The sequence below is a fragment of the Brachybacterium sp. GCM10030267 genome (assembly GCF_042666875.1).
Classification (GTDB): domain Bacteria; phylum Actinomycetota; class Actinomycetes; order Actinomycetales; family Dermabacteraceae; genus Brachybacterium.
In genome coordinates this window covers 1-57,520 of sequence record NZ_JBHTCX010000008.1, presented here as the reverse complement: position 1 = coordinate 57,520, position 57,520 = coordinate 1, and the positions used below count along the sequence as shown (strand labels likewise).

The 57,520-nt window shown below is 72.4% G+C and carries 46 protein-coding genes and 1 tRNA gene (1 of these 47 cut by a window edge); 20 read left to right on the top strand and 27 right to left on the bottom strand.

The window, feature by feature from the left end; translation table 11 throughout:
• The 4 genes from ACFQS2_RS07180 to ACFQS2_RS07165 all read left to right on the top strand — a co-directional run.
• On the top strand, positions 1-387 hold the 3' end of the coding sequence (locus ACFQS2_RS07180) for an alpha-mannosidase (protein WP_377018373.1). The gene continues 2,787 nt to the left of window position 1, outside the view; the window shows 387 of its 3,174 coding nt (coding positions 2,788-3,174); its start codon lies beyond the left edge, outside the window; the stop codon is at positions 385-387.
• Between the two features lie 330 nt (positions 388-717).
• A complete protein-coding gene (locus ACFQS2_RS07175) occupies positions 718-1,866 on the top strand; it encodes an NAD-dependent epimerase/dehydratase family protein (protein ID WP_377018372.1) in 1,149 nt (382 codons plus the stop codon).
• Between the two features lie 10 nt (positions 1,867-1,876).
• Positions 1,877-2,995, top strand: a complete 1,119-nt coding sequence (locus ACFQS2_RS07170; RefSeq protein WP_377018371.1) for a glycosyltransferase family 4 protein — start codon at positions 1,877-1,879, stop codon at positions 2,993-2,995.
• On the top strand, positions 2,992-3,621 hold the full coding sequence (locus ACFQS2_RS07165) for a GNAT family N-acetyltransferase (protein ID WP_377793168.1): 630 nt from the start codon (positions 2,992-2,994) through the stop codon (positions 3,619-3,621). The genes ACFQS2_RS07170 and ACFQS2_RS07165 overlap by 4 nt, the downstream gene beginning before the upstream one ends.
• A gap of 27 nt (positions 3,622-3,648) precedes the next feature.
• Here ACFQS2_RS07165 and ACFQS2_RS07160 read toward each other — a convergent pair whose 3' ends face one another.
• Both ACFQS2_RS07160 and ACFQS2_RS07155 read right to left on the bottom strand, forming a co-directional pair.
• Positions 3,649-4,308, bottom strand: coding sequence for a pentapeptide repeat-containing protein (locus ACFQS2_RS07160; RefSeq protein ID WP_377018369.1), 660 nt, complete (start codon positions 4,306-4,308; stop codon positions 3,649-3,651).
• A gap of 59 nt (positions 4,309-4,367) precedes the next feature.
• A tRNA-Met gene (locus tag ACFQS2_RS07155) sits at positions 4,368-4,441 on the bottom strand.
• Between the two features lie 271 nt (positions 4,442-4,712).
• Here ACFQS2_RS07155 and ACFQS2_RS07150 point away from each other — a divergent pair.
• On the top strand, positions 4,713-6,449 hold the full coding sequence (locus ACFQS2_RS07150; protein WP_377018368.1) for an HNH endonuclease: 1,737 nt from the start codon (positions 4,713-4,715) through the stop codon (positions 6,447-6,449).
• 30 nt (positions 6,450-6,479) lie between these two features.
• Here the strand turns inward: ACFQS2_RS07150 and hemL are convergent, their stop codons facing one another.
• The 8 genes from hemL to hemE all read right to left on the bottom strand — a co-directional run bounded on the left by hemL (position 6,480) and on the right by hemE (position 15,159).
• Positions 6,480-7,793, bottom strand: a complete 1,314-nt coding sequence (gene hemL / locus ACFQS2_RS07145; protein ID WP_377793167.1) for a glutamate-1-semialdehyde 2,1-aminomutase — start codon at positions 7,791-7,793, stop codon at positions 6,480-6,482.
• Positions 7,794-7,890: 97 nt separating this feature from the next.
• Positions 7,891-8,919 (bottom strand): porphobilinogen synthase, encoded by a 1,029-nt coding sequence (gene hemB / locus ACFQS2_RS07140; protein ID WP_377018366.1) that lies wholly within the window; start codon positions 8,917-8,919, stop codon positions 7,891-7,893.
• A gap of 40 nt (positions 8,920-8,959) precedes the next feature.
• A complete protein-coding gene (locus ACFQS2_RS07135) occupies positions 8,960-9,739 on the bottom strand; it encodes a uroporphyrinogen-III synthase (protein WP_377018365.1) in 780 nt (259 codons plus the stop codon).
• Complete coding sequence (hemC, locus tag ACFQS2_RS07130; protein ID WP_377793166.1) at positions 9,739-10,689, bottom strand: hydroxymethylbilane synthase; 951 nt, start codon at positions 10,687-10,689, stop codon at positions 9,739-9,741. Before hemC ends, ACFQS2_RS07135 begins: the two co-directional genes overlap by 1 nt.
• Positions 10,686-11,921, bottom strand: a complete 1,236-nt coding sequence (locus ACFQS2_RS07125; protein WP_377793165.1) for a ferrochelatase — start codon at positions 11,919-11,921, stop codon at positions 10,686-10,688. Before ACFQS2_RS07125 ends, hemC begins: the two co-directional genes overlap by 4 nt.
• A gap of 42 nt (positions 11,922-11,963) precedes the next feature.
• Positions 11,964-12,710, bottom strand: a complete 747-nt coding sequence (gene hemQ, locus ACFQS2_RS07120) for a hydrogen peroxide-dependent heme synthase (RefSeq protein ID WP_377018362.1) — start codon at positions 12,708-12,710, stop codon at positions 11,964-11,966.
• A complete protein-coding gene (hemG, locus tag ACFQS2_RS07115; protein WP_377018361.1) occupies positions 12,710-14,128 on the bottom strand; it encodes a protoporphyrinogen oxidase in 1,419 nt (472 codons plus the stop codon). Before hemG ends, hemQ begins: the two co-directional genes overlap by 1 nt.
• Positions 14,125-15,159, bottom strand: a complete 1,035-nt coding sequence (gene hemE, locus ACFQS2_RS07110; RefSeq protein ID WP_377793246.1) for a uroporphyrinogen decarboxylase — start codon at positions 15,157-15,159, stop codon at positions 14,125-14,127. The genes hemG and hemE overlap by 4 nt, the downstream gene beginning before the upstream one ends.
• Before the next feature lie 264 nt (positions 15,160-15,423).
• On the opposite strand from hemE, the gene ACFQS2_RS07105 reads away from it, so the two are divergent.
• On the top strand, positions 15,424-16,932 hold the full coding sequence (locus tag ACFQS2_RS07105; protein ID WP_377793164.1) for a glutamyl-tRNA reductase: 1,509 nt from the start codon (positions 15,424-15,426) through the stop codon (positions 16,930-16,932).
• A gap of 101 nt (positions 16,933-17,033) precedes the next feature.
• Positions 17,034-17,573 (top strand): MOSC domain-containing protein, encoded by a 540-nt coding sequence (locus ACFQS2_RS07100; RefSeq protein WP_377793163.1) that lies wholly within the window; start codon positions 17,034-17,036, stop codon positions 17,571-17,573.
• Between the two features lie 15 nt (positions 17,574-17,588).
• Here the strand turns inward: ACFQS2_RS07100 and ACFQS2_RS07095 are convergent, their stop codons facing one another.
• The 4 genes from ACFQS2_RS07095 to ACFQS2_RS07080 form a co-directional block, all read right to left on the bottom strand.
• On the bottom strand, positions 17,589-18,206 hold the full coding sequence (locus ACFQS2_RS07095; protein WP_377793162.1) for a LysE family translocator: 618 nt from the start codon (positions 18,204-18,206) through the stop codon (positions 17,589-17,591).
• A 30-nt stretch (positions 18,207-18,236) separates the two neighbouring features.
• Positions 18,237-18,737 carry a GNAT family N-acetyltransferase gene (locus tag ACFQS2_RS07090; RefSeq protein WP_377793161.1) on the bottom strand — a complete coding sequence of 167 codons (501 nt, stop codon included), beginning with the start codon at positions 18,735-18,737 and terminating at the stop codon, positions 18,237-18,239.
• Between the two features lie 126 nt (positions 18,738-18,863).
• On the bottom strand, positions 18,864-19,352 hold the full coding sequence (locus ACFQS2_RS07085; RefSeq protein WP_377793160.1) for a hypothetical protein: 489 nt from the start codon (positions 19,350-19,352) through the stop codon (positions 18,864-18,866).
• A gap of 7 nt (positions 19,353-19,359) precedes the next feature.
• Positions 19,360-20,172 carry a uroporphyrinogen-III synthase gene (locus tag ACFQS2_RS07080; RefSeq protein WP_377793159.1) on the bottom strand — a complete coding sequence of 271 codons (813 nt, stop codon included), beginning with the start codon at positions 20,170-20,172 and terminating at the stop codon, positions 19,360-19,362.
• 175 nt (positions 20,173-20,347) lie between these two features.
• Between ACFQS2_RS07080 and ACFQS2_RS07075 the strand changes: the two genes are divergently transcribed.
• A complete protein-coding gene (locus tag ACFQS2_RS07075; protein WP_377793158.1) occupies positions 20,348-20,614 on the top strand; it encodes a hypothetical protein in 267 nt (88 codons plus the stop codon).
• Between the two features lie 29 nt (positions 20,615-20,643).
• On the opposite strand, the gene ACFQS2_RS07070 is transcribed toward ACFQS2_RS07075, so the two are convergent.
• From ACFQS2_RS07070 to ACFQS2_RS07050, 5 genes are read right to left on the bottom strand one after another with little or no spacing between them, the layout of a single operon-like run.
• Positions 20,644-22,809: an acyltransferase family protein gene (locus tag ACFQS2_RS07070; protein ID WP_377793157.1), complete on the bottom strand. Its 2,166-nt coding sequence runs from the start codon at positions 22,807-22,809 to the stop codon at positions 20,644-20,646.
• A complete protein-coding gene (locus ACFQS2_RS07065) occupies positions 22,806-24,923 on the bottom strand; it encodes an acyltransferase family protein (protein WP_377793156.1) in 2,118 nt (705 codons plus the stop codon). Before ACFQS2_RS07065 ends, ACFQS2_RS07070 begins: the two co-directional genes overlap by 4 nt.
• Positions 24,924-24,938: 15 nt before the next feature.
• Positions 24,939-26,279, bottom strand: a complete 1,341-nt coding sequence (locus ACFQS2_RS07060) for a M18 family aminopeptidase (RefSeq protein ID WP_377793155.1) — start codon at positions 26,277-26,279, stop codon at positions 24,939-24,941.
• Positions 26,280-26,323: 44 nt separating this feature from the next.
• A complete protein-coding gene (locus ACFQS2_RS07055; protein WP_377793153.1) occupies positions 26,324-28,363 on the bottom strand; it encodes a DUF6541 family protein in 2,040 nt (679 codons plus the stop codon).
• 19 nt (positions 28,364-28,382) lie between these two features.
• The gene (locus ACFQS2_RS07050; RefSeq protein WP_377793245.1) at positions 28,383-30,698 is read right to left on the bottom strand and encodes an acyltransferase family protein; all 2,316 of its coding nucleotides are present in this window, start codon (positions 30,696-30,698) and stop codon (positions 28,383-28,385) included.
• 491 nt (positions 30,699-31,189) lie between these two features.
• On the opposite strand from ACFQS2_RS07050, the gene tgt reads away from it, so the two are divergent.
• Both tgt and ACFQS2_RS07040 read left to right on the top strand, forming a co-directional pair.
• Positions 31,190-32,485 (top strand): tRNA guanosine(34) transglycosylase Tgt, encoded by a 1,296-nt coding sequence (tgt, locus tag ACFQS2_RS07045; RefSeq protein ID WP_377793151.1) that lies wholly within the window; start codon positions 31,190-31,192, stop codon positions 32,483-32,485.
• A 7-nt stretch (positions 32,486-32,492) separates the two neighbouring features.
• On the top strand, positions 32,493-34,109 hold the full coding sequence (locus ACFQS2_RS07040; protein ID WP_377793150.1) for a PQQ-binding-like beta-propeller repeat protein: 1,617 nt from the start codon (positions 32,493-32,495) through the stop codon (positions 34,107-34,109).
• Between the two features lie 25 nt (positions 34,110-34,134).
• Here ACFQS2_RS07040 and ACFQS2_RS07035 read toward each other — a convergent pair whose 3' ends face one another.
• Positions 34,135-34,917, bottom strand: coding sequence for a hypothetical protein (locus tag ACFQS2_RS07035; RefSeq protein WP_377793148.1), 783 nt, complete (start codon positions 34,915-34,917; stop codon positions 34,135-34,137).
• Positions 34,918-35,032: 115 nt separating this feature from the next.
• Here ACFQS2_RS07035 and ACFQS2_RS07030 point away from each other — a divergent pair, with 115 nt between their 5' ends.
• Both ACFQS2_RS07030 and ACFQS2_RS07025 read left to right on the top strand, forming a co-directional pair.
• A complete protein-coding gene (locus tag ACFQS2_RS07030; protein WP_377793146.1) occupies positions 35,033-35,557 on the top strand; it encodes a hypothetical protein in 525 nt (174 codons plus the stop codon).
• A 97-nt stretch (positions 35,558-35,654) separates the two neighbouring features.
• Entirely contained in the window at positions 35,655-37,202 is a 1,548-nt protein-coding gene (locus ACFQS2_RS07025) for a DUF3375 domain-containing protein (protein WP_377793145.1), read from the top strand.
• Between the two features lie 32 nt (positions 37,203-37,234).
• On the opposite strand, the gene ACFQS2_RS07020 is transcribed toward ACFQS2_RS07025, so the two are convergent.
• Positions 37,235-37,603, bottom strand: a complete 369-nt coding sequence (locus ACFQS2_RS07020; protein WP_377793143.1) for an MGMT family protein — start codon at positions 37,601-37,603, stop codon at positions 37,235-37,237.
• A 93-nt stretch (positions 37,604-37,696) separates the two neighbouring features.
• Here ACFQS2_RS07020 and ACFQS2_RS07015 point away from each other — a divergent pair, with 93 nt between their 5' ends.
• Both ACFQS2_RS07015 and ACFQS2_RS07010 read left to right on the top strand, forming a co-directional pair.
• Positions 37,697-38,767 (top strand): YeeE/YedE family protein, encoded by a 1,071-nt coding sequence (locus ACFQS2_RS07015; protein ID WP_377793141.1) that lies wholly within the window; start codon positions 37,697-37,699, stop codon positions 38,765-38,767.
• A 90-nt stretch (positions 38,768-38,857) separates the two neighbouring features.
• Positions 38,858-39,088, top strand: coding sequence for a sulfurtransferase TusA family protein (locus tag ACFQS2_RS07010; protein ID WP_377018344.1), 231 nt, complete (start codon positions 38,858-38,860; stop codon positions 39,086-39,088).
• 153 nt (positions 39,089-39,241) lie between these two features.
• Here ACFQS2_RS07010 and ACFQS2_RS07005 read toward each other — a convergent pair whose 3' ends face one another.
• Complete coding sequence (locus tag ACFQS2_RS07005; protein WP_377018343.1) at positions 39,242-40,684, bottom strand: MFS transporter; 1,443 nt, start codon at positions 40,682-40,684, stop codon at positions 39,242-39,244.
• 103 nt (positions 40,685-40,787) lie between these two features.
• Here ACFQS2_RS07005 and ACFQS2_RS07000 point away from each other — a divergent pair, with 103 nt between their 5' ends.
• Complete coding sequence (locus ACFQS2_RS07000; protein ID WP_377793139.1) at positions 40,788-41,669, top strand: helix-turn-helix transcriptional regulator; 882 nt, start codon at positions 40,788-40,790, stop codon at positions 41,667-41,669.
• Between the two features lie 58 nt (positions 41,670-41,727).
• On the opposite strand, the gene ACFQS2_RS06995 is transcribed toward ACFQS2_RS07000, so the two are convergent.
• Positions 41,728-42,885 carry a hypothetical protein gene (locus ACFQS2_RS06995; protein WP_377793138.1) on the bottom strand — a complete coding sequence of 386 codons (1,158 nt, stop codon included), beginning with the start codon at positions 42,883-42,885 and terminating at the stop codon, positions 41,728-41,730.
• A 169-nt stretch (positions 42,886-43,054) separates the two neighbouring features.
• Between ACFQS2_RS06995 and ACFQS2_RS06990 the strand changes: the two genes are divergently transcribed.
• The 4 genes from ACFQS2_RS06990 to ACFQS2_RS06975 all read left to right on the top strand — a co-directional run bounded on the left by ACFQS2_RS06990 (position 43,055) and on the right by ACFQS2_RS06975 (position 49,989).
• A complete protein-coding gene (locus tag ACFQS2_RS06990; protein WP_377793136.1) occupies positions 43,055-43,771 on the top strand; it encodes a DUF4194 domain-containing protein in 717 nt (238 codons plus the stop codon).
• A gap of 213 nt (positions 43,772-43,984) precedes the next feature.
• On the top strand, positions 43,985-45,826 hold the full coding sequence (locus ACFQS2_RS06985; RefSeq protein WP_377018339.1) for an SIP domain-containing protein: 1,842 nt from the start codon (positions 43,985-43,987) through the stop codon (positions 45,824-45,826).
• A gap of 73 nt (positions 45,827-45,899) precedes the next feature.
• On the top strand, positions 45,900-49,298 hold the full coding sequence (locus ACFQS2_RS06980) for an ATP-binding protein (protein WP_377018338.1): 3,399 nt from the start codon (positions 45,900-45,902) through the stop codon (positions 49,296-49,298).
• Between the two features lie 181 nt (positions 49,299-49,479).
• Positions 49,480-49,989 carry a hypothetical protein gene (locus tag ACFQS2_RS06975; protein WP_377018337.1) on the top strand — a complete coding sequence of 170 codons (510 nt, stop codon included), beginning with the start codon at positions 49,480-49,482 and terminating at the stop codon, positions 49,987-49,989.
• On the opposite strand, the gene ACFQS2_RS06970 is transcribed toward ACFQS2_RS06975, so the two are convergent.
• The gene (locus ACFQS2_RS06970; protein ID WP_377018336.1) at positions 49,952-51,472 is read right to left on the bottom strand and encodes a trehalose biosynthesis protein; all 1,521 of its coding nucleotides are present in this window, start codon (positions 51,470-51,472) and stop codon (positions 49,952-49,954) included. The two genes, ACFQS2_RS06975 and ACFQS2_RS06970, sit on opposite strands and share 38 nt — an antisense overlap.
• Before the next feature lie 48 nt (positions 51,473-51,520).
• Between ACFQS2_RS06970 and ACFQS2_RS06965 the strand changes: the two genes are divergently transcribed.
• The gene (locus tag ACFQS2_RS06965) at positions 51,521-53,485 is read left to right on the top strand and encodes an Ig-like domain-containing protein (protein WP_377018335.1); all 1,965 of its coding nucleotides are present in this window, start codon (positions 51,521-51,523) and stop codon (positions 53,483-53,485) included.
• A 37-nt stretch (positions 53,486-53,522) separates the two neighbouring features.
• On the opposite strand, the gene ACFQS2_RS06960 is transcribed toward ACFQS2_RS06965, so the two are convergent.
• From ACFQS2_RS06960 to ACFQS2_RS06950, 3 genes are all read right to left on the bottom strand, one after another.
• Complete coding sequence (locus tag ACFQS2_RS06960; protein WP_377018334.1) at positions 53,523-54,137, bottom strand: LytR C-terminal domain-containing protein; 615 nt, start codon at positions 54,135-54,137, stop codon at positions 53,523-53,525.
• Positions 54,138-54,140: 3 nt separating this feature from the next.
• Positions 54,141-55,550 carry a beta-N-acetylhexosaminidase gene (locus tag ACFQS2_RS06955; RefSeq protein ID WP_377793134.1) on the bottom strand — a complete coding sequence of 470 codons (1,410 nt, stop codon included), beginning with the start codon at positions 55,548-55,550 and terminating at the stop codon, positions 54,141-54,143.
• A 263-nt stretch (positions 55,551-55,813) separates the two neighbouring features.
• Positions 55,814-56,878 carry a peptidoglycan-binding protein gene (locus ACFQS2_RS06950; protein WP_377793133.1) on the bottom strand — a complete coding sequence of 355 codons (1,065 nt, stop codon included), beginning with the start codon at positions 56,876-56,878 and terminating at the stop codon, positions 55,814-55,816.
• Positions 56,879-57,520 lie beyond the last annotated feature (642 nt).

Here is a 57,520-nt window from a genome sequence, read left to right as displayed (position 1 = left end):
GGGGCGGGGATCCGCGAGGCCATCGAGGAGGGGTACCGGATCAACCTGCCCGAGCGCTTCCTCGGCGGCGCCGGTGCGCCGGCCGCCGCCGCGCCGCTGGTCGCCGTCGATTCCCCGAGCGTGCTGATGGAGACGGTGAAGCTGGCCGAGGACCGTTCCGGTGATCTCGTGGTGCGGCTGTACGAGTCCGAGGGCGCCCGTGCGTCGGCGACGGTGAGGCTGGACGGGGCGCTCGGGACGGCCGTCTCGGTCGTCGACCTGCTCGAGCAGCCCTTCGGCGAGGACGCCCCCGCTGTCCGCTCGGCGCTGACGCGCGGTGAGGACGGCAGCGTGGAGCTGGCCTTCCGCCCCTTCGAGATCAAGACGCTGCGGATCGCGCGCGGGTGACTCGCGGCGTTGGCTCGCGCGGGGTGACTCGCGCGGCTGACCCGCGGCGAGCGAGGGCGACCGGGAGGTAGGTCTCCGGCCGTCCGCGGGGCCCGCGTCAGAACTGCCCGGCCAGGGACGCTACAGTGGCGTCCGCCGTGGTGAATCGGGCCGCCGGTCCGTCGTCGGACGCGTTCGTCACGGCCTGTTCCCCGGCTGTTCACCGCGGGCGGCGGCCGTCTTTGAGCGGCCTGCGTCCTCGGCTACGTTTAGAGCCGACTCGCTGTTGCACCATCCGGATGCGGACCCCATCCGCAGGCCGGGACCTGGACCTTTTGGAGGACTCTCGAGATGAAGATCGTCGTCGCCGGTGGAGACGGATTCTGTGGCTGGCCCACTGCCCTGTACCTGTCGCAGAAGGGTCACGACGTCACGATCGTGGACAACCTGGTGCGTCGCGAGATCGACGAGGAGCTGGGATCGAACTCCATGACCCCGATCCTCTCCCTCGAGGAGCGGGTGGCGGCCTGGAAGGAGGTCTCCGGCAAGGACATCGCGGTCCGGATCGCCGACCTCACCGACTACGACGCGGTGACCTCCCTGTTCGAGGACATCCAGCCCGAGTCCTTCGTGCACTTCGCCGAGCACCGCAGCGCCCCGTACTCGATGATCGACCGCGAGCACGCGATCGAGAACCACCGCAACAACGTCGAGGGCACCCTGAACGTCCTGTGGGCCATCAAGGACCACGCCCCGGACTGCCACCTCGTCAAGCTCGGCACGATGGGGGAGTACGGCCAGCCCAACATCGACATCGAGGAGGGCTGGATCGAGATCGAGCACAAGGGCCGCACGGACCGTCTGCCCTTCCCCAAGCAGCCCGGCTCGTTCTACCACCTCACCAAGGTCCACGACAGCGACAACATCATGTTCGCCTGCCGCATCTGGGGCATCCGCGCCACGGACCTGAACCAGGGCGTCGTCTACGGCCTGGAGACCGACGAGACCCGCCTGGACCCGCGCCTGGTCAACCGCTTCGACTACGACGCGGTCTTCGGCACGGCCCTGAACCGCTTCATCATCCAGGCGGCCATCGGCCACGACCTCACCGTCTACGGTAACGGCAGCCAGACCCGCGGCTACCTGGACATCCAGGACACCGTGCGCTGCATCGAGATCGCCTGCGAGAACCCGGCCGACCGCGGCGAGTTCCGCGTCTACAACCAGTTCACCGAGCAGTTCTCGGTCAAGGAGCTGGCCGAGAAGGTCCAGAAGGTCGCCCGCGACCTGGGCCTGGAGGCGAACCTCGCGACCACCGAGAACCCGCGCGTGGAGAAGTACGACCACTACTACAACGCGACCAACACCAACCTGCTGGACCTGGGGCTGGAGCCCCACCTGCTGACCGACGAGCACCTCGTCGAGGTCCTCAAGGTCGCCCAGAACAACACCGACCGGGTCAAGCGCGAGCTGGTCATGCCCACCGTGACCTGGAAGTGACGCGGCGACCGTGAAGATCGCGATCGTCACGGAGACGTTCCTGCCGTCCGTCGACGGCGTGGTCACGCGCCTGCGCCACGCCGTCGAGCGGTTCGTCGACCACGGGCACGAGGTCATGGTCGTCGCCCCGGACCTCGGGGTCACCAAGCACCACGGGGCCCGGGTGGTGGGCATCCGCCCGGTGACGCTGCCGTTCTACAAGCACCGGCGGTTCACCCTGCCCAGCCCCAACGTGGACGGCATCATCCGTGGCTTCCACCCGGACGTGGTCCACGCGGCCCAGCCGATCCTGCTGGCCTCCTCGGGGGCCTACGCCGCCCATCGCCAGCGGATCCCGCTGGTGGCCAGCTACCACACGCACATCCCGCGCTATCTGGATCTGTACCGGGCGTGGTCCTGGGGCAAGCCGGCCGTGTGGTGGCAGATCAAGCGCAACCACGCCCTGGCCGACATTAATCTGGCGACCTCCGAGTCGATGCGGTCCGAGCTCGCCGAGAAGGGCCTGGCGAACCTGCACGTGGTGCGCCGCGGTGTGGACACCCGGACCTTCCATCCCGGCTTCGCCTCCGGGGCGATGCGGGAGCGGCTCACGCAGGGGCATCCGGAGAAGAAGCTGCTGGTGTTCGTCGGCCGTCTGGCCGCGGAGAAGGAGATCCACACGCTGCGGCCGATGATGGAGCGCCGGGACGACGTGGCGCTCGCGATCATCGGCGACGGGCCCTACCGCAGCGAGCTGGAGAACCTCTTCGCCGGCACCTCGACGCTGTTCCCCGGCTTCATGGAGGGCGAGGAGCTCGCCTCGGCCTTCGCCAGCGCCGACGCGTTCGTGTTCCCCTCGGTCACCGAGACCCTGGGGCTGGTGATCCTCGAGGGGATGGCCTCGGGGCTGCCGGTGGTCGCCGCCCGCTCCGGGCCGACGATGGAGCAGGTCACCGACGGCGTCAACGGCCTGCTGTTCGACTCCGGGAACGAGGAGAGCCTCGACGCGGCGCTGAGCCGGCTCTCGGATCCGGGCCTTCGCGGAACCATCCGCGAGGCCGCCCGCGCCGAGGCGGAGAAGTTCTCGTGGGAGAACGCGTCGGACGACCTGCTGCGGTACTACGAGATGGCCATCGAGCAGCACGGGTGAGGGAATCCTCGACCCGGCCGGTGCCCACCACGCCGCTGGCCGCGCTGGAGCCGGTCATGCTGACCGGAGAGCGGGTGCGGCTCGAGCCGCTCGCCGAGGAGCATGCGGACGGCCTGCGCGCGGCGGTGGCCGACGGGGAGATCTGGCGCCTGCCCTATGCGCCGCACATCCCCGCACCCGCCGAGGTCGACGCCTCGGTCGCCTCCCTGCGCGGGGACGTCGACGCCGGCCGCCGCCTCGCCTGGGCGGTGGTACGGCCGGCCGACGGGCGGGTGCTGGGACTGACCACCTTCATGAACCTGGCCCTGGCCGACCGCGGCCTGGAGATCGGCAACACCTACCTGGCGGCCTCCGCCCACCGCACCGGGGTCAACGCCGAGATGAAGCTGCTCCTGCTCACACACGCCTTCGACACGCTCGGGTGTCTCCGCGTCGAGTTCCGCGTCCACCACCTCAACCACGCCTCGCGCCGGGCAGTGGAGCGGCTCGGCGCCCAGCAGGAGGGCATCTTGCGCGCGCATCGGATCCTGCCCGACGGCACGGTTCGCCACACGGTCGTCTACTCGATCCTGGCAGGGGAGTGGCCGGGCGTGCGCGCCGCGCTGAGGCATCGTCTGGGCGGTTGAGGCCGGTCCCGTGCCGCCGGCCGCCGGCTATTCGACCCGCACCCCGAGATGCGCCGCGAAGGCCGGGGCGAGCGCGGTCAGCTGGGCGTCATCGATCGTCGCGCCGGCCATCCCCTCGAGGTTGCTGATCGGGCCCATCTCCAGGCCGCGTAGGTCCACGTCGCGCAGGCGGGCGTGGGCGAGGGCGAGGCTGCCGGCGCGGCAGTTGACGAAGGCGACGCGGGTGGCGGTTACGCCGGTGAGGTCGAGCTCCTCGATCGTGCAGTCCTCGAACAGGACGTCCTCGAGCGTCGAGGAGCGCAGGTTGATCCAGTCGAGCTTGCTGCCGGCGATGCGGGTCGAATGGATGCCCGCGTCGTAGATGTCGAGTGCGCCGATCCGGGAGCCGCTCAGCTCGACCTCGCGCCACGTCGAGCGCGAGGCGTTCAGCACGGGGGCGTTCAGCCGTTCGATCCGGCTCTCGATGAGCCGCGCCGATTGCAGGCTGGTCCCGTGCGCGGTGAGCCCGATGAGCTCGCATTCGGTGAAGGTGGCTCCGGCCAGGGTGCGGCCGCTGATGTCGCCGCCGTCGAGGCGGAGCGCCTCGTAGCTTCCGTGCTCGGCGAGGTCGGCGGCGTCTGCCGGCTCCAGGTCAGGCAGCGCGAGGTGGCTCAGGACGGGGTGCGTGGTCGTCGGTGTCTTCCGCATCGGCGCGAGGCTCCTTCGGGGAGGGGACCTCCAGTGTGCGCGGTCGGGGTGACGCCTCGACGCTCCGGCAGGATTCGAACCTACGACCCACTCCTTATGGGGGAGCTGCTCTTCCGGGCTGAGCTACGGAGCGATGCGCCGGTCTCGGCTGACGGCGCCCCTTCACTGTGCGGCGGTCGAGCTGACGTTGTCGAGTGCGCCGTCATGAACTGTCAAAGGCCGACGCGGAGCGTCAAGGGCGTTCTTGTGGCCGATCACGAAGATGGCCTTCTATACGGCTCGTGCTGGCGCAGGATCCGGTCCGCCTCCGTCCTCACACCGGTGAGGATTCCTCCACAACGGAAGTTCTCCACATTCTCGGCGGACAGCTTCTCCGCCGTACCGCAGCGCTGCACTGTGGACGCATGACTACTTCCGAGCCGGGACAGCCGGGCCGCGATCAGACCGCCGGGGGTTACTCCGAGCGGCTGGTCGAGACCGTGCGCGCAGGTGGTCCTCGGCGGCTCGCGACAGAACTCGGCGACATCGTCTACCTGCTCTCCTCCCTCGCCACGGAACCGGGAGAGATCTTCGAGCCAGGGACGCACCCGGCGACCGAATTCAGGGACGTGATCGGGCGGATCCATGAAGCGACGGGCGCTCTCGACGCTCTCGAAGCCCGCGCCGTGGTGGCCCTGGCGGACTCCCTCAAGCGGGATCGTCACGCCGAAGCTGCCGCCGACGCGGCGAATGAGCCGGGGGCCGCCCCGTCGGACCGCGTGCTCGACAAGCAGGCGGAGCGGACCGCGGCGCGAGAGGTCTCGATGGTCACACGCCGATCCCCCTCGACGTCGGGCCGAACTGTCGCCTCCAGTCGGCGACTGGTGGAGTCCATGCCCAACATCCTCGAGGCGCTCGCGACGGCACAGGTCAGTTCCAAGGCCGCGCAGGCCACCGCCACCTCCGTCGCGCCCCTGTCACCGACGCAGCGGGAGAAGGTGGATGAGCACCTCGGTGAACGGCTGCCGGATCTGGATGCCGCAGGCCCTGAGCGGTGGAAACGCGAGGTCGACGCCGTGATCGAGGAAGCGGATGCCGGTGGCGAGGAGCGCAGACATCTCACGTCGCGCCAGAAGCGATACGTCACCGTGCGTCGGGGCGAGCACGGCATGGCCACCGTCTCGGCCCGCGTCCCCGCGCTGGATGCCGCCAAGATCCGCAAACGGCTCAGCCTCGACGCCGAACGCCAGCGCGCCGACGGGGACAAGCGCGGCCATGCAGCGATCCAGGCCGACTCCTTCGTGGCCACGCTGCTCGGCGACGACGGTGCGATGGAGTCCGACTCGCTGGACATCGGCGTGATGATCACCGACCGCGCTCTGCTGCATCCGCACAGCGGGGACCTGGCTCGCATCGAGGGGTACGGACCTGTTCCCGCCGAGGCGATCCGCGAGGAGCTCAGGACTCTCTTCCGCCCGCCCGGCGAGGGCGCCCGGGATGCCCTCGGCCCGGACGGTCCCGAGCTGCGGGCTGTTCTCCGTCGGCTCTACACCCACCCCACGACGGGCGAACTGGTCGGGGTCGATTCGGTGGCCCGTACCTTCCCCAAGGCCCTGGCGCGATTCGTGCTGTGGCGGGATGCGACCTGTCGTGGGCCGTTCTGCGACGCACCGATCCGCCAGACCGACCACATCACCCCGCACGCCACCGGTGGCCACACCTGCCTCGAGAACGGTCAGGGCCTCTGCGCGCTGTGCAACGGCAAGGAACAGCAGCTGCGCAGCGTCCGACGCGACCCTGGCGCGCCCGGCCACCGTGTCACCTGGACCACCCGCACCGGCACCACTCGCACGACCACGGCCGAGGCCTTGACGCGCCCGATCCCGGATCGCGCTCCCGCCGGGAGCGTCCGCTCCGCGAAGGCGGCAGCGGAGCGAGCGAAGACGGGGAAGACCAGGAAGGCACGGCCGAGGAACGGCCGGCGGCCGAGGCCGAGGCTAAGGCAGAGGCTGAAAGCACCGCGCAGCGATGATCAGCGCACAGACGACCGGCGGACGCAGGGCCCGGGCCGACGGCGGGAGCACGCCCGACGCAGCCCGCATCGGAACCGCCGACGAACACGTATCGGACGCGCCGCCCGCGGTCGCGGGCCCCGTGCCTGAACCCGCCTGCGCCCGCGGTTCCCCCTCAGCTCACACCGCGGCCGCAGCCTTCGCCGCGCCCGGCAGAGCCTCCGCGATGCGGTCCAGCACGTCCTGCGTGTGGGCGGTCGAGACGAACCAGGCCTCGAAGGCCGACGGAGGCAGGTAGACGCCCGCCTCGAGCATGGCGTGGAAGAAACGCGTGAACGCCTCGGTGTCCTGCGCCTTCGCATCCTCGTACGTCGTCACCGGCTCCTCGCGGAAGAACACCGAGAAGAGCGTGCCGGCCGTCTGGATCACGTGCGGCACACCGGCGGCGGTCAGCGCATCGGCCACCAGCTGCTGCAGGGTGCGGGATGCGGCGCCGAGCCTCTCGTAGGCGGCCTCGTCCAGCCCGGCGAAGGTCGCCAGGCCCGCCGCCGTCGCCAGCGGGTTCCCCGACAGCGTGCCGGCCTGGTACACGGGCCCGGCGGGGGAGAGCAGGTCCATCAGGTCCCGGCGCCCGCCGAAGGCACCCACCGGCAGACCGCCTCCGATGACCTTGCCGAACGTCATCAGATCCGGCGCCCAGCCCTCGCCGTCGATCCCGTAGTAGCCCTCGCGGCTCGCGCGGAACCCGGTCAGCACCTCGTCCGTGATCAGCAGAGAGCCCGCCGCGTGCGCGGTCTCGGACAGGAAGCGGTTGAAACCGGACCCGTCGGCCTCCAGCGGCGGGACGACGCCCATGTTCGCCGGCGCCGCCTCGGTGATCACCGCGGCGATCTCGCTGCCCCGCTCGGCGAACAGGGCCGCCACCGCCTCGCGGTCCCCGTACGGCAGAACCACGGTGTCGCGCGCGGTCGCCGCGGTCACTCCGGCCGAGCCCGGCATCGCGAACGTGGCCACGCCGCTGCCGGCCTCGGCCAGCAGGGCGTCGACGTGCCCGTGGTAGCAACCGGCGAACTTCACGACCACGTCGCGTCCGGTCGCGGCCCGTGCCACCCGCAGCGCGCTCATCGTCGCCTCGGTGCCGGAGTTGACCAGGCGCAACTGCTCGATCGGTCCCACCCGCGAGGCGACCTCCTCGGCGAGCGTGACCTCGCCCGGCTGCGGGGCGCCGAAGGAGAGCCCGCGACCGGCCGCCTCGCGCACCGCCTCGACGACGCCCTCATGAGCATGGCCGAGGATCATCGGGCCCCAGGATCCGACCAGGTCGACGTACTCGCGGCCGTCGGCGTCGTGCAGCAGGGCACCGGAGGCGCTGGTGATGAACGGCGGGGTGCCGCCGACGGAGCCGTAGGCACGCACGGGCGAGTTCACGCCGGAGGCGATCACCTTCTGGGCGCGGGCGAAGAGGTCGGCGGAGACGGGGGAGGAGGTGGTCATCGAGGACTCCTGACGGGTGCGGGGAATGATCCGAACGGGTGCGGGTGCGGGTGCGGGTGCGAGAACGGCAACGGGTGCCGGTGCCGGCGTGAGCGGCTCAGAAGAACTCGCGCAGGTGGGCCGGGAGGCCGTCGCGGTACCACCCGGCGACCTCGCTCGCGTAGTAGGTCAGCACGGTCGAGGCGCCGGCGCGGCGGAAGGCCAGCAGCGACTCCAGCACGGTGCGGTCGCGGTCCACCCAGCCGTTGGCGGCAGCCGCCTCGATCATCGCGTACTCGCCGGAGACCTGGTAGGTCCCCACCGGTACCGGGGACTGCTCGGCCACGTCGCGCAGCACGTCGAGGTAGGGCAAGCCGGGCTTGACCATCACCAGGTCAGCGCCCTCGGCGAGGTCGAGGGAGAGCTCGCGCAGCGCCTCACGGCCATTGGCCGGATCCTGCTGGTAGGTGCGCCGATCGCCCTGCAACGTGGAGTCGACGGCCTCGCGGAACGGCCCGTAGAACGCCGAGGCGTACTTGGCGGTGTAGGCGTACAGCGCCACCTCGAGGTGGCCGGCGTCGTCCAGCGCCTCGCGGATCGCGGCGATCTGGCCGTCCATCATGCCCGAGGGCCCCAGCAGGTGCGCGCCGGCCTCCGCCTGGGCGAGGGCCATCTCGCGGTAGCGCAGCAGGCTGGCGTCGTTGTCGACCCGGCCGTCGGCGTCGAGCACGCCGCAGTGGCCGTGGTCGGTGAACTCGTCCAGGCACAGGTCCGCCATGATCACGGTGGAATCGCCTAGCTCGGAGCGCAGCCGCGCCAGGGCCTGGTTGAGGATGCCGTTGGGGTCGGTGGCGCCGGAGCCGATCGCGTCCTTGTGCTCGGGCACGCCGAACAGCATGAGCCCGCCCACGCCGCGCTCGACCGCCTCGGTGGCGGCCGCGACCAGGGAGTCCAGAGAGTGCTGCTGGACTCCGGGCATCGAGGTGATGGGCGTGGGCTCGGTGGCGCCCTCGCGCACGAACATCGGCAGCACGAGGTCGGCGGGGCGCAGGGTGCTCTCCCGGACCAGCGACCGCATGGCCGCGTTCGAGCGCAGGCGGCGAGGCCGGTCGATCGGGGTGGGGCCGACGGAGGACGGGGTGGTCATGAGAACTCCTGGAATCGTGAGCGGTGGATTCGGTGGCGGGTCAGGGGCGAGCCAGCACGGCTCTCACCGCGTCGGCGAGGTCCGCATCGGTGGGCGCGGCGGCCTGCTGGGTGACGTCGAGGCCTGCCGCGCGGGCGGCCTCGCTGGTGGGATCTCCGATGGTGACGACGGGGATCGAGGCGTGGACGCCGAGCTCCGCGGCCAGACGGGCGGCCATCGGGGACGTCAGCACGATCGCGCCGACGTCGCCGGCGGCCAGCGCGCGGGCGAACTCGGCGGGCGGCTCGACCGGCTCGGGACGGTAGGCGATGACGTGCTCGACCCGATAGCCCTTGGCGCGCAGGCCGTCGGGCACGACGGGGGAGGCGGCGGCCGAGGCCGGGAACAGGACCGTGGCGGGCCCGGCAGTCCCGGCCGCACCGGCGGCGCCGGGAGAGACGTCGGCCGGAGGGATCTCTCTCACCAGCGCGGCGCCGGAGCCGGAGGCGACCAGGTCCGGTGGGGCACCGGCTGTGGTGAGAGCCGACGCGGTGCCCTCGCCGACCGCGACCACCTGGGTGTTCGGGTGGACGGTGACGCTCGGGCTGCGGACGAGCATCGCCTCGACGGCGGTGCGGGAGGTGACCACCAGCTGCGTGAAGGCTCCGGCGGCCAGGCGGTCGAGCGCCGCGGTCAGCTCCGGGCCGCCCTCGAGCACGAGGCGGACCAGCGGCTGGTGCCGGACGGTCAGACCGAGTTCCTCCAAGAGCGCGACCAGGCCGTCCGCGCGTCCGGCCGGTCGGGTGACCAGGACGGGACGGCCGCGGGACGGGTGGGTCATCAGGCCTTCGCCTCCGCGAGGATCTCCCCGGCTCCGCGCTCGAGCAGGTCCGCGGCGAGATCCTCGCCGAGCCGGGCCGGGTCCCCGAGCGCCCCGACGGCCTCGCCCTCGACGACGTGGGATCCGTCGGGCCGGATCGCCAGGGCCCGCAGCCGCAGTGAGGACCCGGTGACCTCGGCGAACGCGGCGACCGGGGCGGAGCAGCCCGCCTCCAGGGACCCCAGCAGAGCGCGCTCGGCGGTGATGGCGGCGCGGGTGCCGCCGTCCTCGACGGCGGTCAGGGCGGCGGGGAGCCAGGAGTCCGTGCCGGGCTCCGCTGCCACCTCCGCTGCGTCCGCCCGCACCTCGACCGCCAGGGCGCCCTGGGCGGGCGCGGCCAGCATCACCTCGACGGGCAGCAGCTCGCTGATCACCTCGCCGCGGCCCACGCGCTGCAGGCCGGAGGCAGCCAGCACCACCGCGTCCAGATCCGCGTCGGACCCGAGTGCCCGGGCGAGCCGGGTCTCCACATTGCCGCGGATGTCGACCACGTCGAGATCCGGGCGGGCGCGCAGCAGCTGCGCCCCGCGGCGGGGGGAGCCGGTGCCGACCTTGGCCCCCTGGGGCAGCTGCGCGAGGGTGAGCCCGTCGCGGGCGCACAGCGCGTCGCGCGGGTCCTCCCGGGCCGGGATGCAGGCCAGGGCGATCTGCGGCGGCTGCGCGGTGGGCAGGTCCTTGCAGGAATGGACCACCACGTCGACCTCGCCGTCCAGCAGCGCCTGGCGCACGGCGGTGACGAACACGCCCGTGCCGCCGATCTGCGCCAGCGGACTGGTGCGATCCACGTCCCCGTGGGTGCTGACGTGGACCAGCTCCAGCTCGTGACCGCTGCCGGCCACGAGTGCTCGGCCCACCTGCTCGGACTGGGTCAGGGCCAGCTGGGAGGCGCGGGTGCCGATCCGCAGGCTCACGAGGCCGCTCCCGCCGGAGTCGCTCCCGCCGGTGCTGGCGCGGCGCTGTCCCGCTCGCGCAGCTCTGCCGCGATCTCCTCGAGGGAGTCGATGCTGTGCTCGGCGGGGACCGCCCGCTCGGCGTGGAGCTGACAGCAGTTATGGCCGCACAGATCGTCCACGGGCCCGAGCTCGGTGACCGCGGCGCGCTCGCGGGAGGGATCGAGGTGCTCGGCGACGACATCGGCCAGGGCCGCGATGAACCGTTCGTCGGTCCCGGAGGTGGCGACGCGGCGGAAGGCGAGCCCGTGCTCCTCGGCGGTCTCCTTCGCCTCGGTGTCCAGATCCCAGATCACCTCGACGTGGTCGCTGACGAAACCGATCGGAACCACGACCACGGCGTCGGCGCTGTCCTCGCTCGCGACCTGCTCGATGACGTCGTTGACGTCGGGCTCGAGCCACGGCACGTGCGGGGAGCCGGAGCGGGACTGGTAGACCAGCTCCCAGTCGGGAAGGCCGGGCAGGTCCTCCTCGATCTGGTCCATGACGTAGCGGCAGGCCGCCAGGTGCTGGGCGACGTACCAGCCCCCCTGCTCGTCGGCGCCCTGCTCGTCGGTGCCGGGCACGGCAGGGGCCTCGGCACCGGCCGGCCCGGAGGCGGCGGCCATCGCCAGCGGGATGGAGTGGGTCGAGAACAGCACCCGCACCCGGTCGGCGTCGTGGCCCTCGCGCTGGAGCTCGGCCAGCGCGGAGCGGACCCCGTCGACCACGGGCTCCAGGAAGCCGGGGTGGTTGAAGTAGGCACGGGACTTCTCGATGCTCATCTCGCCCAGCAGGCCCGCCTCGTCCAGCCGTCGGGCGAAGTCCTCGCGGTACTGGCGGCAGCCGGAGTAGGAAGAGTAGGCGCTGGTGATCAGGGCGAGCACCCGGCGGTGGCCGTCGGCGTGCAGCGAGGAGATCGCGTCAGCCGTGTACGGCTCCCAGTTGCGGTTTCCGAAGTAGATCGGCAGGTCGATGCCGCGGCCGGCGAGCTCCGTCTCCAGGGCGGAGATCATGGCGCGGTTCTGCTCATTGATGGGGGAGCGGCCGCCGAGAGCGCGGTAGTGCCCGGCGACCTCCTCCAGGCGCTCGTCGGGCACGCCGCGGCCGCGGGTGACGTTGCGCAGGAACGGGATCACGTCGTCCTGTCCCTCGGGGCCGCCGAAGGAGGCGAACATGATCGCGTCGTACGGCGCGGGCTGGGTGGTGGTCATCTGGGTGTTCCTCCGGGAACGGGTGGAGCGGATCTGGGGGATTCAGGCCAGCAGGGCGGCGACGTCCTCGAGCGCTGCGAGGCGGCGACCGGTGTGGAAGGGCAGCTCATTGCGCACGTGCAGGCGGGCCTCGGAATAGCGCAGGTGGCGCATCATGTCGACCAGGTCGTGGAGGTCGTCGGCCTCGAAGGAGAGCAGCCACTCGTAGTCGCCGAGCGCGAAGGCGGCGACGGTGTTGGCACCCACCTGCGGAAAGTCGCGGCCGAGCTTGCCGTGCTCGATGAGCATCTCGCGGCGCTTGTCATCCTCCAGCAGGTACCACTCGTAGCTGCGGACGAAGGGGTAGACGCTGATCCACTGCTTGCGCTCGGCGCTGGGGACCATGAAGGAGGGGACGTGGGCGCGGGCGAACTCGGCCTGGCGGTGGACGCCGACGGACGCCCACTCGCGGTTCAGCCAGGTCCCCGGCAGGGAGGTCTCGAACTCGCGCAGCGCGGCCTGCAGCGCCTCGGGCCGGTCGGCCGCCATCCACAGCAGGAGGTCGTCCTCGGCGCGGAAGCCGGAGGCGTCGTAGAAGCCCAGGATCTCCACGCCGCTCTCGTGGGCGGATTCCATGAGCTGGACGGTCTCGCCCAGGGCCGCGGTGATCTGCTCGGCGGTGACCTCGCCGTCCTCGGTGAGCCCGGCGAGCCGACGGAAGACCGTGTAGCTCGTGTACCGGGTGACCTGGGCGGGGTCGGACGGATCGGCGGGCGCCGTGGCGGGCGCGGGGTGGTGGGTCTCGGTCATCAGGAGTGTCCTTCCGGTGCAGAGGAGGCGGAGGAGTCGGCACGCACGATCGCGTCGATGCCGGTGCCGGCCCGCCAGGAGCCGACGAGTTCGAGGGTGGGCCCGTCCGCGAGGGCCGCGAGCAGATCGGGGAGTGCATCGAGGGCGGCACGGTGGCCGGGCAGGGACTGCCGCATGGCACGGTCCCAGTCGATCACACGTGAGCCCAGCAGCTGCTCCCGGGTCAGGGGAGCGCCGAGGATCCGGGAGGCGTCGGCCAGGGCCAGATCCACGATGGTCTCCAGATCCGGGAGCTGCTCGCCGGGCCGCCCGTAGGAGAGCCGCACCACGTGCGGGGAGGCGGCCGACGGCAGGGCCTCTCGGGCGAGGGCGCGCACATGCTCCCACTTGGCGGTCGCGTGGGTCAGGGCCTTCGCGCGGATCCCGGCCGTGCCGGGCGCGACCAGTGCGCCGGTCCCGGAGGGGAAGCCGTCCAGGACCGGCGCATCCAGCACCAGGGCGACCAGTCGGACCGCGGCCGACGGGGCCTGCGGAATGGCGTCGGCGATCTCGGGGGCGGCACCGGCCAGCAGCTGACGGGCGGTGTCCGGCGGGCAGGCGAGGACGAGGTGGTCCGCCTCGAGGCTCTCCCCGCGGGAGGTGCGCACGGTCCAGGTGGTGGCGGTGCGCTCGAGCGCCGAGACCTCGACACCGGTGCGCAGGAAGCCTCCGGCGGCGAGGATCCGCTCGCGCAGAGCCTCGGGCAGGACGGCCATGGTCGGCGTCAGGGAGTGCACGCGGGTGCCGGCGCTCTGCGTGGACCCGCCGCGCAGGCGGGCGACGGCGCGGGTCAGGGAGCCGTGCCGCACGAGGCCCGCCGCGAGCTGAGGGGACGCGGCGGCGAACTCGAGGGTGGCCGGATCGGCCGAATGCACCCCGCCGACGACGGGGGCGACCAGCCGCTCGAGCACTCTGGGTCCCAGCCGCTTGCGCACCAGTGTGGCCACGGTGGCCCCGGGCCGGTTGCCGTAGGAGGCGGGCAGGAGACGCTCGAGGCTCGCGCGCAGGGACCCGGCGAGGCCGAGCACGGCACGGACGTCGGCCGCCAGGGGCCGGGCCGGGATGCCGAGCAGGGCGGTGGCCGGGGCCCGGTGGACCCCGGCGTCGGAGACCACGCGACTGCCGAGCCCCTCCCTCGGGGCCACGACCTGCTCGGCCAGCCCGAGCTCGCCGACCAGGTCGTCGACCGCGCCGGAGCCGGTCGAGTACGCCTCCGCGCCGGCGCTGAGGGGGACGCCGGCGACCTCGGTGGCGGCGATCGCCCCGCCGACGGTGTCCGCGGCCTCGACCAGCACCACCCGGCGTCCGGCGCGCTGGTGCCGCACGGCGGCGAGCAGCCCTGCGAGGCCGCCGCCGACGACGAGGGTGGATCCGCTCATGGCCGCTGCTCGTGCAGGAAGCTGACCAGGTCGGTGAGCACCTGCGGGTCCGCGCCCGGGGGGACGCCGTGGCCGAGGTTGACGACGTGTCCGCTGGCGCCGGAGCCGGCCGCGAGCACGGCGCGGGCCTCGGCGAAGCGGGCCTGCTCGGAGGTGAACAGCACGGCGGGATCGATGTTGCCCTGGACGGGCGTGCCGGGCGGGAGGATCTCGAGCGCCTCGTCCAGGCGCAGACGGTGATCGACGCCCATCACGCTCGCCCCCGCCTCGAGCATGGGCGTGAGCAGATGCGAGGCGCCGACGCCGAAGTGGATGCGCGGCACCGGCAGGTCGGCGATGCGGGCGAGGGCCGCGGCCGAGTGCTCCTGGACATGGGTGCGGTACATGTCGGCTCCGAGCGCCCCCACCCACGAGTCGAACAGCTGGACGGCGGAGGCGCCGGCGAGGACCTGGGCGCGCAGGAAGCGGCCCGAGAGCTCGGCGACCCACGCGGCGAGCTTCGCCCACACCTCGGGCCGGCCGCGCATCAGGGCGCGGGTGCGCAGGTGGTCGCGGCTGGGGCCGCCCTCGACCATGTAGCTGGCCACGGTGAACGGGGCGCCGGCGAAGCCGATCAGCGGCGTGGTGCCCAGCTCGGCGACGGTCAGGCGCACCGCCTCGCGGATCGGCTCCAGCGCCGCCTCGTAGGCGTCCCCGAGATCCGGCAGCGCGTCGACGTCGGCCTCGGTGCGGATCGGGTGGTCGAAGACGGGGCCGACGCCGGGCCGGATCTCCACGCCCAGCCCCGCGAGCCGCGCGGGCACGACGATGTCGGAGAAGAACACGCCGGCATCGACCCCGTGGCGCCGCACGGGCTGGACGGTGATCTCGGCAGCCATGTCGGGGCGCACGCAGGCATCGAGCATCGTGGTGCCCTCGCGCAGAGCCCGGTACTCGGGCAGGGAGCGGCCGGCCTGTCGCATGAACCACACGCTGGGGTGGGTGTCGCCTCGCTCACCTCTGAGCTCGCGCAGCAGGGCGGCGTCGGCCACACCGCCGTCGGCCACCGGGCGGCGGGCAGGGTGCCGCGACGGCAGCTCTTCGAGCGCCGCAGCGGGCGTGAGAGGGGAGCGATCGGGGGGAACAACAGCGTCGCTGCCTGCGGTGTTCCCGGTTTCTGACGCGCCCGGCGAGGTATCTGACGCGCTGTCGGCAAAAGTGGGCTCTGACGTGCTGTTCTGTGTCATGACGCAACTATTGTGCACATCATTCCCGGGAGCGTCGTGCACGCCCCGGAGCAGGCCTAGACTGGCTGCATGCTCGCTGCTCTCCGCGCCACCCACGAGCACCTCGACCTCGATGTGCTGGACGCCCTCACCCGTGGTGCAGAGACCCTTCCCGCGGTGATCGACCAGCTGCAGGCCGAGCGGGCCGAGGCCGTCGGCGCCGCCCCCGTCATCTCCGGCCACGTGGCCGTGAGCACCTGCAACCGCCTCGAGGTCTACCTCGACACCGACCGCTTCCACGAGGGCGTGGACCTCGTCATCGACGCCGTCGCCCGCACCAGCGGGCTGGACCGCGAGGTGGTCACCCTCTGCTTCGACGCCGCGATGGACACCCCGGTGCCGCGGCACCTCTACGAGGTCGCCTCCGGGCTGCGCTCCCTGGTGGTCGGCGAGGCGGAGATCACCGGCCAGGTGCGCCAGTCCTTCGAGACCGCGCGCCGCGCCGGGCGCACCACCTCGATGCTCCACGACCTGTTCCAGCACGCCTTCCGCTGCGCCAAGCAGGTCGCCACCCAGGCTCCGGTCGGCGCCGCCGGCCGCTCCGGGGCGGCGGTCGCGCTGGACCGCGCCGGCGTCGAGCTGGGCGGCTTCGAGGGGCGGACGGTGCTGATCGTCGGCACCGGCGCCTACGCGCGTCTGGGCCTGGCCGAGCTCGCGCGCCGGGGCGTGGGGGATCTGCAGGTGTACTCGCCCTCCGGCCGCGAGACCGGGTTCGCCGAGCGCCACGGGGCGGTCATGGTCCCGGCCGACGGGATCGACCGCGCGCTGCGCGAGGCGGACCTCGTGCTGGCCGCCTCCGGCCGCGGCACCTCGCTGTTCCCCGAGCAGTTCCTGGCCGCCGGCCGCACCGTCGTGCTGGACCTGGCCCTGCACTCCGACCTGCACCCTCTGGTGCCGCACCTCAAGGGCGTCACCGTGCTCGGCCTGTCCGATCTCGCGGTGGGCGTGGAGGCGAGCGACGACCCTGCGCTGGTCACCGCCCGCCAGATCGTCGAGGAGAACGTCGAGGCCTTTCGCACCCAGCAGCAGGTGCGCCGCATCGACCCGGCGATGGCGGCCCTGCGCCGTGAGGTCTCCGAGGCCGCCGACGACGAGGTCGATCGCCTGCGCCGCGAGGTCTCCGGCGAGACCGCGGACCAGCTCGAGCGCAGCGTCCGCAAGATCCTCGCCAAGGTCATGCATCAGCCCGCCGAGCGCGCCCGCCACCTCGCCGAGACCGGCTTCGCCGACGCCTACGTCGAGGCCTTCCACACCATCTTCGGCATCGACATCTCCTCCGCACGGGAACCGGCCGACGCCGACGAGAGCGCGGAGGACGACGTGATGCCGGCCGGCTGGATGCGCGTGGACCGCACCGTCCCGCCGACGCTGACGGACGCCGACACCCTCGCGAGCGCGGGCGTGCCGAGGGGCGGGGCACCGACTGCAGCCACCGGTTCGGCGCCGGCCGGCAGCACCGGTCCCCACACCGTGTCCGACGCCACGATCGCTCGCCTGGCCATGCGTGAGCAGCACAAGGGGACTGCCGCCTCGAGCTGAGGTGCGCTCCGGAGCGAATGCAGCTCCTGCCGGCGCCCCGGACCAGTCTCTGTCCCTGACCGTCTCTGTCCCGGCAGGCTCCGTGCTGCGATCGTGGCCGCATGAGTCCGACGGTCGAGTCAGTCCACCTCAGCGCGGCACACACGTTCAGCAAGACCCCGGTTCCCGAGATCCAGCTCCTCGAAGGTGTCGGCGTCGCGGGGGATGCGCATTCGGGACGGACCGTCAAGCACCGCAGCAGGGTCGCCCGTGACCCGGACCAGCCGAATCTGCGGCAGGTGCATCTCCTCCACGGAGAGCTCCTCGAGCAGCTCGCCGCCGAGGGGCACCACGTCGCCCCGGGGCAGCTGGGCGAGAACATCACCACCGCAGGCATCGATCTGCTCAGTCTGCCCGTCGGGACCCGTCTGCACGTCGCGGAGGCGAGCATCGAGGTCACCGGCTTGCGGAATCCATGCTGGCAGATCGACGCCTTCCAGCCGGGACTGCTCAAGCAGGTGGTCCGCAAGAACGAGTCGGGCCAGGTGCACAAGCTCGCGGGAGTCATGGGCGTCGTGGCCTGCGGCGGCACGGTCCGCCCCGGCGAGGGGATCAGAGTCGAGCTGCCTGCCGAGCCTCACCGCCGGCTCGCCGGTGTGTAGTCGAGGAGTTCCCGCTCAGGGACGGTGCGAGGTGGCGAGGTACGCGCCGAATCCGAGGAACGAGGCCCCGGCGACCTGATCGAGGCGGCGACGAGGACGTCGCAGCTCGCCGGACGGTCGGCGCATGGCGGACCCGGCCGCGATGTAGGCGGCAGCCGCCAGCGCCTCCACCCCGATGTAGACCGCGGCGAGGACGAGAAGCAGCGACGCGGGAGCAGACGTCGGCATGAACTGAGGGAGGAAGGACGCGAACAGCAGGAGCGCCTTGGGGTTGGTCAGTGCTGTGATGAACTCCCTCCGCGCCGCCACGGCGCCGCGCTCCTCACGTCGGAGGTCGGGGTGTCGCTCTCCCGCCCCGGCGTTCCTGATGGTGCTCACGCCGAGCCAGACCAGATAGACGACGCCCGCCCAGCGCAGGACCTCGAAGGCGACCGCCGACCGCGCGAGAACCGCGCCGAGCCCCACGACGACGAGCAGGGCCAGCACGGCGAAGGCGGCGAAGCGGCCGGCCACTCCTGCCGCGGCGTACCGGGCGCCGACGACGGCGGCGTTGCGCAGTCCGAGCACCTGGTTGGCGCCAGGGATCGACGCCATCGCCACGGCCGCCGGCAGGAAGACGTGCCACTCGATCATCTGTGAACCCTACGACGTCCGATCCTGGGTTCACAGCCTCATACTGAACACGTGCCGAGCAGGAAGCGGGTCACCGTGGTCGTCGTCGACGCGCTTCATCCCGATCTTCTCCGCCACTCGCTGCGAGGCACGATTGTCAGGGTGGACTATCGCGACCAGCTCGGCAGTGTCAGTGCTGTCTCGGGCGACATCGCGGCAGGCGGCTGCGGCTTCGGTGGCGTAGCCGAGACCGTGGAGGCCACTGCGAACGTGGTACCCCACTTCGAGCTTCTGCTCGCCGTTCACGCGCTGCCACGTGAGTCCGCAGTCGCCGACGAACCCGCCGTCCACCGTCTCGATCACCCAGAGGCCGTGACCATGGTCTGCGTAGTTCCGTCGGTTCCATTCGATCCACGCGAGAGCCTCACCCCGAGACTTGGGCGCGGGGTAGTAGTGCATCACGACGGGGTCCCCGAGGAGGGCCGCCATGTCGTCCAGATCCTCACTCCTCATCCGGCGGAACCGGAGCCGCGGTGTGGGTGAGGGAAGCACGCCTCAACGTTAGCAACACCACTGTCGGCTGCGGCCGGCTCCCGACGCTCTGCATCGCGACATCGCGTGTGAGCTTTCGGTGGGCTGGCCTCGATGAGGACAGCTCAATGGTCACAGGAGGCCGGATCAGCGTCGGCGGCGGAAGGGATTCCAGCGGAAGCGGCGGGGTGAGGGCTCGGGGCGGGCCGTGTCGGCCGCGTCCGCACCGGCGTCGTCGTCTGCGCCGTCCTCGCCCAGGGCGACGTCAGCGAGCTCGGCGGGGTCGTCCTCGAGGTCGGTCGTCTCGACGTGGTCCTCGGCGAGCTCGATGCTGGCCAGCGCCTCGTCCTCGATCCGGTGGCCGTTCTCGTCGACCCACGTGTCGGTCCAGCCGACGTCGGACTCGTCGCGCGGCCGGTACTCCGTGCGCGGGCCCAGCGAGTCCCGCACGTCCTCGAGCTCGATCTGGGCCGGAGCCTTCACCTCTTCGCCGCGGTGGGGTACCGGGCAGGTCCAGAAGTACGGACATCCCGGGCAGCCGGCGGTCTCCTCGTCGGGAGTCGCCTCGCGCTGCATCTGCACGCCGTCGAACTGCTGCAGCATGCGCAGACGCGACTCGTAAGGATTGATCTCCATGTCGTGATCAGACTACTGCCAGAGCCCGCCGCACGGCCTCGGCGAGGCTCGCCTCGGTGGGCTCCGTCGCCTCGCCGTGGACCACCAGTCCCCGAGCCTCGGCCGCCGCGGTGACCGCGGCATCGCGCGTGAGCACGCGAATGTCCCGGTGGATGCCCAGGTGACCGGCGAGCGAGGCCAGCATCGGCGTGGTCAGGGCGAGTGCGCCGTAGCCGCGCAGCCGCAGGTCCCGGACCAGCTGTGCGTCCAGGCTCACGCTGCGGGGCCGGTACGCGGTGGCCTGGGTCACCGTATAGCCCTTCGCCTCGAGAGCGGGGCGCACCGACGCGTCGGTCGCGGCGCCGCACACCAGCAGCAGGGACTCGCCGGCCGTGGACGCCTCCGGAAGGTCGCGGGCGATCGCCGCGTCGGAGTCGGCGGTGACCCGGGCTGCGATCACGCCCAGCTCGCGCAGGGCCGTGGCGGTCTCCTGGCCGACGGCGGTCACCGCGACGCCCTCGGGGACGGCGAAGGTGACCTCGTGACGGGAATCAGCGGAGTCAGCGGAGCCGGAGGAGTCAGCGGAGCCGGAGGAGTCAGTGGAGCCGTCGTAGGAGGCGAGGACCTCCGCGGCGCGGCGGCTGTCGACCACCAGGTGCGCGAAGCGGCCCGCAGCCAGGGCTTCGACGGCGCGGCGGGTGTCGGTGTCGCGTTGGGCGCGCAGCTCGAGGAACGGGGAGTGGTCGACGCTCAGACCCATCTCCCGCAGACGCGCGATCAGCTCGGTGGCGCTGCCGGCGGGAGCCGGAACCAGCACGGGCAGAGTGGTCGCGTCGTTCATGCATTCCTCCAGCGTCACGGGACCGGTGCGGACTCACGACCGGCACGGACTCATTCTGCCCGACGGGCCGTGCGGGGGCTGACGGGCCGTGCGGTGGCCGACGGGCGTCGTGCCCGACTACGGGACAGCGCCGTAGGATCGTGCCGCGCCCGACCACGCCCCACGAGGAGTCCCAATGAGCACACCGCAGCAGCGCGTCCACGACGCCACTCTCCGCCTGCTCGAGCTGCTCGAATCCGGCGACCCCCTCAGCCCGGAGGCGATCGAGCTGCGCGCCGAGCTGGCCGAGGCCACCGCGGAGGCCGGGCAGCTCGAGGACGCGCTCTACCAGGTCGACCAGCTCTTCAAGGACACCAGGCGGGTCCACGGCCCGGACCATGAGACCGTGGCGCGGGCGCGTCGGGCGGCGAGCGTGATCGAGGAGATCGCGCAGCGCGGCTGACCCGACCCGCCGTGCGCCGGTCGATCCGGTCACCAGGTGAAACCGGCCTCCTGCAGCTGCGCGTCGACCGAACCGCCGAGCGATGCCATGTAGGTCGCCGTGGCGTGGTCCTCATCGAACATCACGTGCATGTTCCCGATCAGCGGAGGGCAGCTGCCCTCGGGACACATCAGCGGCTGGACGTCCACCGGGTAGAGATCGCCGCGAGTGGAGAGCTCCTCGAGCAGCGCGGCATCGGGTCGCTCCGGCGGCATCTCGGCGGGATCGAGCTGCTGGGTGCACTCCTCCTCGCTGCCACCGGCCTCCAGGCACGCCACGGGATCCTCCTCCAGTCGCGCCCCATCGCGCAGGGCGATCACGTCGAAGCCCTCGTCCAGCAGCTGCGGCACGGTGTCCTCGACCACCGGGGTGACGACCTCGGGGCCCTCGTGCGGGACGGTCGTGGTGGCGACGGCGACCGCCTCCGGCTGGAGCTCGCGGATGTAGTCCATCGCGGCGAGGTTGTACGCATCGCAGTCGGGACCCTTGTAGGACTCGATGCCCGGGGTGAAGATGCAGCTGGGCCGGCGCAGGATGATCAGGCGCCACCCGTTCTCGCGCGCGGGCTCCGAGAGCGAGACCGCATGCTGGGCGAGCCGCGAGTTGCCGACCGCCACGATCACCGGGCCGTCCTCGGGGCCGGCGGTCATCCGGCAGCTCTCCGCGACCGCGTCGTCCGCCGGGGCGAACCGCCCCGAGCATCCTTCTTCCAGGTGCTCCCAGTCCTGCTTCAGCGTCGCGGCCGACGGCAGGGGAGCCGCGTCGGGGTCGGCGTCGGGATGCTGCTCGTAGCCGGGCTCGAGCACCCTCCCGCCGGGGTTGTCGGCCACGGCGCGTCGCTCGGCCTCATCCGCGGCGCGCTCGAGCGCGACGTGGGCGCCGACGCTGGGCGCGAGGCCCAGCACCAGCACCGTCACGGCGATCCCGCCGGAGCGCAGCGGGCTGAGGTTCGCCCACCGCCAGCCTCGGATCGGCGAGTCCACCAGCCGGGTCAGGCCGTAGGCGAGGATCAGGCTGGCCGCGATGATGGTGGGACCGACCACGAATCCGGCGTGCTCCCGCCCGGTGGCCGCGAGGGTGATCGCGAGGATGGGCCAGTGGATGAGGTAGAGCCCGTAGCTGACGTCGCCGAGGAATCGGAAAGGAGGGGAGGTCAGCACGCGGTCCGCCCCGAACCGGGAGCCGCTGACGCCCGCCAGGAACACGCCGGACGCCCCGAGCAGGGGAACGGCGGCGATCCACCCCGGGAACATCGAGCGGCCGTCGATCAGGGCTCCGGTGGAGATCAGCACCGCCAGGCCGGCCCAGCCCAGCGCCACCCGGGCGGGGACGGACAGCCGGGCAGGCCGGCGCCGGCCGGCGGGGGTGGGCCGGTCGGAGGCGAGGCTCCCTGTGCCCCGGGCCGCGGGCAGCAGGGCGAGCAGCGCTCCGGCCGCGAACTCCCACAGGCGGGCGGTGGTGTCGAAGTACGCCGTGGGCTGCTGGACGGCGGTCGAATACAGCGACCACGCGAACGACCCCAGCGCGATGGCCCCGAACAGGACGGTCACCACCGTGCGCGGAGAGCGGTGCAGAGCACGGGCGAGCACGGCGCACAGGGCGAACAGCACCGGCCACAGCAGGAACACCTGTCCCTGGATGGACAGTGACCAGAAGTGCTGCAGCGGGGAAGTGGCCACGGTCGCAGCGGCCTCGTAATCCGTGCCGCGGTGGATCAGCAGCCAGTTCTCGACCTGCAGGATCGAGGCGATCGCGTCGTTGATCGCCGGCATCCAGGTGCTCGCCGGCAGGAACAGCCGCACCGCGGCAAGGGTCGCCAGGATCACCACCGCGGCCGGCGGCAGCAGCCGCTTGAAGGTGCGCGCCCAGTAGGCCAGCGGCGCCGTCGGCCGCCCCGACTCCAGGCGCCGCATGAACGTGCCGGTCAGGAAGAAGGCCGAGATGAACAGGAAGACGTCCACGCCCCCGGAGACCCGGTCGAAGAAGACGTGGTAGAGCACCACCAGGGCGATGGCGAGGCCGCGCAGCCCGTGCAGCTCCGGGCGGTGACCGCCGGTGGGCGGCGGCGGTGCTGCGGCCGGCGCCGCGGCCGCGGTGGCACGACGGCGACCCCGCGCCAGGTGGCGGGGCGGCAGGGACGGCTCTCGTGCGCTCACCAGGAGAAGCCCGCGTCCCGCAGCTGGGCGTCGATGCCGGTCTGCATGGACTCCGCGTAGGTGCCCGTGAGGTGGTCGCGGTCCAGGGAGACCAGCACGTTGCCGACCACCGGGGTGCATACCTGCTCGGGACAGACCAGCGGGTTCGGATCCACGGCGTGGACCTCCTCGCCGGCCGCCTCCAGGAGGGCGGCGTCCGGACGGTCCTCGGCCAGCGGTGCGGGCAGCGGGCGAGCGCACTCGGAGGCATCGGCGCCGTGCTCGGCGACGCACGCCGCCGGGTCGACCTCCAGCCGCGGCAGGGCGCGCACCGCGATCACGGCGCTGCCCGCACCGGTGAGCTCCGAGACGGCTCGATCGGTGCCCTCGAGCACGCTCTCGCTGCCGTCGCGGCCGTAGGCGGTGGTGGCCGCGGCGACTGCCTCGGGCTGCGTGCGCAGGAGGTACTCGTGGGCGGCGTCCCCGAAGGCGTCGCACTCGGCGGAGAGGGAGGTGTAGGGGGCGTAGGTGCACCCGCCCTTCCAGAGCGTCACCACCGTCCACCCGTGCTTCTGGGCGAGCGCGATGAGGGAGGCGGAGAACTGCTCCATCCGGGAGTCCCCGACGGAGACGAGCACGGGCTCGCCGGGATCACCGGGGACCACGCGGCAGGCGGCATCGAGCTGCTCCGCCTCCCCGGCGGCAGGGGCCAGATCGCCGGTGCACTTCTCCTCACCGCTGACCCAGTCCTTGCTCGCCAGGGCGGCCGTGGGCAGAACCTCGGCATCGGGGTCCGCATCGGGATGCGGGGTGTAGTCGGGCTCGAGAACCCGCGCACCGGGATTGTCCGCCACGGCCCGGGCCTCCGCCTCGCGCTGCTGGCCCAGCAGGTACTGCTGCGCGCCGGCCACCGGGGCGAGGCCGAGGACCAGGCAGGTCGCGGCGACCAGCCCGGCGCGCCACGGCCGAGCGCCGGCCCAGGGCCAGCGCCGGATCGGGGCGTCGACCAGACGGGTCAGCAGCCAGGCCAGCAGCAGCGAGGCGAGGATCAGCGCGAGCCCGTCGGCGATCCCGGCGCGGGGCTTTCCGGTCGTCGCCAGGTACAGCGCCAGCAGCGGCCAGTGCACCAGGTAGAGGCCGTAGGAGACGTCTCCCAGCCACGCGGCGGGCCGGGTCGAGAGCACGCGGTCCACGCCGAACCGGTGCCCGGTGGTTCCGGAGACCAGGACCAGCCCGGCGGCGGCCAGCGGCCAGGCGGCGATCCAGCCCGGGAACGCCCCCTGCACGTCGACCAGCAGGCCGCAGGCGACCAGCGCGATGATCCCGACCCAGCCGGCGAGCACCCACACCGCGGTGCGCTCCGGCGCCGGGCCCCCGGCCCGGTGGGACCTGCGTGCCGTGCGTCGTGCCCGCCACTGCTCCCATTGCGGCAGGGCGAGTCCCAGCAGGGACCCCGCGGCGAACTCCCACAGGCGCGCCGCGGTATCGAAGTAGGCGACCTCCTGCTGGGTCGCCGTGGAATGCACCGACCAGGCGAAGGAGGCCACCAGCACGAGGGAGAACACGACGGCGAGCACGGTCCGCGGCGAGCGGCCCAGCCGGCGCGCGACCAGCACGGCCGCGGCGATCAGCAGCGGCCACAGCAGGAACACCTGGCCCTGGATCGACAGGGACCAGAAGTGCTGGAAGGGCGAGCTGCCGGAGTCGTCGGCCGCGTAGTAGTCCACCCCGCGCTGGACCAGCACCCAGTTCTCCACGTGCAGCAGCGAACCGATCGCGTCGGTGAGCGCCGGCATCCAGCGCTCCGGCGGCAGGAGGAGGTACACGCCGCCGAGCGTGGCCAGGGAGACCACCGCCGTCGGCGGCAGCAGACGCTTGAACGTGCGCGCCCAGTACGCCGCCGGGCGCGCGGGCTCACCGCGGTCCACCTTGCGCAGGAACGTGCCCACCAGCAGGAACGCGGAGAGGAAGAGGAACACGTCCACCCCGCCGGAGACCCGGTCGAAGAACACGTGGTAGAGGACGACGAGCCCGATCGCGAGGCCGCGCAGTCCGTGCAGCTCCGGGCGGAAGCGGCCGGCGTGGGTGGCGGCGGGAGCCTCCCGGGAGGCGCTGGTGATCGCGGGTGCAGTCATCGGGCAGGGGCGGTCTCAGCCGCGCAGGAACGCGGCGCACGCCTGCTGCAGCAGCAGCGGGTCGGTGCTCGCGCACATCTCCCTCGCGGAGTGCATGGACAGCAGGGTGATGCCCACGTCGATGGTGGTCATGCCCAGCCGGGTGGCCGTGATCGGGCCGATCGTCGAGCCGCACGGCATGGCGTTGTTCGAGACGAACTGCTGGTACGGGATCCCCGCGTGCGAGCAGGCGGCGGCGAAGGCGGCGATGCCGACGCCGTCGGTCGCGTACCGCTGCTGGGCATTGATCTTCAGGATCGGACCCTCACCCAGGCGCGGGCGGGAGACGGGGTCGTGGCGCTCGGGGTAGTTGGGGTGGGCGGCGTGGCCGGCATCGGCCGAGAGCACCATGGAGGAGGCGAAGGCGCGACGACGGGAGGCCTCGTCCCCGCCGATGGCGGCGTGCATGCGCACCAGCACGTCCTCGAGGAAGGGGCCGGCGGCGCCGGAGCGGCTGGCGGAGCCGACCTCCTCGTGGTCGTTGGCGACCATCAGCGCGATCGGCGCCTCGTGGTCCGCAGCGAACCCCCGATGCTCCCGGGCGGTGGTGAGCAGGGCCTCCGTCTCGGCGTGCACGGAGGTGAGATTGTCCAGCCTCGCCGAGGCGAGGAACTCCTCGCGGGCGCCGAAGAGGGCGGGCGGCTGGGCGTCCACGGTGACCACGTCGAAGCCGACGATGTCCTCGAGGTGGAGCCGATGGCCGTCGGCCCGTGCGTGCTGGAGCAGCACGTCGAGCACGTTCAGCGGGCCCAGGCCGAGGATCGGCTGCATGTGCCGCTGGGGGTCGAGCCGGAGCCCGTCGGTGTTCACGGCGCGGTCCAGGTGCACCGCCAGCTGCGGGATCCGCAGGATGGGCGAGGTCTGCACGAGCACGGTGGAGCCGTCGGCCAGGGCGAGTCGCCCGGCCAGTCGCAGCTCCCGGTCCAGCCACGAGTTCAGCAGCGGGCCGCCGTAGACCTCCACGCCGGCCTGGGCCAGACGCTCGGCACCCAGCTGCGGGTCCGGCTTCAGCTTCAGCGCGGGGGAATCGGTGTGGGAGCCGACGATCCGCCACGGGGTGTCGACGTCGGTGCCGTCGGCCGCGGACCACGCGATGATCGAGCCGTCACGGATGACGTAGCGGTCGCCGATCACGTCCTCGGCGCTCCAGGCGGCCGTCTCCTCCAGGCGGGTGAAGCCCCCCGCTTCGAGCCGGCGGGCCGACTCCGCCGCGGCGTGGTAGCTCGACGGGGAGGCGGTGACGAACTCCCCGAGGTCGAGGGCGGCGGCGCGGGCGGGCCGGGACGGGGCGACGGAGGAGAGGGAGGAGGAGGTCATTCGTTCATTGAACCATCGAGCGGAGGATCCTCGTGGACTCAGGATCAGCAGGCGTCGACTTCGTAGAGGCGCACCTCGCCGACGGCGTGCACGAGATCGAAGCCCGGGGTGTCCTCGGTGATGTCCTGGTAGCCGAGATAGCCGGACACGGCGGGATCGTCCCTGCCCAGCCGGTGGTCATCGAGGTCGAGGTAGTACAGCGGCCGGTCCTCCGGCAGCGCCTCGCAGACCCTCGGATCCGTGGCGACGTCCTCGAAGTTCGCATCGAGGTACTTCTCCTCCGGGGTCCGGCGCACCGTCATGTACAACCGGCTCACATCGCGGTCGGCGAAGGCGTAGACCAGGCCGCCCCCCTCCCAGGGATCGGCGATGACGTACCCGTCCTCCTCGACATGATCCGGCAGCTCCTCGAACATGCGGAACTCGTCCTCGGAGACCAGATCGGAGGTCTCCCACGTGCGATACGCGTCCGAGGCGTGGTCGAACTGCGCGCGGACCTGCTCGTTCGCGGAGACGTGCCATGCCAGGGCCGTCGAGCCGAGGAGACCGACGATCACGGCGGCCGCGGTGGAGGAGAGCACTCGAGCCGGGCCGCGCCCGGAATCCCCGGCAAGGCCGTCCACGGCGCGTCGGACCCCGCGGGCCAGGATCTCCAGCCCCATCGCTGCCACGGGCACCGCCGCCAGAGTGAGCGCGGCGGCCGTGCGGAAGTTGTCGCGATAGAGGTAGCCGGAGAGCAGATCGCGCCAGAAGTCGTCCGTGGAGGCCGAGGAGGCCCAGTACACGGCGGCGGGGCCGATCAGGGCCAGCATCACCAGCCGATCCCGGCCGCCGCGCGCCCTGCTGACCAGCGCACCGACGAGCCCGATCCCGCACAGGAGGGACACCACGAGAAGCGTCGGCCGTCCCATCGCGCCGCCGACCAAGGCCTCCCCGATCGCCTGCGGGCTCGACTGGAACGGATCCCAGGGAGCGGTCGCGGTCGAGGGGGTGAGCGTCAGCCACAGCAGGACGATCGCCGCGCAGACGGCGCCGAGCAGCACGGCCCAGACCACATCGACGCGCGTCCTCGCCCCGCGGTCCCGGGACGGGTCGAGATGACGTGCCCCGGCGTCGACCTCGTCGCGCGGAGCCCGCAGCATCGTCTCCAGGTGGCGCGCCAGGAGCACAGCGGGAATGGGCAGCACCAGGATCAGCCCTGCCAGGGTGCCACCGGGGTGGGCCATGCCTGCACCGATCCCGGACAGGACCACGATCAGGCAGGTCTGGACGGGCGCCGTGAGCAGCGTGCGCCGCAGCACCATGTGGAGCAGGGCGGCGGAGAGCGCAGGGACGACGGCGAGACCGAGGATGGTGGGGTAGACCAGTCCCCAATCGATCAGCACCAGTGGGAACCCGGGGAAGGCGAGCAGCAGCGGGCCGCACAGCAGCCGGACCGCGGGAGAAGGCCGCACCAGCACCTCGAGCAGCAGCCACATGCTCATCGGCCACGCCGCGAGCACCGTGATGAGGGCGAGGGAATGCACGGCCGGGGCCAGGTCGAGGCCGCTGAGGTCCTGGACCAGCGCGGCGGCAGTGTGCCAGCCATTGGGGTAGATCGAGCCGCGCAGCAGTGCGCCGGTCGCGAACGGGGTCGCCTCCCCGGTGCGCTGGATCGCCTCGATCGCGTTGAGGTGGAAGGCGTTGTCGAAGCGCTGGGCGATCGTGCTCGGCTCGACGAACACGCTCAAGTACAGCGGCACCATGAACACCGAGGCGATGACCTGGCCGCCCAAGTACTGCAGCGCGGCGGTCCCGGGCAGGATCGACCAGGTCGGGGTACGGCGTCCCCACGGCGTCGCCCAGAACCACAGCGCGCACGCCGCCGCGCAGACGAGCGTGGCGCCGACGACCCACGTCACGTGCCAGAACGCGTCGAGGGCTCCTGCTGCCAGCGCCGAGAGGGCGATCACCCCGAGTGAGACCGCCGGCGCTCCCACCAGCGCGGTCGGCACGGCGGCGCGGCAGCACAGCAGCACCGCCGCTCCCGGGATCACGAACAGCGCGGCGGCGACGAGCACCCCGGGGATCACGTCGGTCCACATTCCGCATATGTTCTCACGGTCAGGGTGCGGTGGCCTGCTCCTCGAGCTGCCGTGTCATGGGTGCCACCAGGACCCCTTCGACGAACGTCCGCGTGAGGTGGCTGTCGTCCATGTACACGTAGGACTCGCCGAGCACGGGTGGGCAGCGGCCGTCGGGGCAGATCTCCGGGGTGAAGTCGAGCATGATGACCTCTGCCGGCTCCGTCGGGTCACTCCCCTCGCTCCCGTCGCTCGGCTCCTCCGTCCCGGGCGTGAGCTCGGCCAGCGAGGCGGCGGGGTTCTCGGGGGCGAGCTTGGTCCCGACGTCGGCGCCGCAGGCCTCGTCGGCGTCGGCCGGGGTGCCGCCGTCCTCGATGATCTCTTCCGCGCACTGGTACTGGTCGTGCTCCCAGCGGGGGGTGTCGCGGACCCCGAGCACGTCGATCCCGCGATCCAGCAGCGCCTGCACGGCCGCTTCCTTCCCAGGAGGCATGACCTCCTGCTCCTCGGCGCTGGTCTGGGTCAGTGCGGTCAGCACGGTGTCGGGGGAGACCCGGTCGATGTAGGCCAGCGCATAGTCCTCGTAGCCACGGCAGTAGGCCCCGCGCGGCTCTCCCACGATGAACGGACAGCCGTCCATGGAGAGGTTCACGACCTGCAGATCGTGCTCCTGGGCGTAGGGGATCAGCGCCGGGATGAACTGACGGGAGTGCGAACTGCCGACCACCACGATCGTGCCCGTCGGCTCAGCGTCCGCCGGCAGCAGCTGCTGACAGCGCACGTTGTGGTGCTCGCTGCTCGGCTCCCAGGGGCCGGCGCAGGGCTCCGGGAGATCCGGCCACTGGGAGCCGAGCTGGTAGCCGTGGGGGAGGATCTCGGCGGGGGCCTCGGTGGCGATCTCGTCGGCGGGGACCTCGGTGGTGGCCGCGGCCGTCGGCTCCTGGCTGCGGCCCTGATCCAGCGCCAGCCACCAGCCGCCCGCGCCCGCGAGCACCAGCGCGAAGCTGGCGGCGACCGCGGTCAGCGCCCGCCACGGCCGCGCCTCGAGCCACCGTGAGCGGCGCACCGGGGCATCGACCATCCGGGTCACGAGCCAGGCCAGCAGGATCGCGCCGGCGAGGACCGCGAGCCCGTCCAGCAGTCCGGCGCGGTCCTGACCGCTGTAGTGCAGCCACATCACCAGCACCGGCCAGTGCAGGAGATACAGCGCGTAGGAGATGTCGCCGACGAAGGCGGCGGGGCGTGTGGAGAGCAGCGCATCCACACCCCAGCGCCGGCCGGAGTACCCGGCGACCACCACGACGGCCGCCGCGGCCAGCGGCACGATCGCGATCCAGCCGGGGAACATGGTCGAGACATCCAGCACCAGGCCGACGGCCAGCAGCCCTGCGATGCCCGCCCAGCCGGCCAGCGCGCGCAGGGCGCCCAGGCGCGGGGACTGCCCGTCCTCGGGGCGCGTCGCCCCGGTGGCACGATCCAGGGCCGGCAGCGCGACGGCGAGCAGCGACCCGGCGGCGAACTCCCACAGCCTCGCCGCGGTGTCGAAGTAGGCGATCTGCTGCTGGGACTGGGTGGACAGGACCGACCAGGTCAGCGAGGCCGCGCCGATCAGCAGCAGCACGGCCGCGAGCGGGCGGCGCACGGGCCTGCCGCGCCGTGCCCGGCGCAGCACGAGCAGGAACAGCAGCGGCCACACCACGAACGCCTGCCCCTGGACGCTGAGGGACCAGAAGTGCTGCAGCGGCGAGGCCCCGCCCGCGTCCCGGGCGTGGTAATCGACCTGCAGGAACACCAGCAGCGCGTTCTGCACGTACGCCGCGGAGGCCACGGCCTCCTGCATCACCGTCGGCCACAGCGAGGAGGGCAGGAAGGCGGCGGTGCCGCCGAGGGTCAGCAGGATCGTCACCGCTGCGGGCGGCATCAGCCGTTTGAAGGTGTGCAGCCAGTAGCGCGGGATCGCCAGCGGCCGGCCGCTCTCGAGACGGCGCACGAAGGTGCCGGTGAGGAAGAAGGCCGAGAGGAACAGGAAGACGTCGACGCCGCCGGAGACCCGGCCGAGCCAGATGTGGTAGATCGCGACCAGACCCAGGGCGACCGCGCGCAGGCCGTGCAGCTCGCGGCGGAAAGCGGGCCTCGAGCGCGGGGTCTCGGTGGGTTCTCCGGCTTCGGTCCCGCCGGTCCGGGTGGGCTCGGCGCCGGCCGGGGCCGAGGGGACGTCCGACGGGGCGGGGGCGGCGGCACCGGCGGGGCCTGCCTGCTGAGTGCGCGAGCGGGCGCTCTGACCGTAGGGCTGCCAGGTCCCGGAGACCGAGCCCGCGGTGGACCAGGCGTCCTCCGCCTCCCGCTCGGCGTGCAGCTCGATGGGGCCCTGCAGCCAGTCCTCCAGCGAGGAGGTCTCCGAGGGCAGGGGGCCGGTGGTCCACTCCGACAGGTCCGAGGCGGGTGCGGCGTCCGCCGACGGGAGCTCTGCCGACGTCGGTGCCGGATCCTGGAGCCAGTCCTCGAGATCATCGACCGGGGCTGCGGCGGGCCGCTCCTCTCCCCGGTGCCCGTCGTCGTTCGCCGCGGCCTCCTTCGCCGCGGCCTCGGCGGCCAGTGCGTCGGCGATCGCGCGCTGGCGGGCCAGCTCCTCCTCGCTCAGCGGGCGGGCTCGCCGGCCACCGCGACGCGGGGTCGGGGGATCGCTGGGCGAGCTGATCGTGATCCCCTTCCGCGGTGGCGTGCCGACCGGCCGCCCCGGACCGTCCCGGCGTCGTATCGCTGCGGATGGATACTAGTCGATCCGGCGACGGCTTCTGAGCGTGCGCACCGGCGTGATCCGCGCCGGGCGCCGCAGCGGGCCCCGGGATGCCCGGGGCGCCGTGGCACCATGTCCCGGTGACCGCACAGCTTCCCGCTCCCGCCGAGACGCACTTCGAGATCACCGCCCGCGCGGACGGTAAAGCGCGTGCCGGTGTGCTCGAGACGCCGCACGGCACGATCGAGACTCCCGCGTTCGTGCCCGTCGGCACCAAGGCGACGGTCAAGGCGGTGCTGCCCGAGACGATGGAGGAGCTCGGCGCGCAGGCGCTGTTGGCCAACGCCTATCACCTCTACCTCCAGCCCGGCCACGAGCTGATCGATGAGGCCGGCGGCCTGGGCGCCTTCATGAACTGGCCCGGACCCACCTACACCGACTCCGGCGGGTTCCAGGTGATGAGTCTCGGCGCCGGCTTCAAGAAGGTGCTCTCCAGCGAGTTCTCCGGCGGCGAGACGGCGCGGACCGCGTCGGGGGAGGACGACGACGTCGCGGCGGGCAAGGAGCGTCTGGCCCACGTCGACGACGACGGCGTCACCTTCCGCTCCTTCATCAACGGCGACACGCACCGATTCACCCCCGAGATCTCCATGCAGATCCAGCACGGCCTGGGGGCGGACATCATGTTCGCCTTCGACGAGCTGACCACGCTGATGAACTCCCGCAGCTACCAGGAGCAGGCGCTGGAGCGAACCCGGCTGTGGGCGCTGCGCTGCCTCGCCGAGCATGCCCGTCTCACCGCCGAGCGCACGCACCGGCCCTACCAGCAGCTGTGGGGCGTCATCCAGGGCGCCCAGTACGAGGACCTGCGGCGGCAGGCAGCCCGCGACCTCGGCGCGATGGATGTCGAGGGCTGGTCCTTTGACGGCTTCGGCATCGGCGGAGCGCTGGAGAAGGAGAACCTCGCGACCATCGTCGGCTGGGTCACCGACGAGCTGCCCGAGGACAAGCCGCGCCACCTGCTGGGCATCAGCGAGGTCGACGACCTGTTCGTCGCGATCGCCGCGGGCGCCGACACCTTCGACTGCGTCTCGCCCTCGCGGGTGGCGCGCAACAGCGCCGTCTACACCGCCACCGGCCGGGTGAACCTCACGGGTTCGAGGTACCGCCGCCAGTTCGCGCCGATCGACGAGACCTGCGACTGCTACACCTGCACCCACTACACCGCCGCCTACATTCACCACCTCTTCCGTGCCAAGGAGATGCTCTCGGCGACGCTATGCACCATCCATAACGAGCGCTTCGTGGTGCGCCTGGTCGACCGGATCCGCGCCTCCCTCCGCGACGGCGAGTTCGAGGCGCTGCGGGAGGAGACCACCGGCACCTACTACGGGGCGCCGCGGTGAGCGCCCCGTGACCGGCGAGCCCGAGCACCCCCAGCTCGCCGGGCAGCCCGCGACGGAGCCGCCCGACGAGCAGGGCACCGATGCCGCCACCGCGCTCGGGGTCGCGGTGGTGCTGCTGGCGCTCGCGGGGATCTGCGCGCTTCTCGGTGCCCATCTCCTGATCGGGGCGCTGCGCCTGGCCGCCGGAGTCCTGGCCGGGGCCGCGGTGGCGGCCGCCGTCTTCGCCGTGCCTCTCCCGTCACCGGAGCGTCCGCCCCGGCTGCGTCGTCCGCGCGTGCTCCTCGCGGGGGCTCTGGCCGTGCTGGTGGCCGGCGCGCTCACCGTGCCAGCCGTGCTCTGGACCCGGGTCGGATCGCTCGAGGCCCGCGCGTCGGCGAGCATCGACGCGCTCGCCGAGGGGGACCGGGTGCATTCGGTCCCGGGGGTCGACGCGCCCGTGCTGGTGCGGCGGGCCGAGGGCACCGCCGAGCTGCTCAGCGGCACCCGGGTCGAGACCGTGGAGGCGGCCCCGGAGGACGTCGTCGCCCTCAGCGCCGACGGCAGCCGCCTCGTGCACACCACCGGGACGACCACGCGGGTGCTCGCCCTCTCGGCCGACGCGCCGCCGGTCGAGGAGGCAACGGTGGACGGTGCGCCCCTCGCGCTGAGCGGGGACCTCCTGGTGGTGCGCTACTGCGACGGGGTCGCAGCGGCCTGCTACGTCGAGGCCCACGACGTGACCGCCGACGACCCGGCCGAGGCCGTGTGGGCCCTCTCGGCGTCGGGGGAGGCGCGCGGCAGCGACCCCGCCGCCGTGGAGGTCGCCGCCCGCTCCTCCGAGGGCCCCGACCTGCTCGATGCGGTGCGGGCCACGGGAATCCTCCCCGCGGTGCCGCTGCGCTTCGATCCGGCGCAGGGCTGGGTCCAGCTCGACCCGGAGACGGGGTTCCCCGTCGGCCAGGTGCTCGCCGCACCCGAGGCCGACTGCCGGATCGCCGCGACCGACGCGGCCCCCGACGCGGCGGACGGGCTGGCCGAGCCCGAGCCGGTGGTGCTGACGGTCTGCTCCGGGGACGACGGTGCACTGACCGCGACCGCATACCGCGACGGGGAGGTGCTGTGGGAATCCGAGCCGTCACCGGCCGGCGACTGGCGCGTGCGACTGGACCGGGGCCGCGTGATCGCCACGGGAACGGAGGACGGATCCGACGTCGCCGGCGAACTGGTCGCCTCCCAGCAGCGCGCGGCCTGGACAGCGCCCGGGGGCGACGGGCTCGAGCAGGTCGCGCCCTTCACCACCCGGATCGGCATCGACGGCGCGCGGATGGTCGTCACCAACGACCAGGGCCAGCTGCTGGCCTACGACACCGCCGACGGGACGAACCTGTGGACGCAGCCGTCCTCACCCACGGGCGACGGGGTCCGCGGGTCGCTCGAGGCGTCCACCGCGGTCGTGCTCGACCCTCTCGAGCGGACCCGTGCGCTGGACCCCCGCGGAGCGCAGCGGCTGCGGATCCTCGACGCTGCCACCGGCGAGGTCACCCACGAATCCGTGCTGGACCGGGAGGTCGACGCCATCCATCCTGTCGGCGCGGGACGAGCGCTCGTGACCACCGGCGACAGCACCCTGCTGCTGGGGCCCTGATGCTGCCGCCGGGGCCGATACGGGCTCAGGAGCTCTGCTTGCCCCACCGCTGCACGATGACGGAACCGGCGATCAGCACGGCACCGACCACCAGCACCCGCACCGCCTCGACGGTGCCGCTGATCACGTAGTAGGCGGAGCCCGTGAGGTCGCCGCTGCTGATCAGTGCACCGACGAAGCCGGCGATGAAGCCCAGGATCCACGAGAGGGGGACGGACAGCACGATGGTCGCGATCACGACGATCGCGCCGATCCGGCCGCGGCCGCTGAACTGGATGGCGGCCACGATGGCCAGTGCCAGCAGGACGAGGGAGAGCAGCAGATTGAGCACTGCCACCACGATCATCCCCAGCCCGGACAGCCCCGCTGCGACCGAGATGTCATCGGGGTTCGTGGCCGCCATGCTGCCGGAGGCGCCGGCGATGAACGTGCCGATCGGCAGCCCGAGACGCACCAGGAAGACCAGCACCGCAGTGATGACCATCCCCAGACCGATCTTCGTGGCCAGGTCGCGCTTGCCGGGATCGGACGCGGCGCTCGCCGACGGCCCGCCGGAGCCGGCCCCGCCCGGGTAGCCCCCGGCCGGGGAGCCGAAGGCGCTGGGCGCCTGGCTCCAGGAGGGCGGCTGCTGGCCGGGCTGCCCCTGGCCCGGCTGCGGCTCAGGGTCCGGCGTGGGCTGACCCCACTGGGGCTGCTGGGAATTCTGCGGCTGGGAGGCGGGTGAGGGCTGGCCCCACGTCGGCTGCTGTCCCGGTGGCTGGGCCGGCTGCTGCCAGTCGTTCCCCTGTGGTCCGTACCCCTGAGTCATGGTTCTCCCTCGCATGATGATTCCGGGCGCGGCCGCACCCGGGATCAGCCTATCGATCGTCGCGGCGGGGCTCGAACTCCACGTGCGCTCCCGTCCCGGCCGGTACGCTCCAGGCATGACGATGCCCGGGAGCCCCTACGGACCGCCGCCGGCGACGCCGGGCGGCCCGGCCGTGCCGGCGGCCGGTGGCCGCGGCGGCAGCCGTCGACGGGTGTGGTGGATCGTGGGCGGCTGCTCGGCGCTGGCAGTCGCCGGCATCGCCCTGATCATCGCGGCCGTGCTGGTGTGGGCCCTGCTGCTGCGCGCGACCCCGCAGGAGACGGTCGAGAACTACTACGAGGCGTGGGAGACCCGGGACTGCCAGGGCTATCTGGACTCGGTCACGGATCGCTACCGCGAGGAGAACGGCGTCACGTGCGAGGACGTCGAAGCGGAACACCCCCGCGACGTCTCCGAGGATGAGTTCGAGATCCGCGATGTCACCGTCGACGGCGACGCCGCGACGGTCCAGGCCTACGAGGAGTTCACCGACCAGGAGGGCACGCGCATCAGCGGCGTGGCCGAGTTCGACCTGGTCCGCCAGGACGGTGACTGGCTGATCGACGGCGTGCGCATCGTCGAGGACTACGAACCCGTCTGACCCGGCCGCCATGGTGGCACGTCGCCCCGGGCGGCTGCATCGGGCGCTGAAGCGGGCCGTGCCCCGTCGGGCCGATCCGGAAGTAGACTCCCCCCTCGTGACCACGACCGAGCCGAACCGGTGGACCGACCGGCGCAGCGACGCCGTGTCCGCGCGCAAGGAGGCCTACGAGCAGCTGCGGCGGGCCAGCACCTGGCGCCTGCTCGCCGCGACCAAGGCCCCCGCCGTCCTGGCCATCCTCCAGTCCGTCTTCCCCGCCGGCGACCGCCGGCTGCCGCGCAGCGAGCTGATCGCCCGCGTCGGTGCCCACCTCGAGCTGCTGCGCGACGACGACCACCGTGAGCTCTCCGGAGCCGCCGAGGACGAGGTCGAGGCGGGGGAGGGCCGCAGCGGCCGCAGCGCCGCCGAGTATGTGGACGGCTGGGTGCGCGAGGGGTACCTGACCCGTCGTGATGATCCCCAGCTGACCGAGACCACCTTCGAGCCGTCCCCGGCGACGATCGACGCCATCCAGTTCATCGCCTCCCTCGAGGAGCACCGGCCCACCACCACCGAGTCGCGCCTGCAGCTGGTGGTCCAGCAGTTCGAGCGTCTCGCCCAGGAGACCGAGACCGACCGCGACGTGCGCCTGGCCGACCTCCAGCGCCGGCGCGAGCGGATCGAGGCGGAGATCCGGGACCTGGCCGAGGGCGAGCTCATGCTGCCCAGCGCCGAGCACTCCGTGGACCGGCTGCGGGACATCCTGCAGATCGCCTCCGAGCTCTCCGGCGACTTCCTCCAGTACCGCGAGGACCTGCGCGCCGTGGACCTCCACCTGCGCGAGCAGATCCTCTCGCCCGAGTCCTCGCGCGGGGAGATCCTCGAGCAGCTGCTGGCGGGCGATGACCTGCTGGGCCAGTCCACCGTCGGCCGCACCTTCACGGCCTTCTTCCGCATGCTCAACGATCCGGTCCAGACCCGCACCGCGCAGGAGCTGGTGGACCGGCTGCTGGAGCGTGACTTCGCTCATGCCCTCAGCCGCAGCGAGCGCGAGCGCCTGGCCAACGTCTTCAGCGATCTCTACGAGCCGGCGCAGGAGGTCCTGGACGTCAAGACCGAGCTGTACCGCTCGCTCGCGCGGTTCGTGCGCTCCCAGGACTTCCGTCAGCACCGCGTGCTGCTGGAGGCGCTGCAGGAGGCGCAGGGCGTGGCGCTGGCCCAGAAGGACGAGATCTCCACGCGGGCGCCGTTCCCGATGGGCCTGGATCTCTCCCGGGTCCAGCTCTCCTCGGTCGCGCAGCACCGTCTGAAGGACCCCACCGACCCCGGGGCGCCGGCCGAGGCGGAGGTGCACGACGCCACCACCCTCAGCATCGACGTGCTGCAGGATCTCGTGCGCACCAACGACATCGACATCGTGGGCCTGACCGACCACGTCAACGATGTGCGCGGGCGCAGCGGCCAGGCCTCCATCGCCGACGTGCTGCGCGAGCGGCCCGCCCAGCAGGGTCTGGCCAGCGTGATCGGATTGATGTTCCTGGCCACCCAGCACGCCCAGGAGCGCGAGGGCTCCACGGAGATCGTCACCTGGCGGGAGCTGGACGGCAACGACTACGCCGCGAAGGTCCCCTCGTTCTACTTCCTCGACGATGTGCCGGTGGAGTGAGTGCGGATAGGTGAGTGCCGCTGCGGCTGCCGTCAGCCCGAGAGCCCGCCGAGCTCTGCCAGCGGTTCCCGCGCCGCCGCGCGCAGCTCGTCGAGATCCGCACCGAACTGTGCCATCCGGCAGCCGCGACCGTTGGGCTTGACCTCGATGCCCTCGGTCTCCCAGTGCGGGAGCGCCCGGGCGAGGAGCGGATGGTCGCCGGAGGCATTGGTGACCCGCCACCACGGAACCCCCGAGTCCCACGTGCGCATGATCCGGCCGACGAGCCGGGGGCCGACGCCCGCGATCGCCCCCACCTCGCCGTAGGCGGCCACCCGGCCCGGCGGGATCGCCTCCACCACGCGCAGCACGCGCTCGACGGTGACGTCGTCCATGCGGGTCCGCGAGCGATCGGTGGACATGCGCGTCAGTGTGCCACGCACGGGCCGTGACGCGCCTTGCCATTGACCGGACAGGGGTTCTGCTTATGGGCCTCATTAGTTAGCCTGCTGGGCATGATCCTCACCGGCCTCCTCCTCGGCGCCGCGCTCGGCTACGTCCTGCAGCGGTCCCGGTTCTGCGTCACCGGCGCGTTCCGCGACCTGTACATGGCCCGCTCGGCGCGCTACTTCATCCCGTTCCTGCTCGCCATCGCCATTCAGGCCGTCGGCGTCGCCGCGCTCACCGGCGCCGGCGTCATCGCGCCGGAGCCCTCCACCTTCGCGCCGCTGGCCGTCATCGGCGGCGGCCTCGTCTTCGGCATCGGCATCGTCATGGCCGGCGGCTGCGCGACCGGCACCTACTACCGCGCCGGCGAGGGGCTGCTCGGATCGTGGGTGGCGCTGATCTTCTACGCCCTCTCCGCCGCCGTCATGAAGTTCGGCCCGCTGGGCGGCTTCACCGAGGCCGCCCGCGCGCCCGCACTGGGCGACGCCACCATCCAGGAGACCCTGGGCGTGAGCATGTGGGTGCCTACGATCGTCTTCGCCGGACTCGTCGGTGTGCTCGTCGTGCGCCAGGTGCGCCGCAGCGCCGGCCGCGCCAAGGCCGCGTCCCTGCCCGCGCGCCGCACGGGCATCGGCCACTACCTCGCCGACGTCCCCTGGACTCCCTGGGTCGGGGCCGTGCTGCTCGGGCTCATCGCGATCGCCGCCTGGGTGCTCTCGACGGCCTCCGGCCGCAACGGCGGGCTGGGCATCACCACCCCCTCGGCCAAGATCGTCACCTTCCTGACCACCGGCGACATCACCCTCGTGGACTGGTCGGTGATGCTCGTCCTGGGCATCCTGGTCGGCTCCTTCCTCGCCGCCCGGCTCTCCGGCGAGTTCCGCTGGCGGGTGCCCGATGCCCCCACCATGCTGCGCAGCGCCGGAGGCGGCGTCGCCATGGGCATCGGGGCCGCTCTCGCCGGCGGCTGCACCATCGGCAATGCCCTGGTCGAGACCAGCCTGTTCAGCTACCAGGGCTGGGTCTCGCTGGCCGCGATGGTGATCGGCACCTGGGCTGCCGCCTGGTTCTTCATCGTGCGGCCCCAGAAGGTCGCCGCCGCGAGCCGTCCCGCGCCGGTGCTCACGCCTGCCGCCTGAGCGGCGCGGCCCTGCCCCTCGCCACCCCTCCCGCACTACTCACGCTTCGTCGACCGACCGACGAACCACCCCGACGAAAGGAAGCGCCCCATGGCCACCTACACCCTCGAGACCGGCGGCGACGTCTGCCCCTTCCCCCTGATCGACGCCAAGAACGCCATGCAGCAGCTGACCACCGGCGACGACCTCGTGATCGGCTTCGACTGCACCCAGGCCACCGACTCCCTGCCGCAGTGGGCCTCGGAGTCCGGCCACGAGGTGGTCGCCTTCGACCGCGTCGGCGACGCCGGCTGGTCCATCACCGTGCGCAAGGGAGCCTGAGCGCGCAGCAGGATGCCTGAGCGTCCAGTGGCGCCATGACGGCGGCGCCATGACGACGCCTGCATGAGGACGGCGGCCCGGGAACCCTCCGCGAGGAGGTCCCGGGCCGCCGGTGTTCCCGGACTCTCTCCGGTCTCGGCCTGCCAGTCGTCCTCAGGCGGCCGCGTCCTCCGCGCGATGCGCGGCCAGGGAGCGGGCCAGCAGCGCGAACGCCACCGCACAGACCGCGTGCACGCAGAAGACCACCATCAGGGAGCGGTCCATCCGGGCGGCGTCGCCGGCGGAGCCGGCGAGCGACCAGAACAGCCCGCCCAGCAGGGCGACGCCGAGGCTGAGCCCCAGCTGCTGGCAGGTGGTGAACAGCCCGCTGGCGACCCCCGCCGCCCACTGCGGGGCCCGGGAGAGCACCGTGTGCAGCACGGGCCCGTACATGCACGCCTGCGCGACGCCCAGCGGGATCAGCGCCCACTGCAGCGAGGCCAGGTCGTCGTGCCCCGTGCCCGCCAGCACGGCGATCAGCAGCAGGATCACCGTCTGGGCCATCGCCGCCCGCAGCATGGTGCGCTGCCCGGCGCCGGGCACCAGGCGGGGCAGCGCCACCGAGGTCGCCACGAACGTGATCCCGAAGCCGAGCACCAGCAGAGCGGGCCCCAGCGGCCCCATGCCGTAGCGGGTCTGGGCCAGCGAGGAGAGCTCGTACAGGAACGCCCCGTAGGTGGTGAAGAACAGCAGCGCCATCAGCAGTCCGCGCCGCACCACCGTGATCCCCAGCACCGACGGCGGCACCACGGGCATGATCCCGGAACGCTCCGCGCGCCGCTGCTGTGTCCAGAACAGCGCCAGCAGCACGATCCCTGCGCCGAAGGCCAGGAACGCCCACAGCGGCCACCCGGCGGAGCGACCGATGGTCAGCGGCACCACGATCAGCAGCAGGCTCGCGCCGAGCAGGAAGGCTCCGGTGGCATCCATCGCCAGCGGGGCCGAGGACCGCGAGCGCGGCACCCAGCGCAGCCCCAGCACGCCGACCAGCGCGATGAGCCCGGTCAGCACCTGCACCGCGCGCCATCCCAGGTGCTCGGGCAGCGTGGTCGCCACGACGCCCGAGACGAGCTGTCCCAGCACCGTGCTCACCCCCGCCATCGCGGCGAAGATCATCACCCCACGGGTGCGCATGGCCCCGGTCGAGGTGGACTGGATCGTCGACAGCACCTGCGGGGTCAGCAGGCCGGCGGCGATCCCGAGGGCCACCCGCAGCACCACGGTCGAGACCAGATCCGGGACGACGGCCGCAGCACAGCTCAGCGCCGCCATGGCCAGGGCGCCGATCAGGAGCAGGCGCCGCCGGCCCCAGCGGTCCCCGAGGCGCCCGGCGATCACCAGCGTGGCCGCGAAGGTGGTGGTGTACGCCGCGAGCACCAGCTGCTGCCCGGCGCCCCCGACACCGAGATCGGACCCGATCGCATCGGCCAGCACGTTCAGCGACCCGAAGGTGAAGTTCACCGGCATGTAGGCGATCAGCAGCACGGCCAGGCCGCGTGAGGTCAGTTCCTGAGGCGTGGACGGCGCGAGGCGAGCGGGGGAGGAGGAGACGGTCATGGAGTACACCTTCACGAGATCCTGATCCTGTGACCAGGAGTCCATTCATACTGGTACCGCCACCACCTGGCTAGCCGGCGCGACGCGGCGCACACTGGAGCTCATGGACCCCTCCGACGGACGACGCAAGGAGCTCGGCGCGTTCCTGCGCGCCCGGCGCGAGAAGGTCAGCCCCCAGCAGGCGGGGCTGCCGGCCCTGGGCCGCCGGCGCACGCCCGGCCTGCGCCGCGAGGAGGTGGCCCAGCTCGCCGGCATCGGGACCACCTGGTACACCTGGCTCGAACAGGGGCGCGCGGCCGGAGTCTCCGACCAGGTGCTGGAGGCCGTCGCCAGGGTGCTGGACCTGACCGAGGCCGAGCGGCGTCACATGCTGGTCCTGGCCGACCGGGCCCCGGTCCACCGCGCACCGCCGATCACGGTGGGGCCCGAGCAGATCGCCGTGCTCGAGCAGCTGCTGCCGTTCCCGGCCGCGATCCAGGACGACGCCTACGAGATCGTCGCCACCAACCGCAGCTACCGGTACCTGTTCAGCGATCTGGATGCGTACCCGGTCGAAGAGCGCAACTGCGCCTGGCTGATGTTCACCGACCCCGTCTGGCGGGGAAGCCTCGTGGAGGAGGAGCGCGTGCTGCCGGAGATCGTCGGGCGGTTGCGGGCGCATCTGGCCGAGCACCACGACGACCCGCGCTGGAGCACCCTCGTCGAGCGGCTGCGCGAGAAGTCCGAGGACTTCCGGCGCCTGTGGGAGCACCACGAGGTGGCGGACGAGCGTCCCCGCCGACGGGTGTACGCCTCACCCAGGGCGGGCCTGCTGACCGTGCACTTCCAGAGCCTGTGGATCGATCGGCGCAGCGGGGCGCGCCTGGTGGTGATGTCTCCGGCCGACGCCCTCACCAGGGATAGGCTCGAGCGGCATGCCGCTCTGCTGGAAGCCGCCCCGGCCTGGACGGCCCGCGAGGACGTCGTCACCTCGCTCGCGGGCTGAGGCCGGGGCCCGGCGCGAGGACGTCGCCTCTGCCGCCGGCGTCCTCGCCGACGCCGCGTCAGCGGCGCGTTTCAGGTCCCGTGCCGTCCTCCGGTGCCCCGTACTCGGGTGCTCGCGGCGGCCGTCCGCCCTCATCCTCGGGGCCGGGCTCGCCGGGCGCGGGCTGCTCGGGTGGGCGGACCGACTCGGTCCCCGGGCCGTCCTGCTGGGCGGGATCGTTCTGCCCAGCGGGCCCGACCCACGTGGGCTGGCCGCCGTCCCCAGTCTCGACGTGCGAGAGCTGTCCGTCGGCGCCCCGTCGGTACTCGGCCGGCTGAGCTCCGTACTGGTAGGTGGCGTCCTCCGTGGATTCGGGGCCGTCCTGGGCCGGACGGACCGGTGCCGGGCCGCTCCCGGACGGCGTCGTGCCGTCGGGCGTCCTCGCAGCATGGCGGCCGTGCTCGACAGGATCCTCTGTCCGCTCGGTCCGCTCGGTCCGCTCGGTCGGCTCTGTCCGCTCGTCTTCCGGAGCGGTCCCGTCGGCGCGAGCGCGCTCCTGGGAGAAGCTCGAGGTCGCAGGATCGTCCCGGTGAACCGGCTGGCCGGGTTCCCCGCGGCCGAGAGAGCTGGCCGTCGCGCCCGCCCCCACACCGCCGACCCGGGCGGCGTCGGCCACCGCCGGATCGGTCGAGCTGCGGCGCCGATCCAGATCCTCCGACTCGCCGTCGCGCCAGCGATCCCCGTCCGCCTCGCTGCGGGGTGAGCCGCCGTCCTCGCCGTCCTGTGGGAACGACGACGGGGCGGAGTCCCGCGAGCCCTGAGCGTCCTGAGCGCCCTGCGAGGCGTCGGGGTCCAGGCGGTCCGCCTCGGCCAGGCGCTCCTGGACCGAGTCGCGGGAGGACTCGACCTCCTCGCGCTCCCTCTCCGCCTCGGCGCGACGACGCTCGGCAGCGGCTTTCTCCTGCTCGACCGCCTTGGCCTTCCTCTCCGCGTCCAGACGCGCCCGGTCGGCCTCGATCTCCCGCTCCCGGGCCTGCAGGTCCCGCTCCTGGACCGCCTGCTCCTCGCGTGCGGCCTCCTCCCGCAGCTGTGCGGCCCGCTGACGGTCGTCCTCCTGCTGCTTGGCGCGGCGTCGCCGTGACGCGGCGGTGCCCAGCACGATCAGCAGGATGATCACCAGGATCACCGCGACGGCGATCGCGATGAGCACGGGCACTGAGACTGGCAGGTTGTTCATGATCGGCTCCTTGCCGTCGGATCCGCCGCCTCGATGGCGGGGAGAAACGTGTTCCCGGTCACGATTTCACCAGATACGGGGCCCGGATGCACAGAGCCGGCCGGCACCGCAGGCCCCTGGCACGGCGGGTTCGCGGCGGATCGTGCCGGCGTCGGTAAGGTAGGTCCCCGTGATCAGCTCAGCACTCAGCACCCCGGCCGACGAGTCCCGGGAGGACGACGGCGAGGGCGCTCCCTCCGTCCCCGGCGCCGCGCTCGTGGACGAGTCGCGACGAGTGCTCGTCCATCTCCTGCAGGGCCCCTATCTCGACGGCCGCCGCGATCCCGCCCGCTACGCGCAGCTGCTGCGCGACCGCACCGCGCTCGAGGCGCGGCTGGCCGATCTGTTCCTCGAGCTCGTCGTCGACGACGACGCCCAGGTCGCCTTCGTGCGCCAGAGCGAGGACGATCCCGACGCCCCCAAACTGCTGCGCCGGCTGACGGGCCTGAACCGTCTGGACTCCGTCCTTCTGCTGGTCCTGCGCCAGATGCTGCTGACCCAGTCCTCGCGCGGACAGCGCACCGTGGTCTCCGAGGCCGAGATCCAGCAGGCGCTGGCCGCCTATCGACGCACCACCTCGACCGACGAGGCCGGCTTCGCCAAGGACGTCCGCGCCTCGATCGCCAAGATCCAGCGCGCCGGGCTGCTCGACGAGCAGGGCGACGACTACGAGGTCTCCCTGGTGCTGCGGCTGATGATCGGCCCTGACACGGCGCGCGAGTTCATCGCGCTGTACCGCCAGGCGGGCGTGGGAGGTCTCGAGGACCCCACCGACGACGAGAGCGCCGCGGCCGACGGCGACGCGGCCGGCGGCACGGTCGAGGGGTCCGCACCGAGCGAGGACTGACGCCGGCGCGCGGACCGGCCGCGGGGCCGATCCGTGATCGACCGACTGGTCGAAGCCGCTGCGGTCCGTCGGCCGGCGCTGCCTTCCGTAGGGCTCCGGCGCAGTGGCCAACGCCTCCCTGGGCCGCAATTGTGCGCGTTCGGTATTGCGCAATACAGTGAGGCTCACCTGACTACGGTGAGGCTTACCTGACCACGGAGCGTACGGAGGAGCATGGCACTGATCAGCGCCCAGCACCTCCACCTCGCCTACGACCGCCGCGAGATCGTCCACGACCTCAGCCTGTCCCTGCCGGAGGGGCGCATCACCGTCATCGTCGGCGCCAACGGCTGCGGGAAGTCCACCGTGCTGCGAGGGCTCTCGCGCCTGATGCCGCCCCGCCACGGCTCCGTGGTCCTGGACGGCAAGGACATCCACAGCCTGCGCGGCAAGGACCTCGCCCGGCGGCTGGGGCTGCTGCCGCAGTCACCGATCGCGCCCGACGGCGTGACCGTGCGCGAACTCGTCTCCCGCGGCCGCTTCCCCCACCAGGGGCTGCTGCCGCAGTGGAGCGAGGACGACGAGCTCGCCGTGCGCGAGGCACTGACCGCCACGCGCACCGATGAACTGGCCGACCAGCGCGTCGAGGAGCTCTCCGGCGGGCAGCGCCAGCGCGTATGGATCGCCATGGCCCTGGCCCAGCAGACCGAGGTGCTGCTGCTGGACGAGCCCACCACCTTCCTCGACCTCACCCACCAGCTCGATGTGCTCGACGTGGTCCGCGAGCTGAACCGCACGCGCGGCACCACGGTCGCGCTCGTCCTGCACGACCTCAACCTCGCCGCCCGCTACGCCGATCATCTGGTCGCCGTCAAGGACGGCCGCATCCACTCCGAGGGCCCACCGGCCGGCGTCATCACTGAGCAGATGGTGCGCGAGGTCTTCACCCTCGACTCCCGAATCGTCCCCGACCAGGTCACCGGCACCCCGATGGTGCTCCCCCTGGGGCGGGAGCGCACCGACCCCACCACCGAGGAGGACATCATGTCCGCCACCGCCACGGCGACCGCTCCGGCGCACCAGCTCGTCCCCGCCCTCGAGCACAGCTCGATGATCGCCTTCGAGCTCACCGTCGCCGCGAAACGCTCGCTCGGCAGGTCGCTGGTGCGCTTCACGTTCACCAGCCCCGACCTGGTCCACTTCGGCGCCAACTGCCACCCGCTGGACCTGCGGATCAAGATGATCATCCCCGGTCCCGAGGCGAGCGCGGACCACTTCGCCGCGGTGCGCCCCGGAGCGGTGCTGGACCCGACCACGCACGCCGAGTGGTACCGCAGCTGGCTCCAGATCGATCCCGCGGACCGCGGCTGGATGCGCACCTACACCGTGCGTGCCGTCCGCGCGGCCGGGCACCCCGGCAACGTGGGCGCCGACCCCGAGATCGACGTCGACTTCGTCCTCCACCTCGATGACGAGGAGGTCCCGGGCAGCGGGGTCGCGGCGCGCTGGGCGCACGGTGCCGAGGTGGGCGAGCGGATCTCCATGCTGGGTCCCAACAAGCACCTCGTCGGCCCCGACTACGGCGGCATCGAGTTCCGCCCCGGCACCGCCCGCAACGTGCTGCTGGTGGGCGATGAGACCGCGGTGCCCGCGATCTGCTCCATCCTCGAATCGCTGCCGGAGACGATCAGCGGCCACGCGATCCTCGAGGTCCCCGACGCCTCCGACGAACAGCAGATCCTCACCCGATCCGGCGTGCAGGTCAGCTGGCTGCCGCGCGGGCAGCGCCCGCACGGCGAGCTGATGACCGCGGCCGTCCAGCAGCTGATGAGCGAGAACGCCCAGGCCTTCCGCGGTGGCGCGGCCGACGTTCCGGCGGCCGAGCTCGAGGACGTCGACGTGGACGAGACCATCCTGTGGGAGACCACCACCGGCCACGGCACCTTCTACGCCTGGCTCGCCGGAGAGGCGGGCGTGATCAAGTCGCTGCGCCGCCACCTCGTCAGCGACCTCGGCCTGGACCGCCAGCAGGTCTCCTTCATGGGCTACTGGCGCCAGGGCCGGCCGGAGAACTGAGCGCGCACTCAGTCCGCACTGAGTCCGCACTGAGCCCGCACCGAGCCCGCTCCGCTCTTAGTACCCTCTACGGGTGACCTCCGCGACCGACACTGCTCAGGACGGGCTCGACCTGCCGGGCATGCCCCAGACCGACGCGCCCACCGACCAGGTGGCCAGCAGCCCCGATCACCCCCACCCGGGGCAGTGGCGCCTGGTCGCGGTGCAGATCTCCAACTGGGGCACGTTCCACGGCACCCACGAGCTGGAGATCTCCCCGAAGGGCTACTTCCTCACCGGCGGCCCCGGCACCGGCAAGTCGACGCTGCTGGACGCGGTCAGCGCGCTGCTGACCCCTCCGCGCACGCTGCAGTTCAACGCGGCCGCCTCCGACGCCGGCCCGGCGCGCTCGAAGTACCGCCGCACCGTGGCCAGCTACGTCCGCGGCGCCTGGGCGATGCACTACGACCAGGCCACCGGCGAGTTCAGCCAGGAGGTGCTGCGGGAGAAGACGACCCTGTCCGTGCTCACCCTGCGCTACGCCGACGGGCTGGGCGGCACCGTCCAGCTCTCGCGTCTGCTGCTGCTGCACGCCGGCCATACCTCGGATTCGGACGTCAAGAGCCTCTACGTCATCGCCCGCACCCCGCTGGACGTCACCGACCTGCGCCAGTTCGTCTCCAGCCAGATCGAGGGCAAAGCTCTCGAGGCGGCCTACCCGGGGACCGAGACGTTCCGTCAGTTCCGCGAGTACCGCGCCGCGTTCAGCCAGCTGCTCGGCATCCCCGACGAGAAGGCGCTGGGACTGCTGCACAAGATCCAGTCCGCCAAGGAGCTCGGCGACGTCAACGCCCTGCTGCGCGACTACATGCTCGACGCCCCGCGCACCTTCGAGCTGGCCGATCAGGCCCTGGCGAACTTCCACAACCTCTCCGAGGTCTACGAGGCCCTGGTCACCGCCCGCGAGCAGCGGGACCTGCTGCGCGGGCTGCGGGAGAACCACGAGAACTGGTCGGCCATGCGCGCCCGCGGCGCCGAACTCGTCGACCGCCGCGCCGACATCGACGTCTACGCCGCCCAGCACCTGGTGCGGCTGCTCGGGGACGAGTCCGAGCGCCTCCAGCTCGAGCGCGACCGGCTCGGCGCCCAGCAGCGCCGCCTGACCCAGGACGTGGCCGAGGCCCGCTCCGACCTGGCCCAGCTCAAGGAGCAGCGGCGCCGCGCGGGCGGCGGTGAGATCGACGACTGGAAGCAGCAGATCGCCGGCCTCGAGGTCGAGCGCGAGCGCCGCCGCGAGCGGGCCACCGAGTTCGGGGCCCTGCTGGCCACCGTGGAGCTGGGCACGCCCGCCGGCGAGGACATGTTCCTCGCCCTCCAGCGCGAGGTCGCCTCCCTGCGCGAGTCCCTCGAGGCGGAGGAGAAGGGGGCTGATTCCGCCCGCTGGGAGGCCGAGGCGGAGGTCCGGGAGCTGACCACCACCCTGAACCGCACCCGGGAGGAGCTCGCCTCCCTCACCTCCCGCGCCTCGAACCTCCACTCCGAGGATGTCGCCCTGCGCGACCACATCGCCTCCGAGGTGGGCATCGCCCCCACCGAGCTGCCCTTCGCCGCCGAGCTGCTGCAGGTGCGCACCGGGGAGGAGGAATGGACCGCCGCGGCCGAGCAGGCGCTGCGGGGACTGGCACGCTCCATCCTGGTGCCCGACCGCGTCTACCGCGAGGTGGCCGCGGTCATCGACCGCACCAAGCTGCGCCGTCGGATCTCCTACAACCGGGTCAACACCGACCTGCGCCGCCCCGCGAAGAACATCGAGGAGCGCTCACTGGCCGCCAAGCTCGACGTCAAGGACGGCGAGTTCCACGTCTGGCTCAGCCACGAGATCGCCTCCCGGATGGACTACACCTGCGCGGACAGCCTCGAGGAGTTCACGCGTCTGAACCGCGCCGTGCTCCGTTCCGGGCAGATCAAGCACTCCGCGACCCGGCACGAGAAGAACACCGATCGGCAGATCAACGATCGCTCCCAGTGGGTGCTCGGCTTCGACAACCGCGCCAAGCGCGCCGTGTTCGAGGCCGAGCGCACTCGCGCCGAGCAGGCCCTGTTCGAGGCGCAGGCCCGGCGCAAGGACGTCGAGACCCAGCGGGAGCGCCGGCGGGAGCGGCTCTACGCGCTGCAGTCGATCAGCTCGGTGACCTGGGACGACATCGACGCCGCCTCGGTCGCCCGCCGGATCGCGAACCTCCGGGACATGGTGCGGGCGGCGGAGGACGGCTCCGAGGCGCTCGCCGAGCTCGCCGGCCAGATCGAGGAGGTCGAGAAGTCCATCGCCGAGACCGACGAGGAGCTGCTGGAGGTCGTCCGCAGCGCCGGCAAGCTCGGCGAGCAGGCCGAACGGGTCGAGGAGCGCCTGGCCGCGGCGAGGGAGCGCCTCGCCGAGTCGAGCCTGGACCCGGAGGTGGAGGCCGAGCTGGCCGAACGCTTCAGCGCGATCGCCCCCACGCTGGTGCTGTCCACCATCGACCAGGTCACCAAGGACGCCTCGGCCACCCTGGACGCCGAGCTGATGGACCTGACCCGGCGCACCTCCCGCGCCGAGGAGGACATCCGCACCGCGATGCGTGAGTTCTCCCGCCGCTGGCCCGCCCAGGCCGGGGACACCACCCCGTCCCTGGACTCGGCCGAGGACTACCTCGCCATCCTCCAGCGGATCGAGGAGGAGAAGCTGCCGGAGGTCGAGGACCGCTTCTTCGAGTTCTTCACCGGCAACACGCTCGGGGACGTGCAGGCCCTGGCCACGGCGATCGCCCGCGAGCCCGCGGAGATCCGCAAGCGCCTCCAGCGCATCAACGCTCTGCTGGCCCAGGTCGAGTTCCACGCCGGGCGCTACCTGCAGCTGTCGATGCGTCCGGTCCACCTCGCCGCGCTCGATGAGTTCAAGCGCGCCCTGGAGGACGCGGTGGCCGACACCGCGCTGAACGACATCAGCCGCGACCGCGAGCAGGCCGAGGAGCGCTTCCTCTCGCTGCGGCACCTGATGGACATGATCGGCGCCGCCCGCACCCGCGACGACCAGGTCTCCCGCGTCATCCTCGACGTGCGCCGGCACGTGCACTTCCACGCCGAGGAGGTCGACACCGAGGGCACCGTCGTCCACGCCCACGAGTCCGGCGGGCCCCTCTCCGGCGGCCAGAACGAGCGCCTGGCGACCTTCTGTCTGGCGGCGGCGCTGCGCTACCAGCTGGCCGGTACCGGCCAGGAGGTCCCGCGATTCGCGCCCATCATCATCGACGAGGCGTTCTCCAAGGGCGCCGGCAAGTTCATCACCGCCGCGATGGAGTCCTTCCGCCACTTCGGATTCCAGGTGATCCTCGCCAACCCCGGCAAGAACCCGCAGGCCCTGGCTCCGTTCATCGGCGGCGTCGGCGTGGTCTCGATCCGGCAGGATCGCTACTCCTCGGTCGCGCCCGTGGAGTTCGTGCCCGTCGACGAGTGAGCGCCACCGGGCGAGGGTGCGCCATGGGGAGTTCTCCCCATCGGCAGGATCCCCGCGGATCGCTAGCCTGATCGTCATCCGCTCCACCCGGGCGGAGGAACGAGCGCAGAAGCAGGCCGCAGCTGCGCCGAAGCAGGATGCGGCCGCCCGGTGCGGCGCGACAGGCGAGAGGTGGACAGCGATGCCAGCTCTGCCGGCCGACGGTCGTGAGTCGGTCCCCTCCCAGGACGAGGCCCACCAGCGCATCCGCGATCTGCTCGGCGCGGTGACCGCCGCCGTGCTCGAGCATCAGCCGGGCCTGACCTCCTTCGAGGACCATCGGCCCCAGCGGGACCGCTCCTCGGGCGGCTCCTGGCGCGGACTGGAGACCTGCTGCCACGTCAGTGCACTGCTGGTCAGCTCCGGCGTCCCCGCGGAGGACGCGGACGGACCCCGGCGGCTGCTGGGGACGGTCGACGCCGTCGCCGCGGCCCGCGGGATGGACCGCGGCGGGGAGCGGGAGAGCTACGCGATGCGCGCGGGGAGGTGGACCGGCGGGGACGGAGATGTGCTCGAGGTGATCGTCGGGGTGCGCGTGGCCGTGCGGGCGATCAGCGCGCCGTTCCTGCCGGGCTCGCTGGATCCGATCGCCTCCACCAGCCCGACGTCCCCGCTCAGCCCGGTGACCCCGGCTCCCCGGCTCGTGCGCTGATCCGTTCCAGGGCGGCCAGCGGGATCGGCAGCCAGTCGGGGCGATTGCGCGACTCGTAGAGCGCCTCGTAGGCGGCCTTGTCCGCCTCGAAAGCAGCGAGCAGGACCTGCAGCGCCGGGTCGTGGAGCGGCAGCCCCGAGGTGCCGGCGTACCCGTCCAGGAAGGCATCACGGGCGTGCGCCGCCCACAGTGAGGCATCTGCGCCGTCCTCGTGCGCGACCGCCCCGGCCACGTAGTCCAGGCTGCGCAGCATCCCGGCGACGTCCCGCAGCGGGGAATCGGGACGGCCACGCTGCTCCAGGGGCCGCAGGGGCTCGCCCTCGAAATCGAGCAGCACCCAGCCCCGCCCCGGGGCGAGCAGCACCTGCCCCAGATGCAGATCGCCGTGGATCCGCTGCATGGCCGGCCAGTCCACCTCGCCGGCGGAGGCCAGCAGGGACTCCAGGGCATCGCGGTGCCCGGCGACCTGCGGCACGGCCTCTGCGATCTCGCCGACCCGGCGGCGCATCTGCTCGAGCATCGCGGTGGCCACGGTGTGATCGGTGGCCGTCGCGCCGAAGGCGACGGCGAGGTCGTGGTGGACCTCGGCGAGGGTCGAGCCCAGCGCCCGGGCCGCTGCGGTGAAGTCCTCGCCGGCCCGGGCCAGACGCAGCGCCGTGCGCCATGCGTCCTCCAGGCCGGGCAGGAACTCCTGGGCGAACAGCGCGTGGGTGCGCAGCGGGCCGACGCGGACGGTCGCGGAGGCCACCAGGGACGGCACCCGCGTGCTGCCGGCGGCACTGAGTGCTCCCTGCAGCACCACATCCGGGTTCTCGCCGTGCTGAAGCACCCGGAACAGCTTGATGATCACCGGGTCCGCGCCCTCCGCCTCGGCGATCATCGAGGTGTTGGACTGCTCGCCGGAGAGCAGGCGCGTGCGCAGACCGGCGCCCCTCGGCAGCGGCAGCGGACGGCCGGCGGGATGACCCACGGGATGAGCGGCCATGCTCAGCGACGACCCGAGTGCCCCGTCCCCAGCGGCCAGGGCCGCGACGATCGCGGCGCGCCCGTCGGCATCGAGGGTGGCGTCGTCGGCCCGCACCGGGCCGCCCGGGACCGCCACCACGCCGATCTCGGAGCCCTCGTCGCGGGCCGCGCCGGGACCGTCCGGCGGCCTCAGCACGAGCGGGACCTGGTACAGCGCCTCCCCGGCGCCCTCCGGGGCGGCCGCCACCACGGTGAGGACGACGGCATGGCCGGCGGCGACCCGCAGCGGAGCCCAGCCCCGGATCGAGACCGTCGGCGTTCCGGCCCCCTTGTGCGCGTACCAGCGCTGGGAGGGCATCCAGGCCGCCAGCGGGCCGGTGAGGGCGTTGAGCACGTCGTCGAGCGGAGGCAGCGTGGTGACATCGAACGGGGTACCGGACGCGAACGCGGCGCCGGACGGGGAGGCGCCGGCCGCGGCAGCACCGTCCGCGGCGGGCGGGGAGCTGGGCTCGTCCATGGGCATCACTCTAAGGCCCCGTGCGGGTGCGCTTGCTACCCTTCTGGGGTGCCTGAGCCGACGCGTCGTCCCCGTGCGCGCGCGGGACTGCGGAAGGTCGCCGCGCGGGTCGCGGCACTGGTCGCGGTCGCGGTGCTGGCCGGTCCTCTCACGCTGCCGGCCTCGGCGCTGGGAGAGGACGGCACCTTCACCCTGCCGGTGGAGTCCGAGACGGTCTCGCTGGTGCCCGGGTCCGTGACCCGGCTGCCCCTGCGCGCCGTGGTCCAGGACGACGCCGAGGACGAGATCGACTTCGACTCCGCCCGCCTGGCGGTGCCCCAGGACCTCGACGAGGGCACGCGCGAGCTGATGGAGGTCGGCGACGATGATCGCAGCATCACCGTCCCCGGGGAGGGCACCTGGACCCTGATCGGCCAGGAGCTCGTGTTCACGCCGCTCAGCGGCGTCCAGGGTGCCAGCACCCCGATCGCCGTCACCATCGGCAGCACCCATGACACCCGGTCGCTGCCGGCCGTGCTCACCCCGGAGCTGGTGGAGCTGGAGGACATCTCCGTGCACGGCTCGGCCGGCGAGGTCACCGAGGTCCCGCTGGACCAGGAGATCCCCGAGGGCGGGACCGTGCGCCTGGAGCTGGCAGGTCTGCCCGCGGGATCCACTCTGCTGGCCGACGGCAGCAGGGCCACGGTCCCGGACCAGGGCGTGTGGCAGCTCTCGGCCGACGGCAGCTCGCTCAGCCACACCCCGTCGGGACCGGGGCTGGGCCGTCAGCTGGACCCGGTGCGTCTGGTCGTCGAGGACCCCGAGGGTGCGGTCGTGCAGGCGGGAGAGGTCTCCGTGACCGTCCCGATCATCTCCGACCTGGACTGGTCCGCCCCCTACGGGCAGGACATCCTGTTCGTCGTGGGGGAGGGCCAGCAGTACATCGATCCTTCCACCCTGCGTCTGCAGCCGCTGGCCGGCGAGGAGGGGGTCGAGGTCTCCGAGGACGGCACCACAGTGGTGGTCCCGGACCAGGGCACGTGGCAGCTCGACCGGGACCGTGCCACGGTCCGCTTCTCGCCCGAGAGCGACCAGGTGCGCACCACGGCGCCCATGGGCATCACCGGCGGGGACGGCGAGGGGGCGACGGCCGCGACCGCGCTGCTGTCGACCGCCTATCCGGTCCTGCTGGACCGCGCCGAGGCCGCCACGCCCGGCAACCCGATCCAGTTCGACCTGACCACCGGGATCCGCGACGTGCGCTCGGACTCGCTGCGCTTCGACCGCGAGCGGCTTCCCGAGGGGGCGGAGCTCTCCGAGGACGGCACCGAGGTGGTCGTCGAGGGGGAGGGCACCTGGACCATCGACTTCAAATCCCGCACCGTGACGATGACACCCGCCGAGGGCTTCGTGGGCGAAGCGTCCCCGGTGGGGCTCACCGGGCAGGGCGTCTACGCGGACAACACCGTCGATGCCACCTTCGAGGCCGTCGTCGCGCCGGAGGTCGCCACACTGCGCGACGACGAGCAGCTCGCCTCACCGGGAAGCCCGGTCACCGTGGACATCCTGGGCAACGACACCGCCGCCAGCGGCTCACAGCCGCTGGACCCGGAGACCGTGGAGATCGGCTCGCTCTCGGCGACCAACCTCTCCGAGCTCGAGGGGTGGCGCGGCAAGCGCCTGGTGATCCCCGAGGAGGGGGTGTACACCGTCGGCGAGAACGGCTCGGTCACCTTCGCCCCGGACGAGGACTTCGTCGGCCGCACCACCCCCATCACGTACTACGTGCGCGACAACGAGGGGGTCCCGGCCTCGGCAGAGCTCGTCATCGACGAGGACCCCACGCTCACCGGCTCCGATCGGTCCGGCGCGCAGGTCAGCGGTATCAACAGCCTGCTGATCGGGCTCTTGCCCTCGTCCCCGGCGACCGCGACCGTGTACCTCACGATCGTGCTGCTGCTGCTGTTCGGCGGGGGAGTGGCGCTGTGGATCGGCGTGCGCATGGAGGCCGACCGCCGGGCCTGGCAGGACTGAGCGCGGGGCGGACGATCCGGGACCGTCCCCCAGGGCCTCACTGCGTGGGACAGCCCTCGGGCATCTCGACCGGCTCCTCGGCGGCGGCGGACGCCGTCGCCTCCTCCTCGAGGCCGGCGAACCCGTCGCCGAGCAGCAGGTCCACGGCGGCGCCCTCGCGCGAATCCATCGTGAGCGTGGCGTCCGGAACCTGCGCGCTCAGGCTCTGGGCCGCGAGGTACCCGTCCGGGCCGTGGACGATGGTCGCGGGCCCTGCGGCCTCACCGGTGTTGCCCGGGTCCTCGAGGGCGAAGCCGCGCGCGGCGAGCTCCTCGGAGACGTCGCCGGCCAGGCCGGTGCGGCCGGTCCCGTTCAGCACGGTCACCGTGACCTCCTGGGCCGGCAGGGGGACGGCACCCGGTTCCGGGCAGGTGAGCTCGGCCGATCCCTCGTCGCCGAACGTCTTGGGGGCGATCACGCCGGGCTCGGCGGCCGGCTCGCGCAGTTCTCCCACCGCATAGAACCCGACCGCGATCACTGCGACCGCCAGTGCCGAGAAGAACACCAGCTGGGTCGCGCGCAGCCGGAGCTGCCGGCGCCGTCGCTGGTCCCGGCGGCGGACGTCGTCGGCCGAGCGGCCGTAGGGGTGGGAGTCCTGATGGGAGGAGGGCATGGATCAGTCCAGCGGGCGGTAACTGATCCCGAAGGCGTCCAGGCGGGGCAGATGCGCGCGCAGGCGCTCCTCGAACTCCTCCCAGCTCTGCTCGGGCGATCCCCAGGCGCGCTCGGCAAGGGCGCACATGCGGGGGAAGGCCATGTACTGCACCTGCTGCGCGGTGGGCATGTACTCGCTCCACAGCTGACCCTGGAGACCGATCAGCAGCTTGTGCTGATCCCCGTCCAGCCTGCCCGGGACCAGGTCGGCGGTGTAGACGTCCTCGACCGTGGTCAGGCCGCCGATGGCCAGCGGCTCCTCGTCGGGATCGCCCTGGTAGTAGTCGAAGTAGGTGTGCTCGCTGTTGGCGATCACCGTCTGGAAGCCGCGGGCGGTGGATTCCTTCAGGCCGGCGGCCCGACGCCAGTTCATCACCACGGTGTCATCGGGCAGATGGCTCTCGAGCACCTCGTCCCAGGCGACCACGCGCTTGCCGTGCTCGGCGAGGACCTCGGCCGCGAAGGAGGTGAACCTGCCCTGGATCTCGGAGACGCGGGTCAGGCCCCACTCGTTCATCCGGGCCCGGGCCGCCGACGAGCGCTCCCACTCCACCCGCGGGCACTCGTCGCCGCCGATGTGGACGTAGGGGCCGGGGAAGATATCCGCGACCTGCGTGAGCACATCGCGCAGGAAGTCGAAGACCTCGTCGGCCACGCCGAGGACGTGGTCGGAGATGCCCCACACCTGGCGCACCCCGAGCTGGACCTCGGGGTTGTTCCCGAGCTCGGGGTAGGAGGCGATCGCGGCCTGCATGTGGCCGGGCAGATCCACCTCGGGCACGATCATGATCCCGCGGCGGCGGGCGTACTCCACGAGCCCCCGCAGCTCGTCCTGGGTGTAGTAGCCGCCGTGGGGCGTGCCGTCGAACTCCCACGTGCCCGCCTCGGCCTGATGGTGGCCGATGAGCGTCTGGTCGCGCCAGGCGCCGACCTCCGTGAGCTTCGGATATCCCCGGACCTCGAGGCGCCAGCCCTGGTCGTCGGTGAGGTGGAGGTGGAGGACGTTCAGGCGATGCAGTGCCATCGCATCGATCATCGTCTCGAGCTCGGGGACCGTGCGGAAGTGGCGCGAGACGTCCAGCATCATGCCGCGCCAGGCGTGCTTGGGGTGGTCATGGATGGTCACGCACGGGATGGAGCCGGCGGCGCCGCTGACGATCTGGGCGAACGTGTTGCGGCCGTCGGCCAGGGCGGCCTCGCTGCCGGCGGCGAGGCTCGCGCCGTCCGGCGAGATCGACAGACTGTACTCGGTCCGGCCCAGGCCCTCGGAGAGGCCGACGGAGAGCGAGTCCCACGGGTCGTCGGTCACCCAGGTCCCCTCCGACCAGATGACGGACTGCGGCAGCGGGACGAGGGCGATGGGGTCGGGCATCAACTTCTCCTGGCACGGCGGCGTCGGCGATGATCCGTTCCAGTTTGCCATGGAGACGCGGGTCACGACGCATCCGCCCCGTGCGCCGTGCGCCGTGCGCTGTGGCTGCCGTGGCTGCTGTGGCTGCGATGGTCGTCGTGCTCGCCGTCCCCGGACGCACGGGAGCCCGGCCGGCGATGCCGACCGGGCTCCCTCACGCCGCCCTGCTCCTTCCCGGTGACGCTGATGCGTCGAGCAGGCCGCCGTGGTCCTGAGGCGTCGTCTCAGCGGTAGCTGACGAAGACGTGCGGCGAGTTCCAGATGGAACGCTCGACGACCTTCTGGCGCGAGCCGGAGGCGTCGATGATCTTCCCGTTGCCGACATAGATGCCCATGTGGCCGTAGTCGTTCGACGTGAAGGCCACGAGGTCACCTGGCTGAGCCTGCGACCGGGGGATGATCTTCCCGCCGAAGGTGTATCCCTTCGCCGTCTTGCGCGGCAGATCGATGCCCGCCGAGTTGTAGGCGTAGTGGACCAGACCGGAGCAGTCGAAACCGGTCGAGGGCGACTCGCCGCCCCACGTGTAGCGCGCACCGAGCTGCGACCGGGCCGCGTTGATGACGGCCTGGCCGTTGATCGAGGTGCCCGACGTCGAGTCACGACCGTCGCCACGGCTGGAGCCGCCGTCGGAGATCCGCACGTCGGAGTAGACGGCGTTCCAGGTATTGGGGCCGACGACCCCGTCCACCTTGATGCCGGCGGCCGACTGCAGACCCCGCACCGCACTGGCGGTGCGGCTGCCGAAGACGCCGTCCACCGTGAGGGACGAACCGCGATCGTTCAGCGCGCTCTGCAGGGTGCGCACGGCGGAGCCGCGGCTGCCCTCGCGGAGCTTGGGCTGCGAGGACGACGGCGCCGAGGTGCCGCTGCCGGAGCTGCTGCCGCCCGCCAGGGCGCCCCACGTGTTCGGCCCGACGACTCCGTCCACGGCGATCCGGGCCGAGGACTGGAAGTTCTTCACCGCCCGCAGCGTGTTGGGGCCGAAGACGCCATCGGTGGCGATGGACGCGCCCTTGGCGTTCAGCTGGCTCTGGAGGTGGCTGACGGCGTCGCCGCGAGCGCCCAGACGCAGCTTCACCGCGGAGTACTTGGAGGAGGGCGCGGCCGGGGCGACGGTCGGCGCGGTGGCACCGCGGACCGTGCCGACGGTTGCAGGGGCGGGAGCGGGGCTCTGGGCCCGGGCCGTATCGGCGCCGGTGAACGCGGCGCCGGCGGTGACGGCGCCGAGGACGGCGACGCCTCCGACGCCTCGGCCGACCGGGGCCGCGAGCCCGCGATAATCGATCACTGCACGGCCGGGTGCCCGGTGCGTGCTTCGTGGAGCGGTGCGGAACATCTGTGAGTGTCACTTTCTCCGTCGCCACGCAGGCGCCCCCGCGCGACGCGCGAGACCTGCGCCCGTCACCCAGGGAAGTGGAGGAAGCGACCGAGCCGGTGACGGGAAGGCGGCGTCTCGGTCAGTGCCCCAGCTACGGGCGGCACCAGCGCCACTGTATGTGCAGGTCAGACCCCTACCACAGGGGAGTTTGCTCGCAGAAATGCACGTCTTTACCAAGATTTTGCCAAAAAAGCCGAATTCTCGCCGTGTTGTCCTCGTGCCTCGAAAAGCAGTGTGGTAGTTACACCGTTGTCATTCACGCCCCGAAAACCGCGGCCGATGACGTCGATGCGTCCGAGGATTCCACCTGCGTCGAGCAATCCGTCGAGCAATCCTGGGTGGCAGGGAAAGGCGGGCCGGAAATACGTCAGGGCCGCGAGTGCGTCTGACGACGTTCTCGCGGCCCTGAGCCCAGTGGTCGGGGTGACAGTGTCTTGGTTCAGGACATCGGAATGGGATGTCTCGGGACATCGGCATAGCGTGTTGCAGGACATCGGCATGAGTCTCAGGCATGTCGAAGCGTCGGTTGGTTGTCACTGCTGTCCTTGCTGG

Excerpts from the sequence above, each read along its gene's own strand:
- ACFQS2_RS07060 (WP_377793155.1), bottom strand. The coding sequence starts at position 26,279 with ATGACCTCCTCCTCCCTCTCCTCCGTCGCCCCGTCCCGGCCCGCCCGC.
- ACFQS2_RS07100 (WP_377793163.1), top strand. The coding sequence starts at position 17,034 with ATGAGTCCGACGGTCGAGTCAGTCCACCTCAGCGCGGCACACACGTTC.
- ACFQS2_RS06970 (WP_377018336.1), bottom strand. The coding sequence starts at position 51,472 with ATGGACGAGCCCAGCTCCCCGCCCGCCGCGGACGGTGCTGCCGCGGCC.
- ACFQS2_RS07125 (WP_377793165.1), bottom strand. The coding sequence starts at position 11,921 with ATGACCACCACCCAGCCCGCGCCGTACGACGCGATCATGTTCGCCTCC.
- ACFQS2_RS07085 (WP_377793160.1), bottom strand. The coding sequence starts at position 19,352 with ATGGAGATCAATCCTTACGAGTCGCGTCTGCGCATGCTGCAGCAGTTC.
- ACFQS2_RS07005 (WP_377018343.1), bottom strand. The coding sequence starts at position 40,684 with ATGACCGTCTCCTCCTCCCCCGCTCGCCTCGCGCCGTCCACGCCTCAG.
- ACFQS2_RS06955 (WP_377793134.1), bottom strand. The coding sequence starts at position 55,550 with ATGCCCGACCCCATCGCCCTCGTCCCGCTGCCGCAGTCCGTCATCTGG.
- ACFQS2_RS07105 (WP_377793164.1), top strand. The coding sequence starts at position 15,424 with ATGCTCGCTGCTCTCCGCGCCACCCACGAGCACCTCGACCTCGATGTG.
- ACFQS2_RS07150 (WP_377018368.1), top strand. The coding sequence starts at position 4,713 with ATGACTACTTCCGAGCCGGGACAGCCGGGCCGCGATCAGACCGCCGGG.
- hemG (WP_377018361.1), bottom strand. The coding sequence starts at position 14,128 with ATGAGCGGATCCACCCTCGTCGTCGGCGGCGGCCTCGCAGGGCTGCTC.
- ACFQS2_RS07075 (WP_377793158.1), top strand. The coding sequence starts at position 20,348 with ATGAGCACACCGCAGCAGCGCGTCCACGACGCCACTCTCCGCCTGCTC.
- ACFQS2_RS07035 (WP_377793148.1), bottom strand. The coding sequence starts at position 34,917 with ATGACTCAGGGGTACGGACCACAGGGGAACGACTGGCAGCAGCCGGCC.
- ACFQS2_RS07175 (WP_377018372.1), top strand. The coding sequence starts at position 718 with ATGAAGATCGTCGTCGCCGGTGGAGACGGATTCTGTGGCTGGCCCACT.
- ACFQS2_RS07020 (WP_377793143.1), bottom strand. The coding sequence starts at position 37,603 with ATGTCCACCGATCGCTCGCGGACCCGCATGGACGACGTCACCGTCGAG.
- ACFQS2_RS07000 (WP_377793139.1), top strand. The coding sequence starts at position 40,788 with ATGGACCCCTCCGACGGACGACGCAAGGAGCTCGGCGCGTTCCTGCGC.
- hemQ (WP_377018362.1), bottom strand. The coding sequence starts at position 12,710 with ATGACCGAGACCCACCACCCCGCGCCCGCCACGGCGCCCGCCGATCCG.
- ACFQS2_RS07080 (WP_377793159.1), bottom strand. The coding sequence starts at position 20,172 with ATGAACGACGCGACCACTCTGCCCGTGCTGGTTCCGGCTCCCGCCGGC.
- ACFQS2_RS07095 (WP_377793162.1), bottom strand. The coding sequence starts at position 18,206 with ATGATCGAGTGGCACGTCTTCCTGCCGGCGGCCGTGGCGATGGCGTCG.
- ACFQS2_RS06995 (WP_377793138.1), bottom strand. The coding sequence starts at position 42,885 with ATGAACAACCTGCCAGTCTCAGTGCCCGTGCTCATCGCGATCGCCGTC.
- ACFQS2_RS07015 (WP_377793141.1), top strand. The coding sequence starts at position 37,697 with ATGATCCTCACCGGCCTCCTCCTCGGCGCCGCGCTCGGCTACGTCCTG.
- ACFQS2_RS06975 (WP_377018337.1), top strand. The coding sequence starts at position 49,480 with ATGCCAGCTCTGCCGGCCGACGGTCGTGAGTCGGTCCCCTCCCAGGAC.
- tgt (WP_377793151.1), top strand. The coding sequence starts at position 31,190 with ATGCCCGGGGCGCCGTGGCACCATGTCCCGGTGACCGCACAGCTTCCC.
- ACFQS2_RS07055 (WP_377793153.1), bottom strand. The coding sequence starts at position 28,363 with ATGTGGACCGACGTGATCCCCGGGGTGCTCGTCGCCGCCGCGCTGTTC.
- ACFQS2_RS06985 (WP_377018339.1), top strand. The coding sequence starts at position 43,985 with ATGGCACTGATCAGCGCCCAGCACCTCCACCTCGCCTACGACCGCCGC.
- ACFQS2_RS07010 (WP_377018344.1), top strand. The coding sequence starts at position 38,858 with ATGGCCACCTACACCCTCGAGACCGGCGGCGACGTCTGCCCCTTCCCC.
- ACFQS2_RS07030 (WP_377793146.1), top strand. The coding sequence starts at position 35,033 with ATGACGATGCCCGGGAGCCCCTACGGACCGCCGCCGGCGACGCCGGGC.
- ACFQS2_RS07135 (WP_377018365.1), bottom strand. The coding sequence starts at position 9,739 with ATGACCCACCCGTCCCGCGGCCGTCCCGTCCTGGTCACCCGACCGGCC.
- ACFQS2_RS07065 (WP_377793156.1), bottom strand. The coding sequence starts at position 24,923 with ATGACTGCACCCGCGATCACCAGCGCCTCCCGGGAGGCTCCCGCCGCC.
- hemB (WP_377018366.1), bottom strand. The coding sequence starts at position 8,919 with ATGACCACCCCGTCCTCCGTCGGCCCCACCCCGATCGACCGGCCTCGC.
- hemL (WP_377793167.1), bottom strand. The coding sequence starts at position 7,793 with ATGACCACCTCCTCCCCCGTCTCCGCCGACCTCTTCGCCCGCGCCCAG.
- ACFQS2_RS07160 (WP_377018369.1), bottom strand. The coding sequence starts at position 4,308 with ATGCGGAAGACACCGACGACCACGCACCCCGTCCTGAGCCACCTCGCG.
- ACFQS2_RS06960 (WP_377018334.1), bottom strand. The coding sequence starts at position 54,137 with ATGCCCTCCTCCCATCAGGACTCCCACCCCTACGGCCGCTCGGCCGAC.